Source organism: Sphingopyxis sp. (genome assembly GCF_025869345.1).
Classification (GTDB): domain Bacteria; phylum Pseudomonadota; class Alphaproteobacteria; order Sphingomonadales; family Sphingomonadaceae; genus Sphingopyxis.
On record NZ_JAOZVW010000033.1, the window covers coordinates 1 to 54,378 of the forward strand.

The following is a 54,378-nucleotide window of genomic DNA, read 5'->3' on the forward strand; positions in this document are numbered from 1 at the left end:
GACCTGCTCCAGCACCTCGGGCGCGACCTTCGGGGGATGCCCCCCGACCTGCAGCAGCGCGAGGACGAGCGAAGTGAATTCGTGGCCGAGCGGAATGCCCGCGAAACGGACGGCAATCCCGGGATGGCCGGCGCGGCGAATCAGGAAGCTCGGACGGCGGGCATCGTCGTCGGTGCGCTGCACGCTGACCTTGTCCGACAGCGTCGCGATCTGGTCGAGGAGGTCCGCCAGTTCGGCCGACTTCGGGCTGTCGTCGAGCGACGAAAGCAGTTCGATCGGGTCACGAAGGTTCGTGAGGAGACCTTGAAGCTGCTGCTTCAGATTAGCGTCGAGCATGGGGAGAGCTCCTGTATAAATTTGGATCGTCATTGCGAGGAGCGAAGCGACGCGGCAATCCAGAGTCCGCATAAACCGCTCTGGATTGCTTCCCCCGGCTTTCGCCGGGGTCGCAATGACGAGTGTCATATTTCCGTGTGCCCCGCCTTCGCGGGGACACACGGCATGGTATGTTTTAGATCTTGCCGACGAGGTCGAGCGAGGGAGCGAGCGTTTCGGCGCCCTCTTCCCACTTCGCGGGGCAGACTTCGCCCGGGTGGCTGACCCAATATTGCAGCGCCTTGATCTTGCGCAGCAGTTCGGCGGCGTTGCGGCCCACGCCCTCGGGCGTGATTTCGAGGAGCTGGATTTCGCCCTGCGGGTCGAGGACGAAGGTGCCGCGGTCGGCAAGGCCGACGCCCTGGCGAAGAACCTCGAAATTGTTCGAGATGTTGTGGTTCTGGTCGCCGACCATGTAATAGTTGATCTTGCCGATCGCCGGCGAGGTGTCGTGCCAGGCCTTGTGGCAGAAATGCGTGTCGGTCGACACGGCATAGACTTCGACGCCCATCTTCTGCAGCTGCGGATAGATGTCGGCGAGATCTTCGAGTTCGGTCGGGCAGACGAAGGTGAAATCGGCGGGATAGAAGAAGAAGACCGCCCACTTGCCCTTCACGTCGGCGTCGCTGATGTCGACGAACTTGCCGTCCTTGTAGGCGGTAGCGTTGAAAGGCTTGAGGGTCGTGTTCAGAACGGACATTCGGGAGAGCTCCTTGGTTGGTGGAGCCCTCCCCTAGCCATATATGTTGCAATGCGGAAAGTGAAAATACCGGCCCTTTTGATCGAAAATTTCGATCATGCTTTCATCCCCCCGCAATCTGACCCGATTCGGGAAAAAGCGCCGAATTGCGTTAGGTCTTTTGTGACAGGGTCGTGATAATTGCCCCCGAATGGACCAGATTCGCGACTCCATCTATTATGAGCAGCTCGCGCGCGTCGCGCGGCTGAAGGCGAATGCGTCCGACGACCCCTTTCTCGCGCGCCGCCTGCGCGAGGCCGCGGTCCGGCACGAGCAGAAGGCGCGCAAGCTGAAACGCGCCGAGCAGGCGCCCGAATAACCGTCCGGGCGATTTCTCTTCGTTACCCGGACCGGATGAATCGAAGAGCGTAGATTCCGCCGGCGGCGACCTCGATGCCGTCTATTCCGCGAGAGGGTCGGGAGCGAAGATTTGCCTGAGCGGGATCAGCGCCCGATATCGGGGAGACATCGCGCCATAATGCCGCAAGATCAGTTCAACGAAATCCTCGCCATCGATCAGTCGCAAACGCGCCGTGTTGCCCTCGCGCATCCGGGCCGCGCGGATACGCCCGGCTGCTGCTCAAGGAGGTGCGCGTCGATACCCGGGAAATCCGCATCAGCGGTTCTAAAGCCGTGCTGGCCCGGAGTGCTGCCGGGGGCGTCGCCCGCAGTTCTCTCTTTTGTTCGAGTATGGCGCGCCCGGCAGGATTCGAACCTGCGACCACCCGCTTAGAAGGCGGGTGCTCTATCCAGCTGAGCTACGGGCGCGCGGCACGGCTGTGCCCGGGGGCGAATAGCGTGGTTTGCGCCGGGCGCAAAGCGCGTTAAGCAGCGAGCGCGATGACCGAAGCTCCCACCCCTTCCGCAAGGCCTGCGCCCGTCAGCGCGTCGGCCGTCCGGCATTTCCGCTATTACGACCTGATGATGGCGGCGTTCGTCGCGATCCTGCTCTTGAGCAACATCATCGGCGCATCGAAGCCAAGCTACGTCACGCTGCCGAACGGCACCCAATGGGCGTTCGGCGCAGGCGTGCTCTTCTTTCCGATCAGCTACATCATCGGCGACGTGCTGACCGAGGTCTATGGCTATGCCCGCGCGCGGCGGGTGATCTGGACCGGCTTCGCGGCGCTCGCCTTCATGGCGTTCATGGCGTGGGTCGTCGTTTCGCTGCCGCCCGCCAAGGGATGGCCGGGGCAGGCCGCCTATGAATTCGTCTTCGGCAATAGCTGGCGCATCGTCATCGCGTCGATGACCGCCTTCTGGGCCGGCGAATTCGCCAACAGCTACGTCCTCGCGCGGATGAAGATGTGGAGTGGCGGACGGCACCTGTGGATGCGCACCATCGGTTCGACCGTCGTCGGTCAGGGGCTCGACAGCCTGATTTTCTATCCGCTCGCCTTTTACGGGCTTGCGGGCTGGCCGCCCGAACAGCTTTACGAGGTCGTGCTGTCGCAGTGGTTCATCAAGACCGCATGGGAAGCCGCGCTGACCCCCGCAACCTATCTGGTCGTCGGGGCGTTGAAGCGGCGCGAGGGTGTCGACGTGTTCGATGAAGGCACCGATTTCAATCCGTTCGGCGCCAAGGTTTGATGCTTTCTATGACCCTGATTGAACTGGCCTCGCTGTTCGAGGCCCGCAAATTGTCGGTGATCGAAGCCACCGGCCTCGATAAGGATGCGCTGCACATCTATTTCGGGATGACGCTGTTCCTGCTGATCCGCCTCGCGTGGCGCGGACGCGGCGGATGGTTCGCGGCCTGGCTGGCGGTGCTGGTTATGGCATGCGGCGGCGAATGGCTCGACCTGACCGCGGAATATAGCCATTCGGCGATCCAGCCCGACGCGGCGCACTGGCACGACATCTGGAACACGACGTTCTGGCCGACGGTGCTGCTGATCGTCGGGCGCTGGCTTCAGCCCTCGGCGGAAGCCCCGGCAGAACCCACGGACGTCCTGTCAGGCGAGAACGCCGAGCGCCGCCTCGAACAGGCGTAGTCCGTCGGTGCCGCCGTGCGCGCGGTCGATCGCGCGCTCGGGGTGCGGCATCATACCCAGCACATTGCCCGCATCGTTGAGCACGCCTGCGATCGCGCGCGCCGAGCCGTTGACGCCGTCGGTGTAGCGGAAAGCGACGCGCCCCTCGCCCTCGATGCGGTCGAGCGTCGCGGCATCGGCGAAATAATTGCCGTCGTGGTGCGCGACCGGAATGTGGATTTCCTCACCCGCGCCATAAGCGGCGGTGAACAGCGACTGGCTGTTCTCGACCTTGAGCGCGACAGGGCGGCAGACGAAGTTGAGCCCTGCGTTGCGCATCAGCGCGCCGGGCAGCAACTGCGCTTCGGTCAGCACCTGAAAGCCGTTGCACACGCCGAGCACGGGCACGCCGCGCTCCGCCGCCTCGGCAACCGCGCGCAGGATCGGCGAACGCGCCGCCATCGCCCCCGAGCGGAGATAATCACCATAGGAGAAGCCGCCGGGCAGCGCGATGAAGTCGGTGCCCTCCGGCAGTTCGGTCTCGCGGTGCCAGACCATCGCGGGCGCGCGGCCGGTCACGGTCTCGAGCGCGACGGCCATGTCGCGGTCGCAGTTGGAGCCAGGAAAGACGATGACGGCGGTCTTCATGGGGCGGGCTCCTGTCTTGCGCTCAGGCGCGTTCGATGCGGTAGTTTTCGATCACCGTGTTGGCGAGCAGCTTCGCGCACATCGCGTCGAGGTCGGCATCGCTCGTGCCGTCGGCGACGTCGAGTTCGATGAAGCGCCCCGCGCGGACGTCCGCGACACCGCCGAACCCCAGCCCTTCGAGCGCGTGGTGGATCGCCTTGCCCTGCGGGTCGAGCACCCCGGGCTTCAGCGTCACATAGACATTCACCTTCATGCGGGCACTTTCATGGGAGCGGACCTTTGCGCGCGGGCTTGGGAGGATGGGCGCGCCTATGCCCGCGAATCACGTTGCGGGCAAGGGCCGCGGCGCCGAAAAATGCGCTTCTTCGGACTGCGAACCAATCGCATCTTTCCTGTTGCGAATCGCTCGCACTATCCCTAGATCATAGTTGTTGAGAAGGATTCGCACATGGTCGTCTGTGTCTGCAACGCAATAAGGGAACGCGATTTGCGCGACGTCGCAAAGAACGGCCAGTTGCGGTGCGCCAAGGCCGCCTATGCGCAATTGGGTCGCAAACCCAAGTGCGGCCAGTGCCTGTCATTCGCTCGCAATATCATCAGCGACGTCGCCGCGACCGCCTGATTTTTCGCAGATTTCTGCCATTTTCACCCTTGGCCTGAGGGGGCATGGGGCGGTATAATGCCGTCACTCCCACACCCAGAAAAATGACAGGACTGACACCATGAAGGGCGACGAAAAGGTCATCGACTTCCTCAACGAAGCGCTCAAGAACGAACTGACCGCGATCAACCAGTATTGGCTGCACTATCGCATGCTCGACAATTGGGGCGTTTCGCGCCTCGCGCATTTCGAGCGCGAAGAGTCGATCGACGAGATGAAGCACGCCGACAAGCTCGCCGACCGCATCCTCTTCCTCGGCGGCCTGCCCAATTTCCAGTTGCTCGGCCGCCTGCGCGTCGGCGAGACGGTCGAGGAAATCCTCAAGGCCGACCTCGCGGTCGAGGAGGAAGCGATCCCGCTGCTCCGCGACGCGATCGCGCATAGCGAAAGCGTTCGCGATTATGTCAGCCGCGACCTCTTCTCCGACATCCTCGAGAGCGAGGAGCATCATGTCGACGAGCTCGAAAAGCAGTTCGAGCTGATCGAGCGCATGGGAATCGAGAATTACATCCAGCTCCAGTCGAAGCCGGTCGGCGAGGACTGAGTCCGCCCTCTCCCCGCGAAGGCGAGCCCGGGCTTTCAAACCGCCGAATCCACCGATTCCCCGAGCGAAGTCGAGGCTGCGGCGGTGTGGGTTCTCGCTCCGCTCGAACAAGCCCCTCGGCTTCGCTCGGGGAATCGGTGGGGATTCAGGACTCGAAGCTCCAGACGATAGCTGATGCTGCATCCGAGCAAGACGGAGCCGACCTCCGCCTGCGCAGAGGCGACGAAATCCGCGGAAATCAGGGGATATCCAGAGGCGTCTTCGGGCGCCTCTTTTTTCGCTTGTATTTGCGAATAATTCTCAATAGCAAGGTTGGGCAGTCCCCTCCTGCCGGCCGCTGCATCTTTCAGCTGCACCAAAGCGGCCGGCATCTTTTTCCGCGCGACGCGGACGGGGGACACAGGCCATCAAGGGAGACCTCATGCAGGGCAGCAGCGACCTGATCCGGAAATTCACCGAACAGCCGCTCATTCGCGACCTGCCGGTCGATGCCGCGCAGGCCGTGCTCGCGCTGCGTTATTGCATCCTCTGCCGCCGCAGCGAGCGCGACCCGATGCCCGAACTCGAACGGCGCTGGGGCAATATTCTCGCGGCGCGGCGTTATCGCCTGGTGGTCGAGGCGATCGGCCATATCTGGCCCGATCCCTTCGCAGTCGCTCCGCCCTGCTGCCCGCGCGTCAGCTTCGACGAAGCGCTGCTCGCCGCGATGGTCGGCGCCGCGGGCCGCGGCGACCGGGCGCGGTTCGACACGCTCACCGCCGAAATGCTGGGCAGCGACGCGCGCGCGATGCTGTTCACCACGCTCGAGAATTTCGTTCGGGCCAGGGCGCCGGGGCGGGTTTAGGGTCTGGAGGAGACGTCGGGTTTGGAGCGGGGAACGGTCGTTACCCAACTTTCGTCATTCCCGCGAAAGCGGGAACCCAGAGCGTGCATCGGCTGACCCCACCCTAGGTTCCCGCTTTCGCGGGAATGACGAAGTTATGAAATGCGAATATCGCTTACCCGGTCGATAGCAGTCGTCACCCTTTGTAAGCGACGCCTGCATCGCTCACCCTATTTCCCCGCCTTGTCGCTCACCGCCTTGATCACCAGCGCCTTGTCGTCGAGCAGATAGCGCTGCGCCAGCGCCTGCAGTTCGGCAGGCGTCGCAGCCTCGACGATCGCGAGGCTGTTGCGGCTGCGGTCGAGGCGGTCGGCGCGGCTGGTCGCCTCGGCGACATAGGGCAGCCAATAGCTGTTCTCGCGCCGCGCCTTGGTCATGCTTTCGAGCAGCGGCTTGCGCGCGCGGTCGAGCAGGTCGGCATCGACCGGCGCATCGCGCAATTCCTTCGCGATGGCAAAGATCGCCGCGCGCGTCGTCGCCAGATCCTTGTAGTCGACATTGCTCGCCGCGAGGAGATGCCCATAGCCCGGATATTCGTCCGACAGGCTGACCCCCGCGCCGGGGCTATAGCTTTCGCCGAGCTTCTCGCGCAGTTCCTCGGTCAGCTTGAGCTGCATCAGCCGCGACAGGAGGTTGAGCCGCATCGCCTCGGTCAGGTCGCTGTCGTCGCGCGCGGGCCAATAGACGCGGATTTCGGCCTGCTCGGCGGGGCCCTTGTGGATCAGCGTGCGCTCGCTGCGGTCGGCCGCGAAATGGCGCACCCGCGCGTCGGCGTGCGGGTCGAAGGCGGCGCGGCGTTCGGGGAGCGCGCCGAAGGTCTTGGCGATCGCGTCGATCGCCGCCTGCTCGTCGATGTCGCCGACGACCCCGATCTCGATCGCGCCATGCGCCAGGCTGTCGGCGATCGCGGGCTTGAGCTGCGCCCAGTCGAGCGCCATCATCTTGGCGAGCGGCGGTGTCTCTTCGCGCGGATCGTCACCGGCGAGGATGCCGCCGGCGTCGCGGCCGATCACCGCGGCGGGGGTCGCGTCGTTCGCGGCATATTGCTGCGGCAGATAGCGGCGGATCAGCGCCAGCCCGTCGGCGCGATAGCCGGGGTGGGTCAGGAAGGCCGCCATCAGTTCGGCCTGCAATCCGAAATCCTCCGGCGAGGTCAGCGCGCTGCCGCCAAAGGCATCGTCGCTCGCGCCGAAAGCCGGATTCACCGTCCGGCCGGCGAGGATCGTGCGCAGTTCGTCGAAGCTGTGCGCTTCGAGCCCACCGACCATCAGCGAGCCCGCCAGCGCGACCTTGGTCGGGTCGTCGCGCGTCGCGAGCAGATTGCCCCCGTCGACGCGCAGCGACAGATAGACGCGGTCCTTCTGGAAATCGGTCTTCTTGATGTTGAGCATCACATTGTTGGCGAAACGGATGCGGCGGATACCGAGGTCGTCGATCCGCGTGTCGCTGACCACCGTCCCCGGCGTGCCGAAATCGTCATAGGCGAATTTCGCGCTCGCCGCCGCGGCGGGCGCGCTGACCGCAACCTGCTGCGACGCATCGAGCGCGGCCAGGATCGCGCCGGTGCCGCCCGCGATCGGCGCCTTGGCGGTGACGCGCGCCAGCGGCGGGCTGAGCCCCTCCATCCGCTTGCGGAACGCCGCGGTCACCGCATCGGCGGTCAGCGTCGGCGCGACCGCATCGAACATCGCCTGGGTGGTTTCGGGGCGGACGACGACGAAGCTGCCGTCGGCGGCCTTGACCAGCACGTCGGCCATCGTGTCGCTGCGCCGCGTATCGACCCCGGCAACCGCATTTTTGAGCGCGGTGCGGCGGTTGGCGATCTGCTCGTCGACCTCGGCCTGGGTGAAGCCATATTGGACCGCGCGGCGCCATTCCTGCTCGACGAGCGCGAGCGCGTCCTTCCACGCGCCCTCCTTGGCGACCGCGCCGACGCTGACTTGGTCGAAGCGCTTCCAGCCGTCATTGTCGCTGAAATAGCCGGCAAGGATCGGCGAATTCTCGTCGAGCGCGATCTTCGCGAGCCGGCGGCTGAGGATCGCCTCGCCGACATCCTCGGCCAGCTTGCGCGCGCGCTTCGCCTTGCTGTCGATCTCGTCCACCCAGGGCTTGAACGCGGAGATCGTCACCGAATCCTGGATCGCGGGATCGATGAAATCGTCCGCCGCCTCGGCCCGCTTGAAGTCGATACCGCCGATGTCGGGGTCGGCCCCCGCGGGACCGCGGCCCTTCCAGTCCGAAAAGCGCGCCTTGATCTTCGCCTCGATCGCGGCGGGATCGAAATCGCCGACCATCACCAGCGTCGCGCGCTCGGGGCGGTAATAGCGGTCATAGATATCACGGATGCGCGACGCGGGGGCGGTCTTGATCACCTCTTCGGTGCCGACCGGGATGCGACTGGCGACCTTCATCCCCTGCATCTGGAAATCGAGCTGGTCGATCAGGCTGCGAAGCTGATAGCTGTCGCGCGCGCGGCGTTCGGACAGGATGATGCCGCGCTCGCGGTCGACCGCGGCGGGGTCGATCGTCACTTCGCTCGCGGTTTCGCGCATCAGCATCAGGCCGGTGTCGACCAGATCGTCGGAGGCATTGGGCAGATCGAGCTGATAGACGGTCTGGTCGAAGCCGGTGACCGCATTGGTGTCGGCACCGAAGGCGAGGCCCTTGCGCTCGAGCAGCTTGACCATCTCGCCTTCGGGCACATGGGTCGATCCGTTGAAGACCATATGTTCGAGGAAGTGGGCGAGCCCGCGCTGGTCGTCGGCTTCGGCGAAGCTGCCGACGTCGAAGCGCAGGCGGACGAGGACGCTGTCCTTGGGCGTGCTGTTCTTCAGCAGCGCATATTTCATCCCGTTCGGCAGCACGCCGAAGACGATGTTGGGATCGACCGCGATGTCGCTTGCGGCGAAGTTCCAGGCCTTGGCGGCGGCGGTTTGCGGATTGACCGTCGCCGCGGCGGGCGCGGGCGCCGGTTTGGCAAGGACGGGCGCGGGGCCAGCGGCGAGGAGGACGAGGGGCGACAGCGCGAGCGATGCGCGCCGGAGCAGGAGCAGGATCATGCCGCCGGTGTGACCGCGCCCGCGCGGCGGGTCAAGCGCGGCCTAGGCGCGGCGCGACACGCTTTCGACGGACGACTTGCCGCTTCGATCAATCGCCTTGGCGGCATAAAGCGCGCGGTCGGCGACCTCGAACAGGTCGCGGCTCGTCGGTCCGTTTTCGGGCCAGGCGGCGACGCCGACGCTCGCGCCGACGCGAATCACATGCCCCTCGATCTGGCAGGGCGCGGCGAGCGCCGCGAGAATATGGTCGGCGAGCGCGGTTTCGAGCAGCGGCGATCCCGCGGGGACCAGGATCGCGAACTCGTCGCCGCCCTGACGCGCGACCATTGCGTCCTTGCCGCAGGCGCGGCGCAGCCGCACCGCGATTTCGCAGAGGAGCTGATCACCCACCGCATGGCCGTGCCGGTCGTTCACCGGCTTGAAACCGTCAAGGTCGAGCAGCGCGATCGCGAAGGGCCGCCCCTCGCGCGCGCGTCCGATCTCCTCGGCGAGGCGGAGGTCGAAGGCCCGGCGATTGGGCAGCGCGGTCAGCGGATCGCTGTGCGCGAGCTCGCGCATCTGGCGCTGGAGCATCAGCAGATCGACGAGCTGGCCGTGCTGCTGAACGATCATGCGGATCAGAAAGATCGTCGCGACGATCAGGCTCGTCCCAGCGCCCACTTCGGCGGCATGCCCCGAGGTCAGCATCAGCCCCGCGACGGGCACCAGCCCGATGGCGATGTTGATCAGCGCGGCGAAACGGATCGGCGACAGGCAATAGGCGGTCGCGAGCGACCCCATCGCCATGATCATCGCATAATAGCTGTGGTTCTCGGGCGCGGCGGCAAGCCAGTTGACCACCGTCCAGACGCTGCACATCGCCCCCATCACCGCCGACAGCCACGTCGCCTCGATGCGGACGCGCCGCGCCCGGCGCGGGCTCATGCGGCGGCCGCGATTCTTCATCAGCGTGGCGAAGCCGAGCAGGCAGACGCACGCGAGGATGACGGGAAAGCCGATACGAATGACCGGATGGACGGCGGCGATCCCGGCATAGATGGCGGTCGGCGTCGTCGCCGCCAGCATCAGGAACAGCATCGGGGTCAGCGTCTCGATGCGATGCGCGCGCAAAAGCGCCAGATCGTCCCGGATATCATCCGGAACCGGCGGGAACACCCGCGTGCCAAACCAATGAGAGACCCCCGTCATGCGGCGGGGGTAGCAAGCTGTGGTAAATCAAGCCTTAAGGATGGCTAGAGCGTCGAGCCTTTAATCCGACCCACCGTCCCGTTCGTGTCGAGATGATGCAGATGTAAATCTCAGCGCCCTGGCGCCACCGTTTCAGCTCTTCTTCTTGCGATGGCTTTCGAGGTCGAGCACGGCGTTGTCGCCGCCCTCGGGCAGCAGACCGAGCCGGCGCGCGACCTCCTGATAGGCCTCGACCTCGCCGCCAAGATCGCGGCGGAAGCGGTCCTTGTCGAGCTTTTCGTTCGTCGCCATGTCCCACAGGCGGCAGCCGTCGGGGCTGATTTCGTCGGCCAGGATAATACGGCTGTAGTCGCCCTCATAGAGCCGCCCGAATTCGAGCTTGAAGTCGACGAGGCGGATGCCGACGCCCGCGAACATGCCCGACATGAAGTCGTTGATGCGGATCGCCAGGTCCTGGATATCGTGAAGTTCGTCCTGGCTGCACCAGTTGAAGCAGGCGATATGCTCCTCGGCCACCAGCGGATCGCCGAGTGCGTCGTCCTTGTAGCAATATTCGATCAGGGTGCGCGGAAGCGGCGTCCCCTCCTCGATCCCGAGCCGCTTCGACAGCGTGCCCGCGGCGACGTTGCGCACGATCACCTCGATCGGCACGATCTCGACCTGGCGGATGAGCTGCTCGCGCATGTTGAGGCGGCGGATGAAATGATGCGGCACGCCGATATTGCCGAGCAAGGTGAAGACATGCTCCGAAATCCGGTTGTTGAGCACGCCCTTGCCGTTGATCGTCCCGCGTTTCTGCGCGTTGAAGGCGGTCGCGTCGTCCTTGAAATACTGGATCAGCGTGCCCGGTTCGGGGCCTTCGTAAAGGATCTTGGCTTTGCCTTCGTAGATCTGGCGGCGACGGGCCATGGCGCGCGGACTTTCTGTCGGAACCAAAAGAAGAACCCGGCGAAAGCGACTCAGGCGAGAGGCGCGCCGCCGGGGCGATGCGGCGCCTATAGCGGCAAAGCGCGGGCGCGTCACCCGTCACGTCGCCCCCGCGAAGGCGGGGGCCGCTGGAGGTTTACGCGGCGCTGAAGAATAAGGCCGACAGCGGCCCCCGCCTGCGCGGGGGCGACGAATCCGGGTATCGGACCGCGCCGCATCCCTCACCCACTTACGTTTACGTAAACTAGAGCTTGCCTTCGCCCTTCCTGCTTGCAACCATGCCGCGATCCCCAAGGAGAGAGACATGAGCTACAACGAGATTCGCCTCGACAAGCAGGACGGCATCGCCATCCTGACCCTCTACCGGCCCGAGCGGATGAACGCCTTCACCGCCGACATGATGGCCGAGATCATCGCCGCGCTCGATGAATGCGATGCCGACGACGCGGTGCGCGCGGTGATCTTCACCGGCCATGGCGACAAGGCCTATTGCGCGGGCGCCGACCTGGGGTCGGGCGGCGACACCTTCGATTACGACAAGCGCGCCGACAAGCAGCGCCAGCTTCCCGAAGGCACCCCCGCGAGCCCGGTCGCGCCGGACGGGACGATCGACTGGTCGCACCCGCTGGTGCGCGACGGCGGCGGGCGCGTATCGATGCGCATCTTCGCGGCGAAGAAGCCGGTGCTCGGCGCGATCAACGGCGCCGCGGTCGGGATAGGCGCGACGATGACGCTGCCGATGGACGCGCGCCTCGCGAGCGAGACCGCGCGCTACGGCTTCGTCTTCGCGCGCCGCGGCATCGTGCCCGAAGCCGCGTCGAGCTGGTTCCTGCCGCGCCTCGTCGGCATCGCGAACGCGGTCGACCTCTGCTATTCAGGGCGCCTGATTTCGGCCGCCGAAGCGCAGGAAAAGGGCCTTGTCCAGTCGGTCCACGCGCCGGGCGCGCTGATCGACGCCGCGATCGCCAAGGCGCGCGAGATGACCGAGCACAGCGCCCCCGTCTCGGTTGCGCTGACCCGCCACATGCTCTGGCGCATGATGGGCGCCCCGCACCCGATGAGCGCGCACCGCTGGGACAGCCGCGTGATCTTCTCACGCGGCCGCAGCCCCGACGCCGTCGAGGGCGTGACGAGTTTCCTCGAAAAGCGCGCCCCCAATTTCACCGCCAGCGTCGCGAACGACTATCCCTGGTTCGACGAGTTCGAGGAAAGCCCGCCCTATGGCTGAGGCGCCCCGGCCTTCGCCCGCCGCGCCATGAAATAGGGGCGGAAAAACAGGTAGAGGCCGGTCACGGTCAGCAGGAACAGCGGCGCGAGCGGGAGGTAATAGACCCATTGCGCCGGCTGCCTGCCGATGCCGAGCGTCGCGAAGATGCCGGCGACGATCACGGTGAAGACGATCGACGTCCAGCGGTGGAACGGCCGAATCCAGGTCATCATAATCTCCTTAGGCCCGCGCCCCATCGAGCGCCGCGACGGTTTTTTCCAGATTTTCCAGATGAAGGCGCCAGCCGCCCTGCGCGCCGCCGAACGCCTGCTTCTGCTCGGGGCGGAATCCGGTCTGCTCGATGCGGAGCAGCGTCCCCGCGCCCGCAGGTTCGAGCGTGAAGGTGACGACGCTTTCGAGGTCGAAAGCGGGATCGGCGTGCGGGTGATTCCAGCTATAGGACAGCGTCCGCCCCGGATCGACGTCGAGGATTTCGCAGTCGACCTGCCCCCAGTCGCCGCGAAGCCGGAAGCGGTGGCCGGGATCGAGGCCGAAATCATTCTTCATCAGCCATTCCTCGATCAGGTGCGGCTCGGTGAGCGCGCGCCATATCTTCTCGGGCGGGTGCGGAATCTGGCGTTCAACGGTGACCGTGCGGACGTCGGGCGATGCGTTCATTGATCCATCCTTTTCAGCAAATCTTCGAGATCGTCGAACCGCGCTTCCCAGAAGCGGGTCATGCGGCCGGTCCAGTCGACCAGCGGCGCCAGCGCGCGCTGCTGCGCGCTGTAATGCGTCTGCCGCCCCTCGTGGCGATCGCGCACGAGCCCGGCCTGCCTGAGTATGCCGAGATGCTTCGACACCGCGGGCTGCGAGATTCCGGCGCCGTTGGTCAGCGCGGCGACGGTCTGCTCGCCGTCGAGGCAGAGCCGCTCGAACAAGCCGCGCCGGGTCGGGTCGGCGAGCGCCCTGAACAGAAGGTCGGGGGATGCGGTCATAATCCATAACTCCGTGGCTATGGATTTCTCATAACCACATAGTTATGGGTTAGTCAAGCGCTCGCGTCAGACTGTGTCATAAGTCCGCCGCCCGCGCGTCGCGGTCATGCGGTGCGAGCCTGTCAGTTTGAGATCATGCGTGCGCACCGGCGCGACGCTGTGCCAGTCGGCGGTCACCCGGTCGGGGGTCAGCGCGATGGTCACGTAACCGCGATCGCACGTGTTGGCCCAGCGAAGCTGCGGCGATGAGGCGCGCAAGGCGGAAACGCGCGTTTCGTCCGATATGCCGGGGGTATAGGCCTCGAAGCCCGGCGAGGTGACGCTCTGCCCGGCGACCTCGATCCCCGCCGGCCGGCCGTCGTGCGCCAGGTCGAACGCCCAGGCATTGTGGCTGTCGCCCGACAGGGTGACGAGATCGGCATCGGCGCTTTGCGCGGCGGCGAGCAGGCGGTCGCGCGCGGCGGGATAGCCGTCCCAGCCGTCCATGTTGAGCGGCAGTCCGGCCTTCGCGGCGAGCTGCGCCACCTCGACGCGGCGCTTCACGAAATCGGGCTGATCGGGACCGAACCAGCCCTGCGATTCGGGCGGGGTGAACAGCGGCCCCATGACGATCTGCTGTGCGCAGACCTGCCAGCGCGTTCCCGCCTTCACCGACTGCACGAAGCCGTCGAACAGCCATTTTTCCTGTTCGGCGCCCATCAACTGGCGCTGCGGGTCGCGATAGGTGGTTTCGGCGAAGGTCTTGAGCGTCGCCGCGACGTCGCCTTTTCCTTCCAGCAGCGCGCCGAGATCGAACGGCTCGTCGCGCGCGGTGACGCGCGTTTCGGGAAGGAAGATCGTCGCGAGGTCGCCGACCTGATAGTCGCGCCAGCGGGTCTCGGCGACGGGCATCCATTCGGTGTGGGCGCGCTCGGCGGCCGCCTTGCGATCTTCCCAGCTTCCCTCGCCCGCATTGTGATTCTCCGCCCCGCCCTTCCATGTATCGTTGGCAAATTCATGGTCGTCCCACTGGGCGATCATCGGGAAAAGCTGGTGCAGCCGCTGCAGGTCGGGATCGGCGCGATAAGCCGCATAGCGGAGGCGATAGTCGGCGAGCGCCACAAGTTCCTGCGACGGCTGGACCAGCCGCCCCGGCACCGCCTCCTTCGCCGAGGGATAGTCGCCCGCCCGATATTCGTAGAAATAATCGCCGACATGCGCCACGAGGTCGATGTCGCCGCGCGCCGCGGCGTGGCCATAGGCGTTGAACCAGCCGAACGGCATGTTGGCGCAGGAGAAGAGCGCGAGCGTGAAGGCGCTCGCCGGCCCCTGCGGCAGGGTGCGGGTGCGGCCGGTCGGCGACGCGGTGCCGTCGGGCGCGACGAAGCGGTAAAAATACCAGCGGCCCGGCGCGAGTCCATCGACGGTGATCTTCGCGGTATGATCGCGCTCGCCTTCGGCGGTGACGCTGCCCCCGCCCGCGACCGCCGCGAAATCGGGCGTCTCGGACAGCTCGACCGTCAGCCGCGTGTCCGACGGCGCAGCATAGCGCGTCCACAGCAGGATGCTGTTCGCGCCGGGCTCGCCGCTCGCGACGCCATGGGTAAAGCCCTGCGCCGCCATCGCCCGCGCCGCGCCCGGCAGCGCCATCGCGGCGAGCCCGGCGGTGCCGAGCTTGATGAGCAGGCGCCGGTCGATTTCGCCCCAGAGCTGGTGCATCGTATGTCTCCCTTTGCCGGGCCTTTGCCCGATCCGCGTTACAACGCCTCGTCAGCCGGCGGCGCCGAGCGCGAGCAGCAGCAGCATGAACATGATCACCGCGAACAGGCTGAAGAGCAGCAGCAGGCTCGTTCGCGCCAGCGCCCCGATCCGCGACGAGCGATAGGCGCCGCGAAGCTGGCGATACATGTGGAACGGCACATAGAATAGCGCGGCAAAGGTCGCGAGCTCGCCGAAGATCGTCAGGTTGAGCAAGCGCACGGCCACGAACATCAGCAGCATGAAGCTGATCGAATAGGTTACGAAAACGAAATGGTCGTAGGTGTGAAAGCGCCGGCTGAACGGATAGAGCAGCCACATAAAGGGCAGCGACAGCGGGATCAGCGCCCACGCGAATTTATAGGCGTTCGCCTGCACCTTGTAGAGAATCAGCGCCGGGTTCGCGAGCGCCTTTTCCATGCCGTGATCGATGAAGGCGATGCCGGTATCGCTCTTGTTGCGCGCGATGAATGCGGCGCTCGTTTCGATCTGGTCGGTCGGATCGCTCAGCACCGGCGGCCCCAGCGCGCGCTCGGCGTCGCGTTCGGCCTTGCTCCGGCTGCGCGCGACGCCCAGATAGCCGGCGCTTTTCTGGAGCGTGTCGCGTTCCGCCTGCAATTCGCTACGCCGCGCCGCGGGCAAATCCTTTTTCGCCAGTTCGATGTCGATCCGGTCGACCTCGTCCTGCATACTGTCCTTGATCGCCGCCGCGCGCGTCTGTTCGGCGGCCGCCTTGTTCAGCTCCTGGCCGAGACCGCCGCCCGCGCCGACCATCGCGAGCACCGCATAGGTCAGGAACACCGCGAAGAGGAACAGCGCCAGCGGCGAGATGAAGCGCGCACGCTCGCCGTGGATATAGCGGCGCGTAAGGTCGCCGGGCCGCCACGCGAGCAGCGGCAGCGTGTTCCACAATTTGCCCTCGAAATGAAAGATCGCGTGGACGAGATCGTGCCCGATCGCGCCGAAGCTGCGATGGATATCGGCCTTCTGCCCGCAGCGGTGGCAATGCGACCCGACGAGGCTCGTCCCGCAATTGAGACAGCGTCCGCCGCCGCGCCCGCCGGCGCCGCCGTGCCTCGGCTCGACCGCCGAACCCGCCAGCCCCGCCGTGATCGCCGCCCCGATGCTTTCGATGTCCCCGCTCATGCGCCCCTGCCTAGTGGGGCATCGCCGTCCGCGCAACGGGGCTTTCGGGAGTCAGGCGAAACGTGATACTGGCCGCGCCATGAACGCCGAAACCCTTACTCCGCCGCGTCCCGCCGACGCCGACGCGCTGATCGCCGGCATGGGCGCGCGCGCGCGCGCCGCGGCGAAGCGGCTCGCGGTCGCGAGCACCGCCGAGAAGGCGGCGGCGCTGCACGCGGGCGCGACACAGCTTCGCGCGCAGGCAGCGAAAATCCTGGACGCCAACGCCCGCGACATGGAAGCCGGGCAGGCCGGCGGGCTGACCGCGGCGATGCTCGACCGGCTGCGGCTCGACGAGGACCGGCTGAGCGCGATCGCCGATGCGGTCGATGCCGTCGCGGCGCTCCCCGATCCGGTCGGGCGCGAGATCGACCGCGCGGTGCGTCCGAACGGCATGGAACTCAGCCGCGTTCGCGTGCCGCTCGGCGTCGTCGGCATCATCTACGAAAGCCGTCCGAACGTCACCGCCGATGCCGCCGCGCTCGGCCTGATGTCGGGCAATGCGGTGATCCTGCGCGGCGGCAGCGAGGCGGTACACAGCAACCGCGCGATCCACGCCGCGCTCGCCGCCGGGCTCGCGGCAAGCGGCCTGCCCGCCGACGCGGTGCAACTCGTGCCCACGCAGGACCGCGCCGCGGTCGGTGCGCTGCTGCGCGCGCAGGGACTGGTCGACATCATCATCCCGCGCGGCGGCAAGGGCCTCGTCGCGCGCGTGCAGGACGAGGCGCGCGTGCCCGTGCTCGCGCATCTCGACGGGATCAACCATCTCTATATCGACGGCGCCGCCGATCCGGCGAAGGCGCTGCCGCTGGCGGTCAACGCCAAGATGCGCCGCACCGGCATCTGCGGCGCGACCGAGACGATCCTGATCGACCGCGCTTATTCCGCGCCGCTCGCCATCGTCGACGCGCTGATCGCGGCTGGTTGCGAGGTGCGCGGCGACAGGGACGTCGCGGCGCTCAGCCCGCATGTCGAGCCCGCATCGGCGGGCGACTGGGATAGCGAATATCTCGACGCGATCGTCTCGATCGCCCTGGTCGACGGCCTCGCGGGCGCGCTCGCGCATATCGACGCGCATTCGAGCCGCCACACCGACGCGATCGTCACCGAGAGCCGCGCCACCGCCGAACGCTTCCTGTCGGAGGTCGACAGCGCGATCGTCATGCACAACGCCTCGACCCAGTTCGCCGACGGCGGCGAATTCGGGCTGGGGGCAGAAATCGGCATCGCGACGGGGCGGCTGCACGCAAGGGGGCCGGTCGCGCTCGAAGGACTGACCACCTATAAATGGCTGGTGCGGGGGACGGGGCAGGTGCGGCCTTGAATCATTTGTATACAAATGATACGAACCTTTTATGAACACGACATCACCTATCTCGGCTCGCGTTGACGAGACAACACTGAAAGATCTGGATCGACTGGCCGAAGAGCTTGACCGATCGCGGTCATGGTTGGTGGCACAGGCGGTTCGCGAATATGTGAAGCGCGAAACCGAATTTCTGGAATTCGTCAAAATTGGCGAAGACGAAATCGAAAATGGCGATTTCCATACTCAGGACGAAATGGAAGCGTGGCTTGAGGAGCGTATTTCCAAACGGGCCGGGAAAGAAGCAAGCTGATCGTGAAACCCGGCATCGTCTGGGCCCCGAGCGCTCGGGCCGACCTCGCGCGCATCGATCTTCACTATAGTGAACTGGATCTCGATTTTGCCAATCGCGCCGCACGCAATGCAGTTGCAGCGGCCAAATTCCTCCAGGCGAATCCCCATGCCGGACCGAAGGTCGATGGCACCGCCTATCGGAAGTGGCACGTTTCCGAGAGTCCCTTTTTGCTGATCTATCGGCCTGAAAGGGGCGCAATTCGCATCCTCCGCGTGCGCCACTATCGTGAGGACTGGCACCCAGCGACATGATCACCACCGGCCTCCTCGGCGGCAGCTTCAATCCCGCGCATGGCGGGCACCGGGCGATCAGTCTCAACGCGATCGAGGCGCTCGGGCTCGACGAACTGTGGTGGCTCGTCTCGCCGGGCAATCCGCTGAAACCCGCGAAGGGCATGGCGCCGCTTCCCGCCCGGCTCGCCTCGGCGCAGCGGATGGCGCGGCGCTCGCCGATCCGCGCGACCGCGATCGAGGCCGAACTCGGCACGCGCTATACCGTCGATACGCTGAAAAAGCTGGTGCGGCGCTATCCGGGCCGCCGCTTCATCTGGATCATGGGGGCCGATAATCTGGCCCAATTGCCCCAATGGCGCGACTGGCGGGGGATCGCACGATTGATGCCGATTGCGGTGATCGCGCGTCCGGGCTATAATGGCCGCACCCACGCTGCACAGGCGATGGGTTGGCTGCGGCGCTTTGTCCGGCCCGCGGACCAGAAACGTCACTGGACGGACTGGAGACCGCCTGCCCTCGTGTTCCTGCGTTTTTCGCCCGATGTGCGATCCGCAACCGCCCTACGGCAGGCCGACCCCCGCTGGTTCGAACGCTATGCAGGCCGCGCCCCCCGCGCGACCCTGTGACGCATTTGCGCCTGGCCATGGATGAAAGGAATGAAACCGCTTGATAGCCGCCAGTAAGGATGCCGCGCCCGGCGCCGCAACCGCCCCCAAGTCTTCGGACGACAGCGTGGAAGCCCTCCACGCGCTGATCCTCCACCAGCTGGATGAGGATCAGGCCCAGGAAACCATCTCCATCCCGCTTGCCGGCAAGAGCAGCATCGCCGACCATATGGTGATCGCGAGCGGCCGGTCGACGCGTCACGTCTCGGCGATCGCCGACAAGCTGGCGCAGCGCATCAAGCAGGAAGCGGGCCGCCTCGTCCGCGTCGAAGGCCTTCCCAACGCCGACTGGGTGCTGATCGACGCCGGCGACGTCATCGTCCACCTGTTTCGCCCCGAGGTTCGCAGCTTCTACAACCTCGAACGCATGTGGTCGTTCGGAGACGCCCCGCCGGTTGCCGCGGTAAATTGACGCCTTTGCCTCGCTAACGTAGGCGAGGCGTCATGTTGCTGCACATCATCGCGCGCGGGCGCATCGGGCGGGGCCCCGAGGCCGAGCTGGTCGAGCGCTATATGAAGCGCGTGACCTGGGCGCAGAAGATTTCGGAGCTTCCCGACACCGGCGGGCGCGTTCCCGCCGCGGCCGGCAACAGCCGCACCCTATTGCTCGACGAGGGCGGCGAACAGCTTTCGTCGCTCGAATTCGCCAAACTGCTGGAGACATGGCGCGACGGCGGGGTGCGCGAGGCGCGCTTCTGCCTCGGCGCCGCCGACGGATTCACGCCTGCCGAGCGCGAGGGCGCCGACCGGGTCATCGCCTTCGGCCGCGCGACCTGGCCGCACCTGATGGCGCGCGCGATGCTCGCCGAGCAACTATGGCGCGCGACCAGCATCATCGCGGGGCACCCCTATCACCGCGAGGGGCGGCAATGAGGCGGCGAACCGCACAACTTGAGCCCCTCCTCTTCAGAGGAGGGGTTGGGGTGGTGCACGCCGGTTCAGGACACCACCCCGCTGCGACTAGCGGACAAGTCCGCAAGTCTCGCTGCCCCTCCTCTGAAGAGGAGGGATGGGTTCGCGGCCGGTATTCCATGGTCTTAGCCGCCGTGTTCCTGGCATTGGCGGCCGTCATGGCCACCGCGCAAAGCGACGTCTTCGACCCTCAGGCGATCGCCGAGCGCGAACGCCAGCAGCTCCTGACCGCCAAGCGGCAATCGGCCGACGCGATGACGCGCAGCGCCGCGCTCGAGGCGCAGGCGACCGCCGCGCACGACGAGGCCGAGCGGCTGAAAAAGCGCAGCGCAGCGCTCGCCGCGCGCATCCAGTCGGCCGAGGCCGACATCAACGCCGGCGAGGCGCGCGTCGCGCTGGTGACGCGGCGGCTGAAAGGGCAGGAGGCACGGCTCGCCGAGCAGCGGCAGCCTTTGCTCGAACTCACCGCCGCGTTGCAGCAGCTCAGCCGCCAGCCACCGGTGAGCGTTCTTGCCCAGCCCGGATCGCTGACCGACATGGTCCACGCGCGCGCCGTCATCGACGCCGCCATGCCGGTGATCCAACGGCGGACCGCCGGGGTGCGGCGCGAGCTCGCCGAACTGCGCACCGCGCGGCAGCAGCAGGGAATCGCGTTGCAGGCACTCGCCGCAAGCAAGACCGAACTCGCCCAGCGCCGCGACGCGCTGACCCGGCTCGAAAATGAAGGCCGCCTGCGCTCGCGCGAGCTGATGAGCAGCGCCCAGCTCGAGGCCGACCGCGCGCTCGGGCTCGGCGAGAAGGCGCGCGACATCGTCGAGCTGATGGATGCGCTCGAAACCGACGGCGCGGTGCGCGGCGAACTGGCGCAGCTCGCGGGACCGATTCCGCGCCCGCGCGATCCGGCGAGCCCGGTCCTGCAGGCCGCGCCGCCCGCACCGGCCGAGGCCGAGCTTGCGCGCGGCGTCTATCGCCTGCCGGTCGTCGGACGCATCGTCGCGGGGCTGGGCGAGGTCAACGACAGCGGCGTGCGCTCGCGCGGGATCACCATCGCGGCGCGCCCCGGCGGGCAGGTCGTCGCGCCCGCGCCGGGACGCGTGAGCTTCGCGGGCGATTATCGCGGTTACGGCAAGATCATCATCATCGACCATGGCGGCGGCTGGATTTCGCTGGTCACCGGGATGATCGCGTTGTCGGCGGGGGTCGGCGACACGCTGGACGCCGGGGCGCCGATCGGCCGCGCCGGGTCCGACGACAGCCGGATCACCGTCGAATTGCGCCGCGCCGGCCGCCCGGTGGACGTCGCCCGGATGCTGGGGTGAAAGGGATTGTGTCATTGCGAGCGTAGCGAAGCAATCCAGAGCTCGCGTAAACCGCCCTGGATTGCTTCGCTGCGCTCGCAATGACGAAGATTATTATCCAGCCGCCGTGTCGTGCGATGAATCCGCGTCATTGCTGTCCCGGAACTCGCGCTTGACGCTCCCAAAATTCCGTAGGACGATGGCGCGCCGGGGATTATAAGGCAGGTTCACGCCTGCGCGATTGAAAGATGACCATGACCGAATCGACCCAGACTGCCTCCTCTTCCCGGCGCCGCTTCGCGCTGTGGCAGGGCGCCGCGGCGCTTTCGACCCTCGCGCTCGTCCCGCTCGCGACCGGGGCGATGGCGACCGTCGACGCCTCGACGCAGCAGGAAATCGCCCGCTTCATGGACGTCTTTCTCGAGGTCAAATCCAACTATGTCGAGCCGGTCAGCGACGACAAGCTGATCGAAGGCGCGATCAACGGGATGCTCGCCAGCCTCGACCCGCATTCGGGCTATCTCGATGCGCGCGACTATTCGAACCTGCGCACCCAGACCGACGGCGAATATGGCGGGCTGGGCCTGTCGGTCACGATGGAGGACGGCGTGGTCAAGGTGATCGCGCCGACCGCCGACACCCCCGCCGACCGCGCCGGGGTCAAGGCGGGCGACTATATCACCCACATCAACAAGCAGTTGATTTTCGGGATGACGCTCGACGAAGCGGTCGAGCAGATGCGCGGGCGTCCCGGCACCCAGATCGAGATCACCGTCGTGCGCGAAGGCCAGGACAAGCCGATCGAGATGACGCTGACGCGCGAGATCATCGACGTGAAGCCGGTCAAATGGGAAGCGAAGGACGATGTCGGCGTGCTGACCATCGCCAGCTTCTCCGCCGACGCGACCCGCGACCTCAAGGCCGCGATGATCTCGGTCGAGAAATCGCTCGGCCATAAACCGCGCGGCTGGGTGCTCGACCTGCGCTCGAACCCCGGCGGGTTGCTCGACGAAGCGGTCGGGGTCAGCGACATCTTCCTCGACCGCGGCGAGATCGTCTCGCAGCGCGGGCGCAAGAAGAGCGATATCGAACGCTATTTCGCCGAGCCCGGCGACCTCGCCGGCGGCGCGCCGGTGATCGTGCTGATCGATGCGGGCTCCGCCTCGGCCTCCGAAATCGTCGCGGGGGCGCTGCAGGATCAGCATCGCGCGGTGATCATGGGCGAGCGCAGCTTCGGCAAGGGATCGGTGCAGACGGTGCTGCCGCTGACCGACACCACCGCGCTCCGCCTCACCACCGCGCGCTATTACACCCCGTCGGGGCGCAGCGTGCAGGAAGGCGGGATCGAGCCCGACATTCGCGTGCCGCAGCTTTCGGACCCCGATTACAAGGACCGCCCGCGCTTCCGCGAAAGCGACCTGCGCCGCCACCTGATCAACGAAAAGAAGGTCGACAACAGCCTGCTCGAAAAGGACGAGAAGGACGATCCGCGCTTCACCGCGACCGCCGAGGAGCTGAAGGCCAAGGGCATCAAGGATTATCAGCTCTATTATGCGCTGCAGACGATCGGGCGGGTCGGCCCGGCGACGCCGCGCATGGCGCAGGGCGGCAAGCCGCCCGCCAAGCCGCCCGCCAAGCCGGCCGCGCGCAACTAAGGGATGACGCACAAAAGCCATCCGATTCCCCGAGCGAAGCCGAGGGGCCCTGCCGAGCGAAGTCGAGGCTGCAATGGTGCGAGTTCTCGCTGCGCTCGAACGGGCCCCTCGGCTTCGCTCGGGGAATCGGACCATTTAAATTTCGCGCAATTACTCTAGAGACTCGTCCATGCTCCAATCCCGCCTTGCCGCGCCGCTCGTCGCGCTCGCCGCTCCGTTGCTCCTCTATGGCGGCGCGCTCGTGTCGCAGTTCGGCTTCGGCCTCCATCCGTGCGAGATGTGTTACTGGCAGCGCTGGCCGCACCAGGCGGCGATCGTGCTCGCGCTGCTGGCGCTGCTCCTCAATCGCAACGACACGGCCATGCGCGCGCTGACCCTGCTCGCCGCCATCGCGATTGCGGTCAGCGGCGCGATCGGGATTTTCCACGCCGGGGTCGAATATGGCCTGTGGGAAGGGCTGACGACGTGCAGCACCAGCCATAGCGGCCCGATTTCGCTCGACGAGATCATGGCGGCGCCGATCATCCGCTGCGACGTCGCGCAGTGGCGGCTGCTGGGCATCTCGCTCGCGGGCTTCAATGCGATCTTCTCGCTCGCCGCCGCCGCGCTCGTCTTGACCTTGCTCCGCCGCCGGACCACATCGGCATGAGCAAGCAGCGCACCGCCTCGATGATCCGCGTCGACCAGGCCGGCGAATATGGCGCGACGCGCATCTATGCCGGGCAGCTCGCGGTGATGGGCGACCGCCACCCGATGGCGCGCGAGATCGCGCATATGGCCGAGCAGGAAGAGCGGCACCGCGCCTTCTTCGATGCGATGGTCGCGCGCCGCGGCGTCCGGCCGACCGCGCTTCAGCCCATCTGGAACGTCGCGGGCTTCGCGCTGGGCGCGGTGACCGCCGCGATGGGACCGCGCGCCGCGATGGCCTGCACCGCCGCGGTCGAGACCGAGATCGACCGCCATTACCGGCATCAGATCGACGAACTCGGCGACAGCGACCCCGAACTCAGCGCCGCGGTCGAGGATTTTCGCGCCGAGGAACTCGAGCACAAGGAAGCCGCGCTCGCCGCGGGGGCGGAAAGCGCACCGGGCTATCCGCTGCTCAGCCTCGCGATCCGCGCGGGCTGCCGCGCAGCCATCGCGCTGTCCAAGCGTATCTGATAAAGAATATCCCTCGTCCTCGCCGGGTGCGACGGACGACGGGATGTTCATGGACTATGCAGAGAGCGCGTGCCATTCCGGCCGAAACGCAATGAAGGAAAAAGTGATGACCCGCCTGCCGCTCGCCGCGCTGTTCCTCGCCAGCAGCCTCGCCGCTTTCCCCGCCGCCGCGCAGGAGGCCAACACGGTGAACGCCGACAAGATCAACCAGGTGATCATCTATGGCGACGACAAGTGCGAGCAGTCGAGCCCCGACGAGATCGTCGTCTGCAACCGCCTGCCCGAACAGGACCGGTATCGCGTGCCGCAGATCTTTCGCGGCGGCGATCCGCTCGACCCGCGCAACCAGGCGTGGCTCAACCGCGTGACCTCGATGGAGCGTGTCGGCCGCTTCGGCACCGACAGCTGCTCGCCGGTCGGGCTCGGCGGCTTCACCGGCTGCACGCAGGCGCTTCTCGCGGGCGCCAAGGCCGAACGCCAGGCCGCCGACAAGACCGACTGGCAGGCGATGATCGCCGACGAACGCGCCAAGCGGCTCGCCGGTATCGACGCCGCGGCGGACGAGGTCGAAGCCGCGGTGGTCGCCGAGGAGAAAGCGCTCGCCGAACGGCAGAAGGCGGCCGAGGAGCTCGAACGCCAGGCCAGCGGCCTGGCCCCGGCGCCCGAGACGCCCGATGCCGATGCGGGCGACCTGCCGGTTCCGCCGAAGAAGTAAGCGCGATCAGCTTAGGCTGAAAACGCCGCCCCTTCTTTTCGTCATCCCGGCGAAGGCCGGGATCTCACCGTCCCGGCCTGACGCACGGGCGAGATCCCGGCCTTCGCCGAGATGACGATTCCGTCGAGAAGGCGAGTCTCCGTCTCCAGGAAATGCAATCCGGGTGGGCGGTTCAGGAAACCCGGCCGCTCACCCCTCGCGCGGCGTCCACGGCGCCGGTCCCCGTCCCTTCCACCAGCGCAGCAGCAGGCCGAGCGCCACCCCGACCCCGATCGCGACCGTCAGGTCGGCGAACACCGTCAGCACCAGCGTCAGCACCAGCAGCAGCAGTTCGTCGCGCGGCAGCGCGAGGTGCCCGCGCCATTTCTCGACCTCCGCCATGTTGAGCGCGGTGACGAGCAGCACCGCCGCGAGCGCCGGCAGCGCCAGCGCGCCGGCCAGCTTGCCCGCGACGAGCAGCACCGCCAGGATCACCAGCGCGTGGACCATCCCCGCGATCGGGGTGCGCCCGCCGGCGCGGACGTTGGTCGCGGTGCGCGCGATCGCGCCGGTGACGGGAAGCCCGCCGAACAAGGGCGAGACGATATTCGCATAGCCCTGCGCGAGCAGTTCGGCGCTCGGGCGGTGATGGCCGCCGAACATGCGGTCGGCGACGATCGCCGATAGCAAAGATTCGACCCCCGCGAGAAAGGCGATGGTGAAGGCCGAGGGCAGCAATTCGACAAGGCGGCTCGTCGTCACCTGCGGCCAGTGCGGCGCCGGAAGCCCCGACGGCAGCACGCCGAAGCGCGACCCCACCGTATCGACCGGCAGATGGAAGGCAGCGACTGCGAGCGAGGCAATGCCCACCGCGATCACCAGCACCGGCCAGCGCGGACGCCAGCGGCGCAGCAGCAGGATCGCGGCGACGGTCGCGGCGGTGACGCCCAGCGCCGCGGGGCTGAGCGTCGCGCGCGCCGCACATAGCGCCTCGATCTTCGGGATCATGTCGGCGGGAACCTTGCCCGCCGACAGGCCGAGCGCGTCCTGAAGCTGGCTGGCGGCGATGATCGTCGCGATGCCGATGGTGAAGCCGTCGATCACCGGTTCGGGGACCAGCGCGATCAGCCGCCCGGCGCGGAAGAAGCCAGCGATCGTCAGGATGATCCCCGCCATGATCGTCGCGACGATCAGCCCGTCCATCCCGTGGTTCTGGATGACGCCATAGACGACGACGATGAAGGCGCCGGTCGGCCCGCCGATCTGCACCCGGCTGCCGCTCGTCGCCGAGATGATGAAGCCGCCGATGATCGCGGTGACGAGCCCGACGAAGGGCGTGCTGCCCGACGCGATGGCGATCGCGATACACAGGGGCAGCGCCACGAGCGCGACGCTGATCCCGGCCAGCGCATCGGCGCGGAACAGCGGCCAGCTGTAATCGCGCATCGTATCCAGCAGCTTGGGCCGGCGCATCGCATCTCCTTGGGCAAGGGTCCGCCCGATGCGCTAGGCCCCAGCCCGCGTCGCGGTCAAGCGTCAGTTCAGCAGATATTGCTTCCAGAAGAGCAGCGAGGCCCAGAAGGTGTAATCGACATTCTCCTTCTTGCCCCACTGGTGCCCCTCGTTGGTCGCGACCAGGTGCCAGGCGGTGCCGCCATTTTTTCGCACGGCGGCCACGACCTGCTCGGCCTCCGATGCCGGGACGCGCGGGTCGTTGGCGCCGGTGACGACGAATAGCGGTTTCCTGATGTCGGCGACGCGGGTGAGCGGCGAGATCTCCATCAGCTTCGCCCGCTGCGCGGGGTCGCGCTCGTCGCCATATTCGACGCGGCGCAGGTCGCGGCGATATTCCTGCGTATTCTCGAGGAAAGTCACGAAGTTCGAGATGGCGACGACGCAGAGGTTCGCGCGCAGCTTGTCGGCGAAATGCGTCGCGGCGGCATAGCACATATAGCCGCCATAGCTGCGCCCGGTCAGCCCGAAGCGCGCCGCGTCGAGCCCGGGGTCCTTCGCGAGCGCGTCGAGGAACACGCCCATGTCCTTGACGCTGTCCTCGCGCTTGAACGGGCCGTTGTCGAGCCCGACGAAGCGCTTGCCATAGCCGGTCGAGCCGCGGACGTTGGGGTAGAAATAGGCGACCCCCAGCTCATTGACGATATAGTTGGTGCTGCCCAGAAACTCGGGGCGCCACTGGCTCTCGGGTCCACCGTGGACGTGCATGATCAGCGGGCGCTTGCCGGGGAATTTCGCGGGATCGGGGCGATAGAGAAAACCCGACATCTCGAGCCCGTCGAAGCTCTTGATCGTGACCAGTTCGGGCTCGATGTTGCGCGCGGCGTCGAGGCCGCCGGTCTCGCTTTGCGTCCAGCGCGTCACGGCGAGCGTTTCGGGATCGACGCTATAGGCGTCGGCGGCGCTGCGCGCCGAGGTGAAGCCGATGCCGATCGCCCCCCACGGCGCGATCTCGAGATGGCCGATCACGCCCGCGGGCAGCGCATCGACCGTCCGCGCCGCGCCGCTCGCGACGTCGAGCACGCGCAACCGGCTCACCCCCGCCTCGTTGATTGCATAGGCGATGAAGCGCCCGTCGGAGGAGATGTCGAACGCCTCGACATCCCATGTCTCGGCGGGGCCGCGCGGCGTGAAGGCGCCGGTCCTGGGGTCGAGGGTGCCGAGGCGCAGAACGTCGCTGCCGGCATCGCTCGCGGCCCAGATCGTGCCGTCGGGCGCGAAGGAAGCGCCCTCGAAAGCGATCTTCTTCCTGTGATCGCCGATCGGCGTCATCTTGCCGCTTGCGAGGTCGAGGCGGAACAGATCGGTCTTTTCGATCGAGGCCGATCGCGTGGCCAGCGCCCAGCTCTTGTCGGGCGCGAAGCCGGCGACCGACCAGCCGTTAGTGTCGACCTGCGCCGCCAGCCGCGCAGACGCCGGATCACGCGGGTTCATCACATAGATATCGTTGTCGCGGCCGTTACGCCGCGTCGAGGTGAAGGCGACGAGGCTGCCGTCCTTGCTCCACGCGTCGAGCGAATTGCGGCTCTTGCCGTCGGTGAGCAGGGAAAGGCGCCCGTCCTTCATCGCATAGATCTGATAAAATTCGCTGCCGCCGACATCCTTCTGGACCAGCATCATGTCGCCGTTCGACGGCGACCAGCCGCCGCGTGCCACAGGCTCCGCCTCGAAGGTCAATTGCTCGCGCGCGCCCATCGGGCGGGCGACGCGGTGAAGCTGCGTCGTATTGCCGAAGCGCGTCGCGATCAGCATCGACTTGTCGGCGGGATTCCAGCCGACGAAGGCGGCGCCGCGATATTCCATATAGGGCCGCGTCGCGGCGGTCAGTTCGGCGGGGACCGCGGGCACGCCGTCGGCGACGAGCGCCGCGGGCTTCGGCTCGACCGCCGCGTCGCCTTCGGCGGCGGCCACGGGCGCGAGCGGGAGGGCCAGGGCGGCGAGAGCGGCCAGATAACGCATCGGTGATTTTCCTCTGTTGCCGAAAGACGAGCGGCCAGCGTTACCCGCTCGGCCGTCCGATGCAAAGGTTGCGGGCGAAAACCGGTTCGGCATCGGCCGGCCGCCGCCGTTCGTCGCGAAACGGTCGTAAAACACGGCGAATGGCGCCGATATGGCAGCGATTCCGGCACCCCGACCCGGATTCGTGGCGAATCCGCGACGAAACGAATGCAAAAATTAACGAATCGCTGGCAGAGTGTCTTGACTTGGGAGTTTTTGGGGCAAAACGTGGCGTTTCTGGGAATCGCCAGCCGGAGGGGCTGAAAACATGGCATCGACGTTCGGACCGCGCCTTTGGCGCCGATCGACTGCAAGCGTACCGCCTGCGCGCAGCCTGGGCCGCCGCATGACCGTCCACGCCGCCGCCGCCCTCATCGCCTTTGCCGCCTTGCAGATCTGGCTCGTGACCAGCGCGGTCGCCGCCGGAGCGCCATCGGCGCTGATCGCGGTGGCGCTCGTCATGCTCCTCGCGCTCGCCGTCCCGATCGCGCGGATGACCGAACGCCATTGGTATCATCTCAGCCGCCAGGCGCTGGCAAGCTGGGGCCTCCACGCGCGTTTCCGCCGCGACGTCCGCCGCCTGTGGGCCGCCGCGCTGACTTTGCCCTTCCTGTGGGTCAGCGGCGCGATGGCCGCAACCGACGCCATCGCCGCGATCGCGCGCTGACTCCTCCATCGTCGCCCCTGCGAAGGCGGGGGCCGCTGCCGGTCTCGCTCGGCGTCGCCGCGTCAACCGACGGCGGCCCCCGCCTTCGCGGGGGCGACGCATATGACATAGATTTTGACGCTGGCCCGCGCGCCGTATAGGGCGCGGACATGCTGACCGTTTCCGAAGCCCTAGACCGCGCGCAGATGCTCTGCGACGCCGCGACCAAGGCTGGCGCCGACGCCGCCGACGCGCTTTATTACTGCAACGCCGCCACCTCGGTCTCGATGCGCCTCGGCGCGCTCGAGGATGTCGAGCGGTCCGAGGGACAGGACATATCGCTGCGCGTCTTCGTCGGCCAGCGCAGCGCCAGCGTGTCGACCGCCGACATGGATGCCGGCGAACTCGCCAAGCTGGTCGAACGCTGCGTCGCGATGGCGCGCGAGGCGCCCGAGGACCCCTATGCCGGCCTCGCGCCCGAGGATCGGCTGTTCAAGGGACCGGTGCCCGATTTCGATCTCGACGACGGCAGCGAGGCCGATCCGCAGGCGCTGCGCGAAGCCGCGCTGGCGGTCGAGGAAGCCGCGCGCGCCGTCGCGGGCGTCACCAACAGCGAGGGCGGCAGCGCGAGCCACAGCCGCACCCGCTTCGCGCTCGCCACCAGTCACGGCTTCGCTGGCGGCTATGGATCGAGCGGGCACAGCCTGTCGGCAAGCGTCATCGCGGGCGAAGGCGCGGCGATGCAGCGCGACTATGGCTGGCACAGCGCGCACCACCTGTCCGACCTCGAAAGCGTCGAGGCGATCGGGACGCGCGCGGGCACTCGCGCGGTGGCGCGGCTGAACCCCGGCAAGCCGCCCGCCGGCAAGGTGCCGGTACTGCTCGATCCGCGCGTCAGCGGCGGCATCGTCGGCCATCTGCTGAGCGCCATCGCCGGGCCAGCGGTCGCGCGCGGCACCAGCTTCCTGCTCGGCAAGGAAGAGCGCCAGCTTTTCGACAGCGCCATCGTCATCCGCGACGATCCGCACCGCCCGCGCGGCCTGCGCAGCCGCGCCTTCGACGGCGAGGGCCTGCCGACCGCGCCGCGCGACATCGTGACCGGCGGCCGGATCACCGGCTGGCTGCTCGACACGGCGTCGGCGAAACAGCTCGGCCTCCAGCCCACCGGCCATGCCAGTCGCGGTGGCGGCGCGGCGGGGGTGACGGCAAGCAACCTCCACCTCGCAGCGGGAACGCAAAGCCCCGAGGCGCTGATGGCCGACATCGAGGAGGGCGTCTATCTGACCGAGCTGATCGGCCAGGGCGTCAATCCGGTCACCGGCGACTATAGCCGCGGCGCGTCGGGCTTCCTGATCCGGGGCGGCCGGATCGCCGGGCCGATCGCCGAGTTCACCGTCGCGGGCAATCTGGTCGATATGTTCGCCGCGCTCGTCCCGGCGAACGATCTTGAATTTCGCCACGCGGTCAACGCGCCGACGCTCCGCATCGACGGCATGACCGTCGCGAGCGCCTAGGGCGCTCCGCCGTGCCGGGCCGCAACCTCGAAGCCGTGATCGCCGCGACCCGCGAGGTCGGCGACATGGCGATGGCGCGCTGGCGCGGCGAGGGCAAGGCGGTGAGCGTCTGGAACAAGTCGCACGACAATCCGGTCAGCGACGTCGACCTGGCGGTCGACGCGCGGCTGAAGGCGGTGCTCGGCGCGATCGAGCCGCGCGCCGGCTGGCTGTCCGAAGAGACCGCCGACAATGAAGATCGCCTCGCGTGCCGCGCGATGTGGTGCGTCGATCCGATCGACGGCACCCGCGACTTCATCCGCGGCCGCCCCGGCTGGTGCGTGTCGGTCGCGCTCGTCGTCGACGGTGCGCCCGAACTCGGCGTCCTCTATGCTCCCGCGCTCGACGAATTGTGGGTCGCGCAAAAAGGGCATGGCGCGACGCTCAATGGCGACGCCCTGCGCGCGAGCCGGCGGATGATCTTCGACGGGTCGCGCGTTCCCGCCGACAGCCTGCCCAGGATCGACCGCGACCTGATCATGGTCACCAAGCCGAACAGCATCGCGCTGCGCATGGCGCTCGTCGCCGACGACCGCGCCGATCTGGTCGCGACGCTGCGCTGGGGGTTCGAGTGGGACGTCGCGGCCGCGGCGCTGATCGCGACCGAGGCGGGAGCGATCGTCACCGATGCCTTCGGCGAGCCTTTGGCATTCAACACCCCGCGCGCGCAGGCCTTCGGCGTCATCGCCTGCGCCCCCGGAATCCACCGGGCCGTCGTCGGCCGCTTGCACGACCGCGCGGTGGCGCTTACGTCGCCGTCCTGATCGCCGATCACCCCGCGCAAACCGCCGCAGTCCGCTTGACTTTCGGCCCGACTCACCTTAGTTGCGCATCCATTCCAACAGCCTGACCGGACGGCGAAGCGCGGCAAGCGCATTCGTGGTCCGTTTTTTGCGTTGGAAATCAGACGCTTTGAGATAGGACTCGTCTGCCAGCGAGTCCTGTGGAGCAGGAGAAAGAACAGCATGGCACGTATCGCGGGCGTCAACCTGCCCACCAACAAGCGCGTTATCATCGCGCTCACCTATATCCACGGCATCGGCCGCAAGACCGCCGTCGACATCGCCGACAAGCTGGGCATCGACCACAGCCGCCGCGTCCAGGACCTGAGCGACGCCGAAATCCTCCAGATCCGCGAAACGCTCGACGCCGATCACACGGTCGAGGGTGACCTTCGCCGCAACACGGCGATGAACATCAAGCGCCTGATGGACCTCGCCTGCTATCGCGGCCTGCGTCATCGCAAGGGCCTTCCCGTCCGCGGCCAGCGCACGCACACCAATGCGCGCACCCGCAAGGGCAAGGCGAAGCCGATCGCCGGCAAGAAGAAGTAAGCCGGTTTTTCCGCGCCGGTGGCCGCCTTTCGCGGCTGCGCCCCGGCCCGCTTTACGGATTTAGGACAGGATTTCATCAATGGCTCGTGAACCGCAGCGCCTTCGTCGGCGCGAACGCAAGAATATCTCGTCGGGTGTGGCCCACGTCAACGCGACCTTCAACAACACGATGATCACCATCACCGACGCGCAGGGCAATGCGATTGCCTGGTCGAGCGCCGGCATGATGGGCTTCAAGGGCAGCCGCAAGTCGACCCCTTACGCCGCGCAGGTCTGCGCCGAGGACGCGGGCAAGAAGGCCGCCGAACACGGCGTCCGCACCCTCGAGGTCGAGGTCAAGGGCCCCGGCGCCGGCCGTGAATCGGCGCTCCGCGCCCTGCAGGCGGTCGGTTTCCACATCACGTCGATCCGCGACGTGACGCCGATCCCGCACAATGGTGTCCGCCCGGCCAAGCGCCGCCGCGTCTGACGCCTTTTCGGGCGCGCCCCGCCGGGGCCCGCCCGCACCAAATCTCTCGCTGGATGGGTAGCCGACCCCTGCCCGTCCCGCCACTAGCAAAGGGAAGTCCATGACTGTCAATATCCGGAACTGGCAGGAATTGAAGAAGCCCAGCAACCTGGAAATCAAGGCCGGCGGCGACGGCAAGCGCAAGGCGACCTTCGTCGCCGAACCGCTTGAGCGTGGTTTCGGCCTGACGCTCGGCAACGCGCTGCGCCGCGTGCTGCTGTCGTCGCTCCAGGGTGCGGCCATTACGTCGATCAAGATCGAGAACGTCCTGCACGAATTCTCGAGCCTGGCCGGCGTGCGCGAGGATGTCACCGACATCGTCCTCAACGTCAAGCAGATCGCGCTCAAGATGGAAGGCGAAGGCCCGAAGCGGCTCCAGCTTTCGGCCACCGGCCCCGCGACCGTCAAGGCCGGCGACATCATGGTGTCGGGCGACATCAAGGTGATGAACCCGAACCATGTCATCTGCCACCTCGACGACGGCGCGACGCTGAACATGGAACTCGTCGCCGACAGCGGCAAGGGCTATGTCCCCGCGACCGCCAACCGCCCGGCCGACGCGCCGATCGGCCTGATCCCGGTCGACTCGCTCTTCTCGCCCGTCCGCCAGGTCGCCTACAAGGTCGACAATGCGCGTATCGGCCAGGAACTCGACTTCGACAAGCTGAGCCTGACCGTCGAAACCGACGGCACGGTGACCCCGGAAGACGCCGTCGCTTACGCCGCGCGCATCCTCCAGGACCAGCTTCAGGTGTTCGTCCACTTCGAAGAGGCGATGAACGACAGCGGCATGATCGGCATGGCGGCCCCCTCGGCCACCGCCGACGAGTCCGACGTCAACCAGCTCAACCGCTTCCTTCTCAAGAAGGTCGACGAGCTCGAACTGTCGGTCCGCAGCGCCAACTGCCTCAAGAACGACAACATCATCTACATCGGCGATCTGGTCCAGAAGACCGAAGCCGAAATGCTGCGCACCCCGAACTTCGGCCGCAAGTCCCTGAACGAAATCAAGGAAGTGCTGTCGTCGATGGGTCTGCGCCTCGGCATGGATATCCCCGGCTGGCCGCCGGAGAATATCGAGGAAATGGCCAAGAAGCTCGAGCAGGAACTGCTGGGTTAAAAATCCACCCCCTCCTCTGAAGAGGAGGGGCTTAAAAGAACGGGATGGGTTGCCCCATAATGCAACCTGGCTTGGGGTACCTTGAACGGCCCCTCTGACAAACGAAGGACAAAATCATGCGTCATAAATCGGGTGGCCGGAAGCTGCAGCGCACGAGCGCGCATCGCACGGCCCTGTTCCGCAACATGTCGGCCTCGCTCATCAAGCATGAGCAGATCACGACGACCGTCGCCAAGGCGAAGGAACTGCGTCCCTATATCGAAAAGCTGGTCACGCTCGCAAAGCGCGGCGGCCTCGCCAATCGCCGTCTGGCGATGAGCCGCCTGATGGACGACACCCAGCTCGTGAAGCTGTTCGACGTCCTCGCCGAGCGCTACAAGGACCGCAACGGCGGCTACACCCGCATCATCAAGGCCGGCATCCGCGCCTCCGACGCGGCGCCGATCGCGATCATCGAATTCGTCGACCGCGACGTCGATGCGAAGGGCCAGGATTCGGGCCCGGTGTTCAGCGACGAGGAACTGGAAGACGCGTAAGACGCGGCTTTCCAGCGACACAGGATCGAGGGCGGCATCCGAAAGGATGACCGCCCTTTTCTTTTGGGTCGAAGGCAAGGCTGCATTGGGGTGGGGAGCGGACGTGGTGACACCAACTTTCGTCATCCCGGGCTTGACCCGGGATCCCGCTTTTTTTTTTCGCGAATGGACGGCCCTCAACCTCAAGCGGGACCCCGGATCAAGTCCGGGGTGACGATGATGGATAAGGCAGCGACCGGTCGAGACCGGCCATTCCCGAAAAAGCTACCGCTTGACATTACATCCCTTTCATCAGATATTTCTGTTATGACAGAAATTATCGAATATGAGTCGAAACTGTCCCCCGCCGCGACCGAGTTCATTCTCCACTGGGGCAATCTCGGCAGCCAATGGGGCGTCAACCGGTCGGTGGCGCAGATTCATGCGCTGCTCTTCGTCAGCGACCGCGCGCTACATGCCGAGGAGATCGCCGATCTGCTCGGGCTCGCGCGCTCGAACGTCTCCAATTCGATCAAGGAACTGCTTGGCTGGCGATTGATCGAGCGCGTGCCGTTGCTCGGCGACCGGCGCGACCATTTCGCCGCCGAAAAGGACATATGGGAAATGGTCACCCGCATCGCGGCGGGCCGCAAGGCACGCGAGGTCGATCCGGCCGAGGCGGCGCTGAAAGCCTGCGTCGCGCGCGCCGCGACCGACCCCGACCTCAGCACCGGCGCGAAAGCCCGGCTCAGCGAGATGCTCGATTTCGTGACCGTGATGAGCCGCTGGCACGACGAGATGCTGCAAGTGCCCAAACCCGCGCTGATGCGGCTGATCAAGCTCGGCGCCGGGGTGACGAAGCTGATCAACTGGCGGCCCGGCAAGGGCAGAAACGCCGGCTAGGAGGCGGAAGATGGGCAGGATCGAAAGGAAGCCGGAGACGGGTGTCCTCGTTCATGTGACACCGCAGGATCCCGATGACGCGCTCACCGATTATCGCTTTCGCCGCCTCGTCCTGCCGCATGACTGGGCCGCGCTTCCCGATGACGTTCGCCGCCGTTTCTCCAAGCGCCTCGCGGGTCAGCGCCTCGCGACTTACAGCGGCGAGATCGTCTGGACGCGGCTCTCCCGCATCGGGTGGGCTCTTGCGCAGCTTTGCCGCCTGATCGGGGCGCCGCTGCCGGTGAATGCGAGCGGTCCTGCGCCCGCCGCAGTGATGGTGAGTGAGGACAAGCCCAGCGGCGGGCAAATCTGGACGCGCATCTATGGCCGCGCGCGCACCTATCCGCAGGTCATCCACAGCGCCAAGCGCTTCGCGGGCGCGACCGGGCTCGAGGAGCATATCGGCGGCGGCTTCGGCATGGCGCTGACCGTCCGCGCCGAGGCCGAGGCGCTGATTTTCACCTCCGACCATTATTTCTGGCACGTCAAAGACCTGCGGCTCCGCCTGCCGCGCTGGCTGGCGCCGGGCGAAACGGTGGTGACGCACCGGCATCTCGCGCCCGGACGCTTCGCTTTCGACCTTCGGGTCACCCACCCCCTGTTCGGCGAACTGCTGAGCCAGCACGCATTGTTCCGCGATGGCTGACGGCCCGATCATCCTCTTCGACGCCGAATGCGTCCTCTGCTCGGCCAACGCCCGGTTCGTGCTGCGCCACGACCGCACGGGGCTGTTCCGGCTCGCGTCGATCCAGGGCGCGGCCGGCGCCGCAATGGCGCGGGCGCACGGACTCGACCCGCGCGACCCGGTCAGTCTGCTCGTCGTCGATGGTGCGGGGGTGCGCCGCGACAGCGACGCCATCCTCTTCATCTATGAAAATCTCGGCTGGCCGTGGCGGTTGGCGGCGATCTTCCGCCTCGTCCCCTCCTCGCTGCGCGATCCGCTCTACCGCTGGGTCGCGCGCAACCGCTACCGCCTGTTCGGCAAGCGCGCGATCTGCTGGGTCGCGCCGCCCGAATATCGCAGCCGCATCCTGCCATGAACGGACGCGCCATGAAGATATTGATCCTCGGCGGTTATGGCGTGTTCGGCGGCCGCCTCGCCGAACTGCTCGGCGACCGCGCCGACCTCCAGCTATTGATCTGCGGCCGCGACCGCCAGTGCGCCGAGGCCTTTTGTGCCGCTTACGCGGGGCCGGCGCGCCTGCTCCCCGTGGCGCTCGACCGGCGCGCGATCGCCGCCGCGCTCGTGGCGCACACGCCCGACCTCGTCGTCGATGCCTCGGGGCCGTTTCAGGATTATGGCGCCGATCGCTACCGGGTCGTCGAGGCGTGCATCGCGGCGGGCGTCGATTATCTCGACTTCGCCGACGCCGCCGATTTCGTGTTCGGCATCCCCCGCTTCGACGCGGCGGCGAAAGCGGCGGGCAGCTTCGTCATCTCGGGCGTCAGCAGCTTCCCCGCGCTGACCGCCGCCGTCCTGCGGGAGATGGCGAAGACGATGGATATTCGCACGCTTGAGGGCGGCATCGCCCCCTCACCCTTTGCGGGCATCGGCCTCAACGTCATGCGCGCGGTGGTCGGCTATGCCGGCGCGCCGGTGAAGCTGCGCCGCGGCGGCCGGGACGGCTTCGGCACCGGCCTGGCCGAAAGCCTGCGCTTCACCGTCGCGGTGCCGGGGCGGCTGCCGCTCCGCAACATCCATTTCTCGCTCGTCGACGTTCCCGATTTGCAGGTGCTGCCGCCCGCCTATCCCGGATTGACCGACATCTGGATGGGGGCGGGGCCGGTGCCCGAAATCCTGCACCGCATCCTCAACCTGCTGGCGAAAGCGCGCGCGACTTTTCGCCTGCCGTCGCTCTTACCTTTCTCGCGGCTTTTCTATGCGATCCTCAACCGGATGAAATTCGGCGAGCATCGCGGCGGCATGTTCCTTCGCGCGCGCGGCCTTGCCGATGGCCGCGCGGTCGAGCGAAGCTGGCACCTGCTCGCCGAGGGCGACGGCGGACCCTATATTCCATCGATGGCGGTCGAAGCGATCGTCCGCAAATTGCTCGCGGGCGACCGTCCGCACGCCGGCGCCCGCTCCGCAATCGAGGCGCTGACCCTCGCCGACTATGACGCGCTGTTCGCCAGCCGCTCGATCCACACGGGCTTTCGCGAAGAACAGCCCGGCGCGCCGATCTACCGGCGAATATTGGGAACCGCCTTCGACCAGCTCCCGCCGCGCGTTCGCGCGTTGCACGACAGCATGGCGCCGCGCGCATGGAGCGGCGAGGCACGCGTCGAGCGCGGACGCGGGCTGCTGGCCCGCCTCGCCGCCGCGATTGTGGGCTTTCCAAAGGCCGCCGACGCGGTGCCGGTCACCGTCACCTTCACGCCCGAAGGCACCGCCGAACGCTGGACGCGCAACTTTGGCGGCAAGAGCTTCGCGTCGCTGCAATCGGCGGGCACGGGGCGGAACGACTATCTGCTCGTCGAGCGCTTCGGCCCCGCGGCCTTTGCGATGGCGCTGGTCGTCGACGGCGGCCGGCTGCGCCTTGTCCCGCGGCGCTGGACGCTCTTCGGCCTGCCGATGCCGCGCGCGCTGATGCCCGGCGGGCCGAGCTTCGAGACGGAGATTGACGGCAAATTCCATTTCAACGTCGAGATCAGGCTGCCGCTCGCCGGCCTGGTCGTCGCCTATCGCGGGATGCTGGAGCCACGGCAATACCCCTGAGGCCGGCACCAAATCCGCTTGCCCCGCCCTTTTCCATCCTTACAGTGCGGCGCACGAATATTACTCCGACGATGAGGATCGCCTTGCCATGCCCCGTATCCCTTTTCGCGCGCCGCTGGCGCTGGCCCTGCTGATGACCGCCCCCGGCGCCGCCCACGCAGCCGATGCCGCGGCCGCCGCCGCGCCGGCACCCGCGCTCGTCTATCCGGCCACCACGCGCGGCGACACGGTCGATCCGCAGTTCGGCGTCCAGGTCGCCGATCCCTATCGCTGGCTGGAGAATGATGTCCGTGTCGACCCCAAGGTCGCGGCATGGGTCGCGGCCGAGAACAAGGTCACCGACGCCTATCTGGCGACGCTGCCGGGGCGCGAGAGCTTTCAGAAGCGGATGACCGAACTCTATAATTACGAACGCTTCGGCCTGCCGCGCAAGGCGGGATCGCGCTATTTCTACAGCCGCAACGACGGGCTGCAGCCGCAATCGGTGCTGTTCGTCCGCGACGGGCTGAAGGGCGAGGGCCGGGTGCTGATCGATCCCAACGGCTGGGCGAAGGACGGCGCCACCGCGCTCGCCGAATGGGAGCCGTCGGAGGACGGCACGCACCTGCTCTATTCGGTGCAGGACGGCGGCACCGACTGGCGCATCGTCCGCGTCAAGGACGTCGCGACCGGCGCGGATACCGGCGACGAAATCCGCTGGGTGAAATTCTCGGGGTTAGCCTGGGCCAAGGACGGCAGCGGCTTTTATTACTCGCGCTTCCCCGAGCCGAAGGAGGGCGAGGCCTTTCAGTCGCTCAACGAAAATCACGCGGTCTATTTCCACCGCCTCGGCACCGCGCAGAGCGCCGACACGCTGATCCACGCGACCCCCGGCAAGCCGAAGCTCAACAACAGCGCCGAGGTGACCGACGACGGCAAATATCTGCTCGTCACCGGGTCCGAGGGCACCGACGAACGCTATGCGCTGACGCTTTATCCGATCGGCAAGGCGGGCGCGGGCAAGCCGATCACGCTCGTCGACGATTATGCGAACAATTGGGAATATGTCGCCAATCAGGGAACGCGCTTTACCTTTCTGACCAACAAGGACGCGCCGCGCGCGCGGCTCGTCTCGCTCGATATCCGCAAACCCGGCGAGCTCACCGAGCTGGTCGCGCAGCAGGAGGCGACCCTGGTCGGCGCGTCGCGCGTCGGCAATCGCATCATCCTCTCCTACCTCGGCGACGCGAAGTCGGAGGCCGAGATGGTCGGGCTCGACGGCAGGCCGATCTCGGCGATCCATCTTGCCGATATCGGGTCGGCGTCGGGTTTCGGCGGCAATCCGAAGGACCCCGAGACCTTCTATGCCTTTTCGAGCTTTGCGACCCCGACGACGATCTATCGCCTCGATACCGTCACCGGGAAGAGCGAGGTTTTCGCCGCGCCCAAGCTGACCTTCGATCCCAGGCAATTTTCGGTCGAGCAGCGCTTCTACAAGTCGAAGGACGGCACCGAAGTGCCGATGTTCATCGTCATGAAAAAGGGGCTCGACCGCTCGAAGGGATCGCCGACCCTGCTCTATGGCTATGGCGGCTTCAACATCTCGATGACGCCCGGCTTCTCCCCCACCAAGCTCGCGTGGATGGATGCCGGCGGCGTCTATGTCGTCGCGAATCTGCGCGGCGGCGGCGAATATGGCAAGGCGTGGCACGACGCCGGGCGGCTCGGCAAGAAACAGAATGTCTTCGACGATTTCATCGCCGCGGGCGAATATCTGATCGGCGAAGGGATCACCGGCAAGGGCCAGCTCGCGATCGAGGGCGGCTCGAACGGCGGCCTGCTGATCGGCGCGGTCACCAACCAGCGCCCCGACCTGTTCGCCGCCGCGCTGCCCGCCGTCGGCGTGATGGACATGCTGCGCTTCGACCGCTTCACCGCGGGGCGCTATTGGGTCGACGATTATGGCTATCCGTCGAAGGAGGCGGATTTCCGCAACCTTCTGTCCTATTCGCCCTATCACAATATCAAGGACGGCACCGCCTATCCGGCGATCCTCGTCACCACCGCCGACACCGACGACCGCGTCGTCCCGGGCCACAGCTTCAAATATACCGCCGCGTTGCAGCACGCGGACATCGGTCCCAAGCCGCACCTGATCCGTATCGAGACGCGCGCCGGCCACGGATCGGGCAAGCCGACCGACAAGATCATTGCTGAAGCGGCCGACAAATACGCCTTTGCCGCGAAATGGACCGGGTTGGCGGTCGAATAGACTGCGGGGCGGCGGCTGGTTGGCCGCCGCCGCTCGTCCTGCTTTATTTGGGAGGCAGGCGGTCGCGGATCTCGCCCAGCCGGTCGTTGATGCTGAAGATCACCATGTAGATCTCGATGACGATGCGCCAGACCAGCGCGCCGAAGCCGAGTGCGATGATCGCGACCAGCAACATGCCGAGACCGGTCGCCGCCGAAAAGGACATCATCCTGATCGCACCGAGCATGGACATGAGGCAGGCGATCGCAATGCCGATCAGCCCCAGCCAATAGACGATCCTCAGGATCGTCGGCGCAACCATCTTGTCGAACTTGAAAAGATCACCGATTTCAAAACCGTTCATTATCTTCCCCCTTTACTCCGACACATACGCCGTGGCCCCTGCCCCGACGCCGTAGCGGAAGGTCGCATGTTTTCCGCCGAATAGGAAGCCCGGGCCGAAACCGGGGGAAGCGTGTTGCAAAAAGCAGGGCGGACGCCGACATAGGCGGCGCCATGTCCTATGCCCTGTCCTTCACCGCCACCGATCCCGCCGCGCTCTGGGCCGAGGCCGCCGAAGCCGCCGAAGCCCTCGTCGCCGGCGAGCCCGACGGCATCGCGAACATGGCGAATATCGCGGCGCTGATCTGGCAGGCGATCCCCGATCTCAACTGGGCGGGCTTCTACCGCTTCGACGGCACCGAACTCGTCCTCGGCCCCTTCCAGGGCAAGGCCGCGTGCATCCGCATCGCGCTCGACAAGGGCGTCTGCGGCGCGGCGGCGCGGCTTCGCGAGACCCAGCGCGTCGAGGATGTCTTCGCCTTTCCGGGCCACATCGCCTGCGACGCCGACAGCCGCAGCGAACTGGTCGTGCCGATCGTCGCGGACGGGCGGCTGATCGGCGTGCTCGACCTCGATAGCCCGCACCCGTCGCGCTTCACCGCCGAGGATCAGGCGGGCGCCGAGGCGCTGGTCGCAAGGATCGCCGCCGCGCTGGCGGTCTGACCCAAATTGGCCTGACCCAAATTGGGACGCCAAACTCAGGGTTAACAGATTCGCGAAAATCGGCCCGATTTGCTAACAAGCCGTTAACCAATCGCTTGTCGCCGCCGATGCGACCGGCCGGGGTAGCAGGGAGTTGGGTATGCGGACGATTGTGCTTCTGGGCCTGGCGGCGGGAACGCTGCTGCTTGCGAGCCACGCGAACAGCGCCGAACCCGCCGCCGACGAGACCCGGCTCGATTATGGCAGCCCGGCGGCGCCCGACGCGCGCGTTTATACCGGCTATCCCGACCGCGTCCCGAGCGAGGTCGACTATCGTCAGGTGAACGGCACCTACGATGCCGAGGGCCGCTGGACCGGCACCTGGAACGGCACCTATGAAGCGCCCGACGGCCGCCGCTACGACGGCAGCTATGAAGGGACGGTCGAGGGCCGGCCGGGCACCGCCTATCCGCCGCCGCCCGAATATGATCCGGCTTATCGCGGCCCCTATTATGGCGGCTATGACGCGCGGGATGCGGAGATGGCGCGGCGCTGTGGCCGGGGGGGCACGGCGACCGGAGCGGTTGTCGGCGGAGTCGTGGGGGGCGTCGTCGGCAACCGTGTCGCCGGGCACGGCGACCGCACCGCGGGAACGCTGATCGGCGGCGGCCTCGGCGCGCTGGCCGGCGCCGCGGTCGGGAGCGCCGCCGACAAGAAGGCCTGCGACGAATGGTGGGCCGGCCGCGACCGCTATCGGCATGACGGATATCGGGGCGGCCCCTATCCCGGCGGCTATTATCAGGGCGGCTATGCCCAAGGCTATAGCTACGGCGGCTATGGCTATTACACCCCGGGCGTCGTCGTCACGACGATCATCCCCGGCGCGCCGGTCGTGACCGAACGGGTCGTGACCAGCACCCGCACCTATTATGAGACCGTGCCGGTGCGCAAGCGCACGGTCGCCAAGCGCAAATGGAAGCCGCGGCCCAAGCCGCGCTGCGCCTGCTGATTTGCCCGGACAGGTCTGGTCGACTCATCTGGTCCCGGAAGGCCCGTCGTCCCTCAGGATGGCGGGCCTTTCGCTTCGTCGCGCCCTGAGGCCGGTTCAGCGCCGCGAAAGCATGAAGCGCCTAGAGCGGCGTGATGGCGGGCCGGATCATCCTGGACCCCGCGCGTGGGAGTGCCCTCTCGATGCGTAAATTCACCAGCTTCGCCACCGCGACGGCGATCATCCTGTCCTCGGTGGCCGCGGTTCCCGCCGAAGCGCGCGGCCGCTATGGCCATGGCGGCTGGGGTTATCGCGACCGCGATCATATCAGCACCGGCGAGGTGATCGGCGGCCTGCTGGTCCTCGGCACCATCGCCGCGGTGATCGGCGCCGCGAGCAAGGAAAAGGCCCAGCCCCGCGACCGCGACTACCCCTATGAGCCGCCCTATCGCGAACCGCGCCAGGATGCGCCGAACTACGAACCGCAGGGCAATGACGACGGCGGCGCCTATGGCAGGGGCACCACCGAGGTTCGCCCCTATGGAAACGGCGAGGCCGAAGCCCGCGCCTCCGACGCGTGCAGTTGGGCGGTCGAGGGCGAGATGGGTGACGATGCGCGTGTCGACAGCATCACCGGCACCGAACCGAACAATGGCGGCTGGTATGTGACCGGCACCGCCTCGCGACTCGGCGGCGAAGTGCAGAGCTTCGGCTGCAGCTATCGAAACGGCCGGGTCGTCGACGTCAGTTTCGGTTAGGATCGAAACCGATCCATATCTTCGTCATTCCCGCGAACCCGAGACAAGCGGCGTTATAAATCGGCCGTGGCCGGGTCTGTAGGTGCCGTTGACCAAATCAAGGATGTCCATGAGCGAACCGCGAAGCCCTTGCGTGAGGATGCAGCAGCCACCTCAACATAGAGGCCGGGGGGCCGTCAGTTCGCCCTTGGGCGGATGAGGTCAAGTCTCCGCGTCCACGGGTCGCCGCCAGATCGCGCGACGCCGTCCGACGCGAAATCCATGACCTCGCCGGGGTTAAAACGTGGCCAGTCCGTTAGGCGCGGGCCGTTCGGGTTGCCGCTTTTCACGAAATTGACCACATAGCCGTTGATCGTGCGCGCCATGGCGCGGTCGGTCGCGGTCGTCGCCGGGCCGTATTTGGTCGCGACGGTGTCCAGGAAGAAGGGAATGTCGCTCGCGTGCGCCGCGCCCTTCGACCCGGCCCGCGATTGTTCGGCGACATAGGAAAAGCGGTAGTGATAGGCGAGCGCCCCCGCCGCCGCGACGCGTCCGGCGACATAGCGCGCCGGCTCGATCATGAAGCGGTCGCCCCCGATCTTCAGCATCAGGTCGAGAAAAGGGGCATCGCCGGCGGGATCGTATAGCGCGCGTGCGCTGGCGGCTTCGGACCCGAAAATCGCGAACAGATCGTCCTTCGAAGCGGCGGGCACGAAGCCGATGTCGGCGCTGGTCGCGCCGATCATCACCGGCACAGGTGCCTGCGCGCCGCGATCGAACATCGCCTCGACGCTGCCGTTCAGCGTCACGCCGTCGTTGAACGGCCCCGACCAGGTCGGCGCGGGCGACGGCGGCGCGAACAGGCTGGCGAGGTTCAGCCCCGCGACGATGCGATCGGCGGGCAGGCCGCGCAGCGCCGCCAGCGCGGATGCGTCCGTCCCCTCGACCCCGACGCTCTTGGCGAAATTGAGCCCGATCGTCTCGGCCGAGGGCGCGCCGGGCAGGTCGCGCGCCAGTTCGCGCTGCTGGCTGGCGGTGCGCCCGCCGCCCGACAGCACGATCGCGCCGCGGAACAGGCCGCGCGTCGCGGGCGCACCGAGCATGTCGAGCACCGACATACCGCCCGCCGATTCGCCCATGATCGTCACGCGGCCGGGATCGCCGCCGAACGCGGCGATATTGTCGTGGGTCCAGCGCAGCGCGGCCTGCTGATCCATCAGCCCCCAATTGCCGACCGGCCCCTCGCCCGCCGCGCTGAGCGCCGGATGGGCGAAGAAGCCGAAGCGGCCGAGCCGATAGTTGAAGCTGACGAAGACGACCCCCGCGCGCGCGAAGGCGGCCCCGTCATAAACGTCAGGCGACGAGCCGCCGTTGACGAAACCGCCGCCGTAAATCCAGAACAGCACGGGCAATTTCTTGCCCTTTGCATCCGCCGGCGCCCAGACGTTGACGGTCAGGCAATCCTCCGACGGCGCGGTCCCCAGCGGCGCGGCGTCGCTGGGAAACGGCAATTGCATGCAGTCATGGCCGAAGCTGGTCGCATCGCGAATGCCCGCCCACGGCGCGACCGGCTGCGGCGCGCGCCAGCGCAGCGGGCCGACCGGCGGCGCCGCGAAGGGAATGCCGCGAAAGGTCGCGACCCCCGCTGCGGCCGTTCCGGCGACGCGGCCCCCCGTCACCTCGGCGACCGGACCCGCGACCGTCTGCGCGGCCGCGGGCACGGCGGCGGCGAACAATGCAGCGGCGACGAATATCCTCATGCTTCTTCTCCCCAACTGCGCTGTCTGCCTGTTCGCCTTAGAACTTCACCCCTGCGCGGACGCCATAGGTACGCGGGTCGGCAAGATAGGCGGAACTGCTATATTGCGCCGACGCCCCCTGCAGGGTGATCACATTCTCCAGATTCTTGACGAACCCCTGCACGAAGAAACGATCGTCGGGTGCCCGATAGGTCAGCGTCAGATCGGTCTTGTGATAGCTGGGGTTGCGGAACACCACCGGAACCGCGACGTCGGACAGCAGATAGGAGTCGCTGACGCGAACGCGCGCACCGAACTCGACACGGCTGCCGCCGCCGAGTTCCTGCGTGAAGGTATAGCCCGCCGACGCCGTGATGGTCGGCGAACGATCGAGGCGGACGCCCGCGTAATCGATCGCCGGAACCGGGCGGAACGACGTATAGCGCGCCTTCAGCCAGTTGACCGAGACGTCGAAACGATGCGCCGGATGCGGTGACAGCACGGCCTCCAGCTCGACGCCGTCGACCTTCGCCGCGCCGGCGTTGGTCGTCACCTGGCAGGGACCGCCGCAGATGGTCGACGAATAGCTGAGCTGCATTCCCTTATAGTCGTAATGGAACAGCGAACCGTTCAGCCGCAGCGCGCCGTCGGCGAAGCGCCCCTTGATGCCCGCCTCATACGCGGTGATCGTTTCGGGATCGTAATAGAGCGCCTCGGCGGGCAGCGAACAGCCGGTCCCGGTTCCGATCTCGCACCCGTCGTTGAAACCGCCCGCCTTGTAGCCCGTCGAAACCGACGCATAGAGCAATGTGTTGCCGAGGTCATAGTCGAGCCCCGCGCGCCACGTCACCTTGCTGAAGGTCCGGCGCGCATTGTTCTGTTGCAGCGGAAGGATGCCGATCGGAGCGGGATATTCGAGGATCGTCTGGCCGACACGCGACTTGAGATCGTGCGAATAGCGGATGCCGCCGGTGAATTTCAGGTCGGGCACCAGTTCATAGGTGAACTGGCCGAACACCCCCTTCGATTCCGAAATCGTCGGGTCCTGCGGAAAACCGTAGCGGATCACACCAGCCGGCGTTCCCGCCGGAAAGATCGCCATGGGCGGATCGATGAGATAGGCGCCGATGCCCGACTTTTCCTTGAAGTAATAGCCGCCGACCTGGCCCGTGAAGGCCCCGCCGTTGTCATAAGCGAAGCGCAGTTCCTGCGAATTCTGCCAATAATGGCCATCGAAAATGCCGCGCACGGCCTTCGGAAGGAAGGGCGACAGGTCCTGCGGCCCCTGCTCGTGCCGCGTCATTTCGCGATAGCTGCCAAGGTAAGTCATGGTGACCGGGCCGAACCCCCAGGTCAGTTCGCCCATGATGCCCCATGTGTCGTTGTCGAGGAAGGATTCGACACCGTCGTTATAATCGCGCGTCCGCTGAAGCGTCGAACCGATGTCCTTGTAGACTGGGCTGGTCGTGCCCGCCGCGAAGGGCCGATTGAAGAAATTGGTCAGCCGTACGGTGTTCGCCGGATGCCCCTCGATCTTGCTATAATCGCCGCGCAGCAGCAACGTCACGTCGGGTCCGAAATCGATCAGGGCCGACAGGCGGCCCGACAGGTTCTTCTTGCCGGGATTGAGCTTGAAGGGCGATATCGGGGCCGGGTTGATATAGGAATCGCGGCGGTCGTAATTGACCGCGCCGCGCAGCGCGAAGCCGGGCGCGACCGGCACGTTGAGCATCGCGGTCGCCTGAACGGTACCGAAATTGCCGTAGGTCGCGTCGGCCGAGGCCGCGAAATGGTCGACGGGGCGCGCCGAGATGACATGAACCACGCCCGCGGTCGAGTTGCGGCCGAACAGCGTCCCTTGCGGGCCGCGCAGCACTTCGACGCGCTCGAGATCGAAGAAGCTGACCTCCTGCGCCTGCGGGCGTGCGATATAGATGCCGTCGAGAAGGAATGCCGCCGACGGATCGCCCTTTTCGGTGCCGTCGCGGCTGGTGACGCCGCGGATCGTGATCTGAAGCCCGTTGCCGCGGTCGATCGACAGGTTGGGGACGAGGTCGGCAAGCTGGGTCGGGTTGCTGACGCCCGCGTCGCGCAGGCCTTCGCCGCCGATGGCGGTCAGTGCGATCGGCGTCTTGGATGCCAGCGACTGGGTGCGCGTCGCGGTGACGACGATGTCGCCTTCCTGCGGCTTGATATCGGTATCCTGTGCGAAGGCGGGGGTGGCAAGCAGCGCCGCCGAGACGAAAAGCTGAATCCGAAAGCGATTGGTCATTGTCCTCTCCCTGTTATATTTTGAACTCGATTACATCAGAGTTTTTCAATCTTATTATTCGCCAATATCGTGGAGTCAAGTAATCGATTACATTTTGCATCGACATATGGCCTCTCGATGGGGAATGCGGCTGGCCTCATCGGGCCGGAACCGGCTCAGCTCCTCTCCTTCCCGCCGGCGAAATTGTCGAACGCCCGATCGGTGACGCGAATGATATGATCGGCGATGAAACGGGCCCCTTCGCGTGCGCCATCCTCGGGATGCTTCAGGCAGCATTCCCACTCGAGCACCGCCCAGCCGGGGAAATCATATTGGGCCATCTTCGAGAAGATGGTGGGGAAATCGATCTGGCCGTCGCCGAGCGAGCGGAAGCGGCCCGGGCGGTCGATCCAGTCCTGATAGCCGCCATAGACGCCCGAGCGGCCGTTCGGGCGGAACTCGGCATCCTTCGCATGGAAGGCCTTGATGCGGTCGTGGTAGAGATCGATGAACGCCAGATAGTCGAGTTGTTGCAACAGCAGGTGGCTGGGATCGTAGAGGATGTTGGCGCGCCTATGCCCGTCGACCGCGTCCAGAAAGCGTTCGAAGGTCGCGCCGTCGTGCAGATCCTCACCCGGATGAATCTCATAGGCGACGTCGACCCCGACGTCGTCGAAGGCGTCGAGGATCGGGCGCCAGCGGCGCGCAAGTTCGGCGAACGCCTCCTCGATCATTCCGGCCGGGCGCTGCGGCCAGGGATAGAAATTCGCCCAGGCGAGCGCGCCCGAAAAGGTGACGTGCGTATCGAGGCCAAGGTTGCGGCTCGCCTTTGCCGCGAGGTGCAACTGTTCGGTCGCCCATTGCTGCCGCGCCTCGGGCCTGCCGTGCAGATGCGCGGGCGCGAAGGCATCGAACAGCCGGTCCTGCGCGGGATCGACGGCGATCAACTGACCCTGCAAATGAGTCGAAAGTTCGGTGATGCACAGGCCGTGCGCCGCCACCGTGCCGAGCAGTTCGTCGCAATAGGCGGCACTTTCAGCCGCCAGCACGAGATCGACCAGCCGCCCGCCGGTCGGAAGCTGGAGCCCCTTGTAGCCGAGCCCGGCCGCCCAGCGCGCCATGCCGTCGAGGCTGTCGAACGGCGGCGCATCGCCTTCGAACTGCGCGAGGAAGATGGCCGGACCTTTGATCGTTCGCATGAAAAACCTTTCGCGGGGAGAAATCAGGGGTGTGGGCCGGCATCTTCGACGGGTTCCCACGCGGCGCCCTGGGCCCAGGAGCGCAGCGCGGCGTCGACGAACAGCAATCCGCGCACGCCCTCCTCGATCCCGCAGAGCGGCGTTTGCGCGACGGGGGTCGCCGCGCGGATCGCGTGAGCGAAATCACGATAGATGGTCGCAAATGCCTCGATAAACCCTTCGGGATGCCCGGCCGGGAGACGCGTCGCCGCGGTTGCCGCCGGCCCCAGATAGGGCGAACCGGCACTCAGCACCTCGTCGGGGCGGTCGGGCCAGCATAGACGAAGGTGCTGGCTGTCGGCGTGCGACCAGGACAGACCGCCGCGCTCGCCCCAGATCGAGAGCCGCAAATCGTTGCGCGCGCCCGCCGCAACCTGCGTCGCCGCCACCAGTCCGCGCGCGCCGTCGGCAAAGCGCAGCAGCAAGGTCGCATCATCGTCGCGGAGGCGACCCGGCACGACCGACGCGAGATCGGCGAGCAGATGCTCGATCCGGTCGCCCGCCACATATTCAGCGAGGTTCAGCGCGTGGACGCCGATGTCCGAAATGCAGCCGCCGGCGCCGGTCTGTGCGGGATCGGTGCGCCAGCCGGCCTGCCTGTTGCCGCCCTGCTCGACCGGATCGGCGAGCCAGCCCTGCGGATATTCGACATGGACGCGGCGGATGCGGCCGAAATCGCCCCGCGCCACCCGCTCGCGCGCCTCGCGGATCAGCGGGTAGCCGGTGTAGGTATAGGTGACGGCATATAGCGCGTCCGACGCCGCGACATGGCGTCGCAACTCCAGCGCCTCGGCCAGCGTCGCGGTCGCGGGCTTGTCGCTGATGACGTGAACCCCGGCGGCCAGCGCTGCGGCGGCGATCGGCAGATGGGTGTCGTTCGGGGTCGCGATCGCGACGAAATCGATGCCGTCGGGCCGTGCGCGCTCCGCCGCGAGCATCGTCGCGACGTCGGGATAGGCGCGGTCGGGGTCGATGCCATAGCCAACCGCCGCCGCCCGCGAACGCTCATGGTCGCGGCTGAACACGCCCGCGCGCAGGCGGGCGAGCCCGTCGAGCTCCGCCGCCATCCGGTGCACCGGCCCGATGAACGAACCGGGGCCGCCGCCAACCATCGCCATGGCAAGGGGCGCCCTCGAAAGGGGAGGCATAACGGAGGGAGGGGTATCCGAACCCGTCATGCCTCCCCCCGCGTCGCCGCCAGCGTCACCGGCGCATAGCCGCCACGCGAGCGGAAGAAGAGGATCAGCGCGAGATAGATGAGGAGCATCAGCACCGGCAGCAGGGCGACCTCGCGCAGCGCGCCCTTCTTGCCTTCGACGACGACCGTCTCGATCGCCTGCTTCTCGGCCGCGGGCGCCTCCGCGACCGCTGCGGCGTCGAGCGCGCGATAGGAGCCGAACACGCCCTGCTTGCCGTCCGCCAGATAGATGTCGGCGAGCCGCGTCTCGTGCGCTCGGTCATAGGCGGCGAGCCCGGCGGCGGTCGAGCGGTCCTGAATCGTGCCGAGCAGGCTGGCCCCGACGATGCCCGCGGCCAGCATCCCCGCGCCCGCCATCACGTTCACCGTCACCGCGCCGCCGCGCGGGAAGCGTTCCGATGCGACCGCCAGGCTGGTGCCCCAGAAGAAGCTCTTGCCGATGCCATAGAGGGTCGCGGCCAGCAGCAGGGCCGCGCCGTTGGCGCCCGCCATCCAGAACAGGCCGATCGCGGCGAGCGCCGACGCGGCGGCGAGCGTGCCGAGCGGAGTCGCGACCCGCACGATCGCCCCCGCGAACAACCGGATGACGAAGACGATCGCGGCGGTATAGACGAGCACCCACCCGGCCTCGATCCCCCAGCGCGCCATCTCGGGCTCCATCAGCGAGACGATCCAGCTATCGGTGCTGAGCTCGGTGATCGCGAGCGGGATCATCACGAGGACGAGGATGATGTAGAGCGGATGCCCCGCCGAGCGGGCATAGACGCCATAGACGGCGGTCAGCGCCGCGATGGCGGAGACGATCGCCCAGCCCGGCAGACCGGCGACGCGGCCGATCTCCATGCACATCAGCGACAGGATCACCAGAGCGCTGAGGAAGCCCGCTTCCTTGAGCATCTCGCGATAGGAGACGCCCGCCGCCACGCGCTCGCTGACCGGAAAGCGCTGACCGATCAGCGCGATCGCATAAATGAGGACGGGAACCGCCATGATCGCGGTCTTGACGCGCCAGTCGACCGCCCCGCCGAGCGCGATCGCGAACAGGCCGCCCAGCATCAGCCCGAGCGGCCAGGCCGCGTGCAGCCGGTTGAGCCAGCGCGGCTTGTCCTCGTGATAGAGGGTCGCGATCAGCGGATTGGCGGCCGCCTCGACCGCGCCGTTGCCCAGCGCCATGATGAAGGTGCCGATATAGAGCGGCCAATAGCCGCTCGCGGTCACCAATATGCCGAGGCCCACGATATGGCAGGCGGCGGCAAAGCCGAAGGTGCGGCGAAAGCCGATGCGGTCGATCACAAGGCTGAGCAGGACGATGGTGATCGCGAAGGGCCACAGGCCGACGCCGAGCAATTCGCCCTTCTCGGTCTCCGAAAGCCCGAAGGCGACGCCCCATTCGTCGACGACCATCGCACGCAGCACGAAGCAGAAGGAGGTCGCGGTGATCGCGGCAAAGGAAATGCCGAAAAGCCGACGCCGCGAATCGCTGGACCCGTTCATACCCCTCTCCCTCGTTATGTAATGGATTACATTATGCACAGCGGCGTTGTATCGCAAGGCCAATAATATTAATGCCCACAAGGCTTTTCACGAAGAGAGACATTTTTCCGATGACGACGATTGCAGATGTCGCGCGCGCCGCCGGGGTTTCCACCGCCACCGTGTCGCGCGCGCTGAGCAATCCCGACGCGGTCAGCGAACCCCGGCGCAGCCTGGTCCTGCAAGCCGCCAAGGCACTGGGATATGCCCCCAATTATGCGGCGAAGAGCCTGCGGACGACCCGGTCGCAGCGCATCATCCTGACCGTTCCCGACATTTCGAATCCCTTTTTCTCCGCCGTCATCCGCGGCGCCGAGGAAGCGGCGCTCGCGGCGCGCTATTCGCTGCTGATCGGCGACACCCACCATGACGCCGAGCGCGAGGAATATTATGCGTCGATGCTATCGCGGCGCGAAGCCGACGGCATGATCTTCCTCGGCCATCGCCTGGCGCCGACCGCGGTCGCGCTGGTCGCGAAAGAGGGCGCCGAAGCGCCGATCGTCAACGGCTGCGAATTCGAGCCGGGGCTGAACGTATCGAGCGTCCACATCGCCAATGCCGTCGCGGCGGCCGAAGCGGTGCAGCACCTTTACGACCTGGGGCATCGCCGCATCGGCGTGATTACCGGCCCGCTGCTGAGCCCGATCAGCCGCGATCGCCTGAGCGGCGTCCAGGGCGCCGCCGCCGGACGGCGATTGTGGAACGAGGTGCTGGTGCGGACCGGCGACTTTTCGGTCGATTCGGGCGAACAGCTCGCGCACGAATTGCTGAGCGAGGACAATCCGCCGACCGCCCTCTTCTGCTTCAGCGACGAAATGGCGATCGGCGCGATCGCGGCGCTGCGCGACCGCGGGCTCGATTGCCCGCGCGACGTGTCGGTGGTCGGCTTCGACGACATCCGCTATGCCCGCGCCTTCCACCCAGCGCTGACCACGGTCAGCCAGCCCAAGGAAGCGATCGGGCGCAAGGCGGTCGAGATGCTGCTCGATATTCTCGAGAAGAGGGCGCAGGGGCTGTCGTCGATCACCCTGCCCCACCAGCTCGTCGTCCGCGCCAGCACCGCCCCGCCGCCTTAGGTCATTCGGCCTCGTCATTGCGAGCGGAGCGAAGCAATCCAGAGCGGTTTAACTCAGAGCTGCCCCGCCTTCATCCGTTCGACCGCATGGTTGGCGGCGCGCGCCGTCAGCGCCATATAGGTCAGCGACGGATTCTGCGCCGCCGTCGACGCCATGCACGCACCGTCGGTGACGAACAGATTGGCGACCTCGTGCGACTGGTTGAAGCCGTTGAGGTAGGAGGTCTTGGGATCGCGTCCCATGCGCGCCGTGCCCATCTCGTGGATCGCAAGGCCGCCGGGCGGGATCGCGGTGCGGATCGCCTGGACGCCGAGCGCGCCCCCCGCGGTCAGCATCGCCACCGCCTCCTTCGATATATCCTCGGCCATCAATTTCTCGTTCGCGCCCCATTCGAACCGCGTGTTGAGGATGGGAATCCCCCATTTGTCCTTCTTCTGCGGATCGAGGCTCAGCCGGTTGTTGTAATAGGGGAGGCATTCGCCGAAGCCCGCGATATAGATGAACCACGGACCCGGCTCGCGCAGCGACTGTTTCAGCGGCGCGCCGAACCCCGGCGTCATCGCCCCGCGCGTCCAGTTGGCCCGCGCGGCGGCGCCCTGCAGGCCATAGCCGCGCAGGAAGGGCGCGTCCTTCTTCGCCACATTGCGGAAACGCGGCATGTACAGGCCGGCCGGGCGGTTGCCGATCGGATGGCTGTCGAGCATTCCCGGCACGATGCCGAAGGCGCCGCCGGTCATCAGATGGTCCATCAGATAATGGCCGAGAACCCCGCTGCTGTTGCCGAGGCCGTCCGGATAATCCTCGCTCGTCGAATTGAGCAGGATCTGCGTGGAACCCAGCGTCGAGGCGTTGAGGAAGACGATCCGCCCGCGATAGGTGGTGCGCGTCCCCTTGTTCGCGTCGATCACGCGCACACCCGAAACCTTGCGCGTCGCGGGGTCGTGATCGAGCCCCTCGACGATCGCATCGGTGACGATGGTGAGATTGCCCGTCGCCTGCGCCGCGGGAAGCGTCGAGCTGATCGAGCTGAAATAGGAGCCGGTCGAGCAGCCGCGCTGGCACGGCCCGCAATAATGGCACGCCGCGCGGTCGCCCAGATCCTGCGTCAGGATCGCCGACGGCGCGATCATCAGCCGGCGGTCGGGATAGGTTTTCGCGATTCCGTCGGCGACATGCGCTTCGCAGCGATTGAGCGGCATCCCGGGCTGGAAACGACCGATCGGCGCGGTGGGGGCGTCATAGTCCGACTGCCCCGACACGCCGATGAAGCGTTCGACATGGTCGTACCACGGCTGGATATCCTCATAGCGGATCGGCCAGTCGACGCCGTGGCCGTCCTCGGCATTTTCGGTGAAGTTGATCGGCCCCAGCCGCGGCGTGACCCGCCCCCAGGTGATCGAGCGGCCGCCGAGATGATAGCCGCGAATCCAGCTGAACGGATTTTCCGCATCCTGCCCATAGGGGTGCGCGCTGTCGTCCACGAAGAACTGCTCGGTCGCCTCGCCAAAGGCATAGCAGGTGCGCTGGATCGGATAATCGCGCGCATAAAGATGGCGGTCGCCCAGGTTGCGGAAGGGAAATTCCCAGTCGGCCTTGTGCTCGCCGACATAATCCTCCGGCGTGATCGACCGCCCGCGCTCGATGAGCAGGACCTTCAGTCCCTTTTCGGTCAGTTCCTTTGCCGCCCAGCCGCCCGAAATGCCCGAGCCGACGACGATCGCATCGAAATCCTGATTCGACATGATGATGCTCCCGCTTAGTAGGCGCTGAAAGGCGACAGCGAATAAAGGATGAAGGAATCGGCCCGGTCGCCCGGCTTGAACGGCGCGTCGGGCACATATTCGTTCGGGACCATGTCGAGCCGCAGCTCGACCGAGGCGCCGAGTTCGCTCGTATAATAGCCATAGACGGTCAGCCGCTTCATCAGCGCCGCAAAGGGCGTGCGCGCCCGGCCGCCAGCCGGCGCGGGCGCCGCCATCGCAGCCTCGGCAGCGGCAAGCTGTTCGCCGAACCAGCCGTTCTTCTGCGCGTCATCGAGGCCGGCGAACGGCCTGCCATATCGTGCCGCCGCGCCCTCGGCGAACGCCGCCATGCCGTCCATGAAGTTCGCCCGCTCGGCGGGATCGAACCAGTCGGAGATCATCATCTCGACAAAGGCCGGAACCCCGGCCGCCTTGGCGCCGCCGGTATCGGTCGCGGGGATGATCGTTTCGGCGACCTCGGCGATCAGCGCGCGCGTCGCTGCGGGCCAGGGATCGGCGGCGGCCACCGCGGCGCGTGCGGCCGGAGCCATCAGACTCACGCCAAGAAATGCGGCAAGTTTCAGCATGTCGCGACGGCTTGCAAAAACGCCGTCGGCAGTCGCACGGGGTGGCATTGACCTCTCCCTCATTTCTGTTATGCCTTCGACGTAATCGATTGCACATGTCCTTGCAAGATCATAATTACAAAGGTTCAAAAGAAGGATTTTATCCGAAAAACCTCATTTGTAATTGATTACAAATTTACGGAGATGCACAAGCATGAACCGTATGAAATGGAGAGAATGCCGATGCTTCGGTTCGCTATCATCGCCCCGGTCGCCGCCGCCGCACTGAGCCTTGCGGCGGGCTCGCTCGCGCAGACACCGAAGGCGGCCCCCGATCTCGCCAAGGGCCGCACCGCCTTTCAGGCGTGCGCCGCCTGCCATTCCGACAAGCCCGGCGTCAAGCGCCTGGGCCCGAGCCTCGCCGGCCTGTTCGGCAAGCCCGCCGCGCAAGTGAAGGGCTTCACCTATTCGCCCGCGCTCGCCAAGGCGAAGCTGCGCTGGGACCGCAAGACGCTCGACAAGTTCATCGCGAGCCCCAAGTCGGTCGTTCCGGGCAATCGCATGACCTATCCGGGGGTGTCCGACCCGGCGAAGCGCGCCGCGATCGTCGATTATATCGAAAGCCTGCGCTGACGGCGCTTAGGGGAAAGCCCCGATCAATGGAAAATACAGGGATGGAAGAGGATATGAAGATGAAGGGTCGCCGCATCGCTCCACTCTTGATGATGTCGTCCGCGCTCGCCGCGGGAGGCGCCGCCGCGCACGACCATGGCGCACCGCATAAGGCGTCCGAGGCGGCACAGTGCCTTGGCCTGCCGGCCGAGAAGATCGCGATCCAGACCTACACCT

Annotated in this window: 57 protein-coding genes, 1 tRNA gene and 1 pseudogene (1 of these 59 only partly in view); 36 read left to right on the forward strand and 23 right to left on the reverse strand. The window is 66.7% G+C overall.

Annotation, left to right across the window (positions count from 1 at the left end; translation table 11 throughout):
- Positions 1-336, reverse strand: a pseudogene (locus OJI97_RS03825) (alkyl hydroperoxide reductase subunit F); the annotation flags it as partial.
- A 175-nt stretch (positions 337-511) separates the two neighbouring features.
- Positions 512-1,075, reverse strand: a complete 564-nt coding sequence (gene ahpC, locus OJI97_RS03830; protein WP_297661279.1) for an alkyl hydroperoxide reductase subunit C — start codon at positions 1,073-1,075, stop codon at positions 512-514.
- Between the two features lie 190 nt (positions 1,076-1,265).
- Here ahpC and OJI97_RS03835 point away from each other — a divergent pair, with 190 nt between their 5' ends.
- Entirely contained in the window at positions 1,266-1,433 is a 168-nt protein-coding gene (locus tag OJI97_RS03835; RefSeq protein ID WP_257544470.1) for a hypothetical protein, read from the forward strand.
- A 372-nt stretch (positions 1,434-1,805) separates the two neighbouring features.
- On the opposite strand, the gene OJI97_RS03840 is transcribed toward OJI97_RS03835, so the two are convergent.
- Positions 1,806-1,882 (reverse strand) — tRNA-Arg (locus OJI97_RS03840).
- Positions 1,883-1,954: 72 nt separating this feature from the next.
- Here OJI97_RS03840 and OJI97_RS03845 point away from each other — a divergent pair.
- On the forward strand, positions 1,955-2,704 hold the full coding sequence (locus tag OJI97_RS03845) for a queuosine precursor transporter (protein ID WP_297661282.1): 750 nt from the start codon (positions 1,955-1,957) through the stop codon (positions 2,702-2,704).
- Between the two features lie 8 nt (positions 2,705-2,712).
- Complete coding sequence (locus OJI97_RS03850) at positions 2,713-3,108, forward strand: hypothetical protein (protein WP_297661284.1); 396 nt, start codon at positions 2,713-2,715, stop codon at positions 3,106-3,108.
- Here OJI97_RS03850 and purQ read toward each other — a convergent pair.
- Together purQ and purS are read right to left on the reverse strand one after the other, a co-directional pair.
- The gene (gene purQ, locus OJI97_RS03855) at positions 3,070-3,735 is read right to left on the reverse strand and encodes a phosphoribosylformylglycinamidine synthase subunit PurQ (RefSeq protein WP_297661286.1); all 666 of its coding nucleotides are present in this window, start codon (positions 3,733-3,735) and stop codon (positions 3,070-3,072) included. The genes OJI97_RS03850 and purQ overlap by 39 nt on opposite strands.
- A 22-nt stretch (positions 3,736-3,757) precedes the next feature.
- Positions 3,758-3,988, reverse strand: coding sequence for a phosphoribosylformylglycinamidine synthase subunit PurS (gene purS, locus OJI97_RS03860; RefSeq protein ID WP_058812514.1), 231 nt, complete (start codon positions 3,986-3,988; stop codon positions 3,758-3,760).
- Between the two features lie 195 nt (positions 3,989-4,183).
- Between purS and OJI97_RS03865 the strand changes: the two genes are divergently transcribed.
- From OJI97_RS03865 to OJI97_RS03875, 3 genes are all read left to right on the forward strand, one after another.
- Positions 4,184-4,357: a (2Fe-2S)-binding protein gene (locus OJI97_RS03865; RefSeq protein WP_095387519.1), complete on the forward strand. Its 174-nt coding sequence runs from the start codon at positions 4,184-4,186 to the stop codon at positions 4,355-4,357.
- 100 nt (positions 4,358-4,457) lie between these two features.
- A complete protein-coding gene (gene bfr, locus OJI97_RS03870; RefSeq protein WP_257544487.1) occupies positions 4,458-4,940 on the forward strand; it encodes a bacterioferritin in 483 nt (160 codons plus the stop codon).
- 421 nt (positions 4,941-5,361) lie between these two features.
- A complete protein-coding gene (locus OJI97_RS03875) occupies positions 5,362-5,784 on the forward strand; it encodes an addiction module antidote protein (protein WP_297661294.1) in 423 nt (140 codons plus the stop codon).
- A gap of 209 nt (positions 5,785-5,993) precedes the next feature.
- On the opposite strand, the gene OJI97_RS03880 is transcribed toward OJI97_RS03875, so the two are convergent.
- The 3 genes from OJI97_RS03880 to purC all read right to left on the reverse strand — a co-directional run bounded on the left by OJI97_RS03880 (position 5,994) and on the right by purC (position 10,979).
- Entirely contained in the window at positions 5,994-8,882 is a 2,889-nt protein-coding gene (locus OJI97_RS03880; protein ID WP_297661296.1) for a pitrilysin family protein, read from the reverse strand.
- Positions 8,883-8,924: 42 nt separating this feature from the next.
- Positions 8,925-10,070 carry a diguanylate cyclase gene (locus tag OJI97_RS03885; protein WP_297661298.1) on the reverse strand — a complete coding sequence of 382 codons (1,146 nt, stop codon included), beginning with the start codon at positions 10,068-10,070 and terminating at the stop codon, positions 8,925-8,927.
- Between the two features lie 132 nt (positions 10,071-10,202).
- Entirely contained in the window at positions 10,203-10,979 is a 777-nt protein-coding gene (purC, locus tag OJI97_RS03890; RefSeq protein ID WP_297661300.1) for a phosphoribosylaminoimidazolesuccinocarboxamide synthase, read from the reverse strand.
- Between the two features lie 322 nt (positions 10,980-11,301).
- On the opposite strand from purC, the gene OJI97_RS03895 reads away from it, so the two are divergent.
- Positions 11,302-12,225, forward strand: a complete 924-nt coding sequence (locus OJI97_RS03895) for a crotonase/enoyl-CoA hydratase family protein (RefSeq protein WP_297661302.1) — start codon at positions 11,302-11,304, stop codon at positions 12,223-12,225.
- Here OJI97_RS03895 and OJI97_RS03900 read toward each other — a convergent pair.
- From OJI97_RS03900 to OJI97_RS03920, 5 genes are all read right to left on the reverse strand, one after another.
- Positions 12,216-12,434, reverse strand: coding sequence for a hypothetical protein (locus tag OJI97_RS03900; protein WP_297661304.1), 219 nt, complete (start codon positions 12,432-12,434; stop codon positions 12,216-12,218). The two genes, OJI97_RS03895 and OJI97_RS03900, sit on opposite strands and share 10 nt — an antisense overlap.
- 10 nt (positions 12,435-12,444) lie before the next feature.
- The gene (locus tag OJI97_RS03905) at positions 12,445-12,882 is read right to left on the reverse strand and encodes an SRPBCC domain-containing protein (protein ID WP_297661306.1); all 438 of its coding nucleotides are present in this window, start codon (positions 12,880-12,882) and stop codon (positions 12,445-12,447) included.
- On the reverse strand, positions 12,879-13,202 hold the full coding sequence (locus OJI97_RS03910) for a helix-turn-helix transcriptional regulator (RefSeq protein WP_297661308.1): 324 nt from the start codon (positions 13,200-13,202) through the stop codon (positions 12,879-12,881). The genes OJI97_RS03905 and OJI97_RS03910 overlap by 4 nt, the downstream gene beginning before the upstream one ends.
- A 66-nt stretch (positions 13,203-13,268) precedes the next feature.
- Positions 13,269-14,900: an alkaline phosphatase D family protein gene (locus tag OJI97_RS03915; RefSeq protein WP_297661310.1), complete on the reverse strand. Its 1,632-nt coding sequence runs from the start codon at positions 14,898-14,900 to the stop codon at positions 13,269-13,271.
- A gap of 51 nt (positions 14,901-14,951) precedes the next feature.
- Entirely contained in the window at positions 14,952-16,085 is a 1,134-nt protein-coding gene (locus OJI97_RS03920) for a DUF3667 domain-containing protein (protein ID WP_297661312.1), read from the reverse strand.
- Positions 16,086-16,164: 79 nt separating this feature from the next.
- Between OJI97_RS03920 and OJI97_RS03925 the strand changes: the two genes are divergently transcribed.
- From OJI97_RS03925 to OJI97_RS03975, 11 genes are all read left to right on the forward strand, one after another.
- Positions 16,165-17,448 (forward strand): glutamate-5-semialdehyde dehydrogenase, encoded by a 1,284-nt coding sequence (locus tag OJI97_RS03925; protein ID WP_297661314.1) that lies wholly within the window; start codon positions 16,165-16,167, stop codon positions 17,446-17,448.
- Positions 17,449-17,479: 31 nt separating this feature from the next.
- Positions 17,480-17,743 (forward strand): CopG family ribbon-helix-helix protein, encoded by a 264-nt coding sequence (locus tag OJI97_RS03930; protein ID WP_297661315.1) that lies wholly within the window; start codon positions 17,480-17,482, stop codon positions 17,741-17,743.
- A gap of 2 nt (positions 17,744-17,745) precedes the next feature.
- The gene (locus OJI97_RS03935) at positions 17,746-18,036 is read left to right on the forward strand and encodes a type II toxin-antitoxin system RelE/ParE family toxin (protein WP_297661317.1); all 291 of its coding nucleotides are present in this window, start codon (positions 17,746-17,748) and stop codon (positions 18,034-18,036) included.
- Positions 18,033-18,644, forward strand: a complete 612-nt coding sequence (locus tag OJI97_RS03940) for a nicotinate-nucleotide adenylyltransferase (protein WP_297661319.1) — start codon at positions 18,033-18,035, stop codon at positions 18,642-18,644. Before OJI97_RS03935 ends, OJI97_RS03940 begins: the two co-directional genes overlap by 4 nt.
- 40 nt (positions 18,645-18,684) lie before the next feature.
- The gene (gene rsfS / locus OJI97_RS03945; protein WP_297661321.1) at positions 18,685-19,095 is read left to right on the forward strand and encodes a ribosome silencing factor; all 411 of its coding nucleotides are present in this window, start codon (positions 18,685-18,687) and stop codon (positions 19,093-19,095) included.
- A gap of 32 nt (positions 19,096-19,127) precedes the next feature.
- Positions 19,128-19,556, forward strand: coding sequence for a 23S rRNA (pseudouridine(1915)-N(3))-methyltransferase RlmH (locus tag OJI97_RS03950; protein WP_297661323.1), 429 nt, complete (start codon positions 19,128-19,130; stop codon positions 19,554-19,556).
- Positions 19,557-19,753: 197 nt separating this feature from the next.
- Entirely contained in the window at positions 19,754-20,914 is a 1,161-nt protein-coding gene (locus OJI97_RS03955; protein WP_297661325.1) for a peptidoglycan DD-metalloendopeptidase family protein, read from the forward strand.
- A gap of 233 nt (positions 20,915-21,147) precedes the next feature.
- Positions 21,148-22,548 (forward strand): S41 family peptidase, encoded by a 1,401-nt coding sequence (locus OJI97_RS03960; protein WP_297661421.1) that lies wholly within the window; start codon positions 21,148-21,150, stop codon positions 22,546-22,548.
- A 169-nt stretch (positions 22,549-22,717) separates the two neighbouring features.
- Positions 22,718-23,197 carry a disulfide bond formation protein B gene (locus tag OJI97_RS03965; RefSeq protein WP_297661327.1) on the forward strand — a complete coding sequence of 160 codons (480 nt, stop codon included), beginning with the start codon at positions 22,718-22,720 and terminating at the stop codon, positions 23,195-23,197.
- Positions 23,194-23,709 carry a demethoxyubiquinone hydroxylase family protein gene (locus tag OJI97_RS03970; protein WP_297661329.1) on the forward strand — a complete coding sequence of 172 codons (516 nt, stop codon included), beginning with the start codon at positions 23,194-23,196 and terminating at the stop codon, positions 23,707-23,709. The genes OJI97_RS03965 and OJI97_RS03970 overlap by 4 nt, the downstream gene beginning before the upstream one ends.
- 106 nt (positions 23,710-23,815) lie before the next feature.
- Positions 23,816-24,424, forward strand: a complete 609-nt coding sequence (locus tag OJI97_RS03975; RefSeq protein WP_297661331.1) for a hypothetical protein — start codon at positions 23,816-23,818, stop codon at positions 24,422-24,424.
- A gap of 189 nt (positions 24,425-24,613) precedes the next feature.
- Here the strand turns inward: OJI97_RS03975 and OJI97_RS03980 are convergent, their stop codons facing one another.
- Together OJI97_RS03980 and OJI97_RS03985 are read right to left on the reverse strand one after the other, a co-directional pair.
- Positions 24,614-25,876 carry a SulP family inorganic anion transporter gene (locus tag OJI97_RS03980; RefSeq protein WP_297661333.1) on the reverse strand — a complete coding sequence of 421 codons (1,263 nt, stop codon included), beginning with the start codon at positions 25,874-25,876 and terminating at the stop codon, positions 24,614-24,616.
- A 63-nt stretch (positions 25,877-25,939) separates the two neighbouring features.
- Positions 25,940-27,874 (reverse strand): prolyl oligopeptidase family serine peptidase, encoded by a 1,935-nt coding sequence (locus OJI97_RS03985; RefSeq protein ID WP_297661335.1) that lies wholly within the window; start codon positions 27,872-27,874, stop codon positions 25,940-25,942.
- A gap of 385 nt (positions 27,875-28,259) precedes the next feature.
- Between OJI97_RS03985 and OJI97_RS03990 the strand changes: the two genes are divergently transcribed.
- From OJI97_RS03990 to OJI97_RS04045, 12 genes are all read left to right on the forward strand, one after another.
- Positions 28,260-28,580: a hypothetical protein gene (locus OJI97_RS03990; RefSeq protein WP_297661337.1), complete on the forward strand. Its 321-nt coding sequence runs from the start codon at positions 28,260-28,262 to the stop codon at positions 28,578-28,580.
- A 149-nt stretch (positions 28,581-28,729) separates the two neighbouring features.
- Positions 28,730-30,073: a TldD/PmbA family protein gene (locus OJI97_RS03995; RefSeq protein ID WP_297661339.1), complete on the forward strand. Its 1,344-nt coding sequence runs from the start codon at positions 28,730-28,732 to the stop codon at positions 30,071-30,073.
- 11 nt (positions 30,074-30,084) lie between these two features.
- A complete protein-coding gene (locus OJI97_RS04000) occupies positions 30,085-30,876 on the forward strand; it encodes a 3'(2'),5'-bisphosphate nucleotidase CysQ (RefSeq protein WP_297661341.1) in 792 nt (263 codons plus the stop codon).
- A gap of 201 nt (positions 30,877-31,077) precedes the next feature.
- Positions 31,078-31,446, forward strand: a complete 369-nt coding sequence (gene rpsM, locus OJI97_RS04005; protein WP_058454488.1) for a 30S ribosomal protein S13 — start codon at positions 31,078-31,080, stop codon at positions 31,444-31,446.
- 79 nt (positions 31,447-31,525) lie between these two features.
- Entirely contained in the window at positions 31,526-31,915 is a 390-nt protein-coding gene (rpsK, locus tag OJI97_RS04010; RefSeq protein ID WP_003040416.1) for a 30S ribosomal protein S11, read from the forward strand.
- A gap of 100 nt (positions 31,916-32,015) precedes the next feature.
- Entirely contained in the window at positions 32,016-33,074 is a 1,059-nt protein-coding gene (locus OJI97_RS04015) for a DNA-directed RNA polymerase subunit alpha (protein ID WP_297661355.1), read from the forward strand.
- Positions 33,075-33,190: 116 nt separating this feature from the next.
- Positions 33,191-33,610, forward strand: coding sequence for a 50S ribosomal protein L17 (rplQ, locus tag OJI97_RS04020; protein WP_297661357.1), 420 nt, complete (start codon positions 33,191-33,193; stop codon positions 33,608-33,610).
- A gap of 306 nt (positions 33,611-33,916) precedes the next feature.
- Positions 33,917-34,492, forward strand: coding sequence for a MarR family transcriptional regulator (locus tag OJI97_RS04025; RefSeq protein WP_297661359.1), 576 nt, complete (start codon positions 33,917-33,919; stop codon positions 34,490-34,492).
- A gap of 10 nt (positions 34,493-34,502) precedes the next feature.
- Positions 34,503-35,177 (forward strand): DUF4166 domain-containing protein, encoded by a 675-nt coding sequence (locus OJI97_RS04030; protein ID WP_297661361.1) that lies wholly within the window; start codon positions 34,503-34,505, stop codon positions 35,175-35,177.
- Positions 35,170-35,571 (forward strand): thiol-disulfide oxidoreductase DCC family protein, encoded by a 402-nt coding sequence (locus OJI97_RS04035; RefSeq protein WP_297661363.1) that lies wholly within the window; start codon positions 35,170-35,172, stop codon positions 35,569-35,571. The genes OJI97_RS04030 and OJI97_RS04035 overlap by 8 nt, the downstream gene beginning before the upstream one ends.
- A gap of 11 nt (positions 35,572-35,582) precedes the next feature.
- Positions 35,583-37,247, forward strand: a complete 1,665-nt coding sequence (locus OJI97_RS04040) for an SDR family oxidoreductase (protein ID WP_297661365.1) — start codon at positions 35,583-35,585, stop codon at positions 37,245-37,247.
- Between the two features lie 88 nt (positions 37,248-37,335).
- Positions 37,336-39,498: a prolyl oligopeptidase family serine peptidase gene (locus OJI97_RS04045; RefSeq protein WP_297661367.1), complete on the forward strand. Its 2,163-nt coding sequence runs from the start codon at positions 37,336-37,338 to the stop codon at positions 39,496-39,498.
- A 43-nt stretch (positions 39,499-39,541) separates the two neighbouring features.
- On the opposite strand, the gene OJI97_RS04050 is transcribed toward OJI97_RS04045, so the two are convergent.
- Positions 39,542-39,841 (reverse strand): DUF4282 domain-containing protein, encoded by a 300-nt coding sequence (locus OJI97_RS04050; RefSeq protein WP_297661369.1) that lies wholly within the window; start codon positions 39,839-39,841, stop codon positions 39,542-39,544.
- 152 nt (positions 39,842-39,993) lie between these two features.
- On the opposite strand from OJI97_RS04050, the gene OJI97_RS04055 reads away from it, so the two are divergent.
- The 3 genes from OJI97_RS04055 to OJI97_RS04065 all read left to right on the forward strand — a co-directional run bounded on the left by OJI97_RS04055 (position 39,994) and on the right by OJI97_RS04065 (position 42,207).
- Positions 39,994-40,482 carry a GAF domain-containing protein gene (locus OJI97_RS04055; RefSeq protein ID WP_297661371.1) on the forward strand — a complete coding sequence of 163 codons (489 nt, stop codon included), beginning with the start codon at positions 39,994-39,996 and terminating at the stop codon, positions 40,480-40,482.
- Positions 40,483-40,621: 139 nt separating this feature from the next.
- Positions 40,622-41,470 (forward strand): glycine zipper 2TM domain-containing protein, encoded by an 849-nt coding sequence (locus OJI97_RS04060; protein WP_297661373.1) that lies wholly within the window; start codon positions 40,622-40,624, stop codon positions 41,468-41,470.
- Between the two features lie 182 nt (positions 41,471-41,652).
- Positions 41,653-42,207: a hypothetical protein gene (locus tag OJI97_RS04065; protein WP_297661375.1), complete on the forward strand. Its 555-nt coding sequence runs from the start codon at positions 41,653-41,655 to the stop codon at positions 42,205-42,207.
- Positions 42,208-42,383: 176 nt separating this feature from the next.
- Here OJI97_RS04065 and OJI97_RS04070 read toward each other — a convergent pair whose 3' ends face one another.
- The 5 genes from OJI97_RS04070 to OJI97_RS04090 form a co-directional block, all read right to left on the reverse strand.
- Positions 42,384-43,946 carry a carboxylesterase family protein gene (locus tag OJI97_RS04070; protein WP_297661377.1) on the reverse strand — a complete coding sequence of 521 codons (1,563 nt, stop codon included), beginning with the start codon at positions 43,944-43,946 and terminating at the stop codon, positions 42,384-42,386.
- A 37-nt stretch (positions 43,947-43,983) separates the two neighbouring features.
- The gene (locus tag OJI97_RS04075; protein ID WP_297661379.1) at positions 43,984-46,197 is read right to left on the reverse strand and encodes a TonB-dependent receptor; all 2,214 of its coding nucleotides are present in this window, start codon (positions 46,195-46,197) and stop codon (positions 43,984-43,986) included.
- Between the two features lie 155 nt (positions 46,198-46,352).
- Entirely contained in the window at positions 46,353-47,375 is a 1,023-nt protein-coding gene (locus OJI97_RS04080; RefSeq protein WP_297661381.1) for a sugar phosphate isomerase/epimerase, read from the reverse strand.
- A 23-nt stretch (positions 47,376-47,398) separates the two neighbouring features.
- On the reverse strand, positions 47,399-48,532 hold the full coding sequence (locus OJI97_RS04085; RefSeq protein ID WP_297661383.1) for a Gfo/Idh/MocA family oxidoreductase: 1,134 nt from the start codon (positions 48,530-48,532) through the stop codon (positions 47,399-47,401).
- A 56-nt stretch (positions 48,533-48,588) separates the two neighbouring features.
- Positions 48,589-50,106, reverse strand: coding sequence for a sugar MFS transporter (locus OJI97_RS04090; protein ID WP_297661385.1), 1,518 nt, complete (start codon positions 50,104-50,106; stop codon positions 48,589-48,591).
- 110 nt (positions 50,107-50,216) lie between these two features.
- Between OJI97_RS04090 and OJI97_RS04095 the strand changes: the two genes are divergently transcribed.
- The gene (locus OJI97_RS04095) at positions 50,217-51,221 is read left to right on the forward strand and encodes a LacI family DNA-binding transcriptional regulator (protein WP_297661387.1); all 1,005 of its coding nucleotides are present in this window, start codon (positions 50,217-50,219) and stop codon (positions 51,219-51,221) included.
- Between the two features lie 53 nt (positions 51,222-51,274).
- Here the strand turns inward: OJI97_RS04095 and OJI97_RS04100 are convergent, their stop codons facing one another.
- Positions 51,275-52,963, reverse strand: a complete 1,689-nt coding sequence (locus OJI97_RS04100; RefSeq protein WP_297661388.1) for a GMC family oxidoreductase — start codon at positions 52,961-52,963, stop codon at positions 51,275-51,277.
- Between the two features lie 14 nt (positions 52,964-52,977).
- Positions 52,978-53,514: a gluconate 2-dehydrogenase subunit 3 family protein gene (locus OJI97_RS04105; RefSeq protein WP_297661389.1), complete on the reverse strand. Its 537-nt coding sequence runs from the start codon at positions 53,512-53,514 to the stop codon at positions 52,978-52,980.
- A 258-nt stretch (positions 53,515-53,772) separates the two neighbouring features.
- On the opposite strand from OJI97_RS04105, the gene OJI97_RS04110 reads away from it, so the two are divergent.
- Positions 53,773-54,162: a c-type cytochrome gene (locus OJI97_RS04110; RefSeq protein WP_297661390.1), complete on the forward strand. Its 390-nt coding sequence runs from the start codon at positions 53,773-53,775 to the stop codon at positions 54,160-54,162.
- A gap of 89 nt (positions 54,163-54,251) precedes the next feature.
- Positions 54,252-54,378: the start of a TIM barrel protein gene (locus OJI97_RS04115; RefSeq protein ID WP_297661391.1), read on the forward strand. Its footprint extends 845 nt past the window's final position; only the first 127 of its 972 coding nucleotides appear in the window; its start codon is at positions 54,252-54,254; its stop codon lies off the right edge, out of view.

Excerpts from the sequence above, each read along its gene's own strand:
- ahpC (WP_297661279.1), bottom strand. The coding sequence starts at position 1,075 with ATGTCCGTTCTGAACACGACCCTCAAGCCTTTCAACGCTACCGCCTAC.
- OJI97_RS03835 (WP_257544470.1), top strand. The coding sequence starts at position 1,266 with ATGGACCAGATTCGCGACTCCATCTATTATGAGCAGCTCGCGCGCGTC.
- OJI97_RS03845 (WP_297661282.1), top strand. The coding sequence starts at position 1,955 with ATGACCGAAGCTCCCACCCCTTCCGCAAGGCCTGCGCCCGTCAGCGCG.
- OJI97_RS03850 (WP_297661284.1), top strand. The coding sequence starts at position 2,713 with ATGACCCTGATTGAACTGGCCTCGCTGTTCGAGGCCCGCAAATTGTCG.
- purQ (WP_297661286.1), bottom strand. The coding sequence starts at position 3,735 with ATGAAGACCGCCGTCATCGTCTTTCCTGGCTCCAACTGCGACCGCGAC.
- purS (WP_058812514.1), bottom strand. The coding sequence starts at position 3,988 with ATGAAGGTGAATGTCTATGTGACGCTGAAGCCCGGGGTGCTCGACCCG.
- OJI97_RS03865 (WP_095387519.1), top strand. The coding sequence starts at position 4,184 with ATGGTCGTCTGTGTCTGCAACGCAATAAGGGAACGCGATTTGCGCGAC.
- bfr (WP_257544487.1), top strand. The coding sequence starts at position 4,458 with ATGAAGGGCGACGAAAAGGTCATCGACTTCCTCAACGAAGCGCTCAAG.
- OJI97_RS03875 (WP_297661294.1), top strand. The coding sequence starts at position 5,362 with ATGCAGGGCAGCAGCGACCTGATCCGGAAATTCACCGAACAGCCGCTC.
- OJI97_RS03880 (WP_297661296.1), bottom strand. The coding sequence starts at position 8,882 with ATGATCCTGCTCCTGCTCCGGCGCGCATCGCTCGCGCTGTCGCCCCTC.
- OJI97_RS03885 (WP_297661298.1), bottom strand. The coding sequence starts at position 10,070 with ATGACGGGGGTCTCTCATTGGTTTGGCACGCGGGTGTTCCCGCCGGTT.
- purC (WP_297661300.1), bottom strand. The coding sequence starts at position 10,979 with ATGGCCCGTCGCCGCCAGATCTACGAAGGCAAAGCCAAGATCCTTTAC.
- OJI97_RS03895 (WP_297661302.1), top strand. The coding sequence starts at position 11,302 with ATGAGCTACAACGAGATTCGCCTCGACAAGCAGGACGGCATCGCCATC.
- OJI97_RS03900 (WP_297661304.1), bottom strand. The coding sequence starts at position 12,434 with ATGACCTGGATTCGGCCGTTCCACCGCTGGACGTCGATCGTCTTCACC.
- OJI97_RS03905 (WP_297661306.1), bottom strand. The coding sequence starts at position 12,882 with ATGAACGCATCGCCCGACGTCCGCACGGTCACCGTTGAACGCCAGATT.
- OJI97_RS03910 (WP_297661308.1), bottom strand. The coding sequence starts at position 13,202 with ATGACCGCATCCCCCGACCTTCTGTTCAGGGCGCTCGCCGACCCGACC.
- OJI97_RS03915 (WP_297661310.1), bottom strand. The coding sequence starts at position 14,900 with ATGCACCAGCTCTGGGGCGAAATCGACCGGCGCCTGCTCATCAAGCTC.
- OJI97_RS03920 (WP_297661312.1), bottom strand. The coding sequence starts at position 16,085 with ATGAGCGGGGACATCGAAAGCATCGGGGCGGCGATCACGGCGGGGCTG.
- OJI97_RS03925 (WP_297661314.1), top strand. The coding sequence starts at position 16,165 with ATGAACGCCGAAACCCTTACTCCGCCGCGTCCCGCCGACGCCGACGCG.
- OJI97_RS03930 (WP_297661315.1), top strand. The coding sequence starts at position 17,480 with ATGAACACGACATCACCTATCTCGGCTCGCGTTGACGAGACAACACTG.
- OJI97_RS03940 (WP_297661319.1), top strand. The coding sequence starts at position 18,033 with ATGATCACCACCGGCCTCCTCGGCGGCAGCTTCAATCCCGCGCATGGC.
- OJI97_RS03950 (WP_297661323.1), top strand. The coding sequence starts at position 19,128 with ATGTTGCTGCACATCATCGCGCGCGGGCGCATCGGGCGGGGCCCCGAG.
- OJI97_RS03955 (WP_297661325.1), top strand. The coding sequence starts at position 19,754 with ATGGCCACCGCGCAAAGCGACGTCTTCGACCCTCAGGCGATCGCCGAG.
- OJI97_RS03960 (WP_297661421.1), top strand. The coding sequence starts at position 21,148 with ATGACCGAATCGACCCAGACTGCCTCCTCTTCCCGGCGCCGCTTCGCG.
- OJI97_RS03965 (WP_297661327.1), top strand. The coding sequence starts at position 22,718 with ATGCTCCAATCCCGCCTTGCCGCGCCGCTCGTCGCGCTCGCCGCTCCG.
- OJI97_RS03970 (WP_297661329.1), top strand. The coding sequence starts at position 23,194 with ATGAGCAAGCAGCGCACCGCCTCGATGATCCGCGTCGACCAGGCCGGC.
- OJI97_RS03975 (WP_297661331.1), top strand. The coding sequence starts at position 23,816 with ATGACCCGCCTGCCGCTCGCCGCGCTGTTCCTCGCCAGCAGCCTCGCC.
- OJI97_RS03980 (WP_297661333.1), bottom strand. The coding sequence starts at position 25,876 with ATGCGCCGGCCCAAGCTGCTGGATACGATGCGCGATTACAGCTGGCCG.
- OJI97_RS03985 (WP_297661335.1), bottom strand. The coding sequence starts at position 27,874 with ATGCGTTATCTGGCCGCTCTCGCCGCCCTGGCCCTCCCGCTCGCGCCC.
- OJI97_RS03990 (WP_297661337.1), top strand. The coding sequence starts at position 28,260 with ATGACCGTCCACGCCGCCGCCGCCCTCATCGCCTTTGCCGCCTTGCAG.
- OJI97_RS03995 (WP_297661339.1), top strand. The coding sequence starts at position 28,730 with ATGCTGACCGTTTCCGAAGCCCTAGACCGCGCGCAGATGCTCTGCGAC.
- rpsM (WP_058454488.1), top strand. The coding sequence starts at position 31,078 with ATGGCACGTATCGCGGGCGTCAACCTGCCCACCAACAAGCGCGTTATC.
- rpsK (WP_003040416.1), top strand. The coding sequence starts at position 31,526 with ATGGCTCGTGAACCGCAGCGCCTTCGTCGGCGCGAACGCAAGAATATC.
- OJI97_RS04015 (WP_297661355.1), top strand. The coding sequence starts at position 32,016 with ATGACTGTCAATATCCGGAACTGGCAGGAATTGAAGAAGCCCAGCAAC.
- rplQ (WP_297661357.1), top strand. The coding sequence starts at position 33,191 with ATGCGTCATAAATCGGGTGGCCGGAAGCTGCAGCGCACGAGCGCGCAT.
- OJI97_RS04025 (WP_297661359.1), top strand. The coding sequence starts at position 33,917 with ATGACAGAAATTATCGAATATGAGTCGAAACTGTCCCCCGCCGCGACC.
- OJI97_RS04030 (WP_297661361.1), top strand. The coding sequence starts at position 34,503 with ATGGGCAGGATCGAAAGGAAGCCGGAGACGGGTGTCCTCGTTCATGTG.
- OJI97_RS04035 (WP_297661363.1), top strand. The coding sequence starts at position 35,170 with ATGGCTGACGGCCCGATCATCCTCTTCGACGCCGAATGCGTCCTCTGC.
- OJI97_RS04040 (WP_297661365.1), top strand. The coding sequence starts at position 35,583 with ATGAAGATATTGATCCTCGGCGGTTATGGCGTGTTCGGCGGCCGCCTC.
- OJI97_RS04045 (WP_297661367.1), top strand. The coding sequence starts at position 37,336 with ATGCCCCGTATCCCTTTTCGCGCGCCGCTGGCGCTGGCCCTGCTGATG.
- OJI97_RS04050 (WP_297661369.1), bottom strand. The coding sequence starts at position 39,841 with ATGAACGGTTTTGAAATCGGTGATCTTTTCAAGTTCGACAAGATGGTT.
- OJI97_RS04055 (WP_297661371.1), top strand. The coding sequence starts at position 39,994 with ATGTCCTATGCCCTGTCCTTCACCGCCACCGATCCCGCCGCGCTCTGG.
- OJI97_RS04060 (WP_297661373.1), top strand. The coding sequence starts at position 40,622 with ATGCGGACGATTGTGCTTCTGGGCCTGGCGGCGGGAACGCTGCTGCTT.
- OJI97_RS04065 (WP_297661375.1), top strand. The coding sequence starts at position 41,653 with ATGCGTAAATTCACCAGCTTCGCCACCGCGACGGCGATCATCCTGTCC.
- OJI97_RS04070 (WP_297661377.1), bottom strand. The coding sequence starts at position 43,946 with ATGAGGATATTCGTCGCCGCTGCATTGTTCGCCGCCGCCGTGCCCGCG.
- OJI97_RS04075 (WP_297661379.1), bottom strand. The coding sequence starts at position 46,197 with ATGACCAATCGCTTTCGGATTCAGCTTTTCGTCTCGGCGGCGCTGCTT.
- OJI97_RS04080 (WP_297661381.1), bottom strand. The coding sequence starts at position 47,375 with ATGCGAACGATCAAAGGTCCGGCCATCTTCCTCGCGCAGTTCGAAGGC.
- OJI97_RS04085 (WP_297661383.1), bottom strand. The coding sequence starts at position 48,532 with ATGGCGATGGTTGGCGGCGGCCCCGGTTCGTTCATCGGGCCGGTGCAC.
- OJI97_RS04090 (WP_297661385.1), bottom strand. The coding sequence starts at position 50,106 with ATGAACGGGTCCAGCGATTCGCGGCGTCGGCTTTTCGGCATTTCCTTT.
- OJI97_RS04095 (WP_297661387.1), top strand. The coding sequence starts at position 50,217 with ATGACGACGATTGCAGATGTCGCGCGCGCCGCCGGGGTTTCCACCGCC.
- OJI97_RS04100 (WP_297661388.1), bottom strand. The coding sequence starts at position 52,963 with ATGTCGAATCAGGATTTCGATGCGATCGTCGTCGGCTCGGGCATTTCG.
- OJI97_RS04105 (WP_297661389.1), bottom strand. The coding sequence starts at position 53,514 with ATGGCTCCGGCCGCACGCGCCGCGGTGGCCGCCGCCGATCCCTGGCCC.
- OJI97_RS04110 (WP_297661390.1), top strand. The coding sequence starts at position 53,773 with ATGCTTCGGTTCGCTATCATCGCCCCGGTCGCCGCCGCCGCACTGAGC.